The sequence below is a fragment of the uncultured Roseobacter sp. genome, assembly GCF_947499265.1.
GTDB lineage: Bacteria > Pseudomonadota > Alphaproteobacteria > Rhodobacterales > Rhodobacteraceae > Roseobacter.
On the sequence record NZ_CANMNK010000009.1, the window covers coordinates 113,620 to 155,313 of the forward strand.

Sequence of the window (41,694 nt, forward strand, 5' to 3'; positions counted from 1 at the left end):
AAAAGGTCACTCCCAGCAACCCAACAAGATTTTGGAGAAGCATGAAGCCAACGGTCAGAACGAGTAAAATAAAAAGGAGTCTTCCGCCTCTGAGCAAATCGGCAATTCGTGCGTTCAAGCCGATGGTGGCAAAAAACAAAACCAGTAGATAGTCCCGAACGTCCATTTCAAACACGATCTCGCGCCCCGTGAGGGAAAACCAGATCCACGTCAGAAAGGCGACAGCGATGCCTCCTGAAACCGGTTCTGGTATGTTGTAGTTCTTCAGGAAAGAAACCCGCCGCGTAAGAAGTGCTCCGAGGAAGAAGACGATGAAACCCAGCGTTGCTGCAATAAAGGCAGGGACAATGATCGTGGCGGCTTGATCTGCCATGTGGGTGCTGCCTTGAGTGTTTCTATCGAGCAGTTTCTCCAATCAAGGTCGCAGAGGTCGATACTGAGTGCAATGGGGGACGAGCGGTATCCGACCTAGTGACGGATTTACCGCTAGGCAGCCCAAAGCTGACATTGGCTCCGGACGCCCCAGGAAGCAAGTCGCGGACTAAGCCGCCTGATGCTCATACAGCAAGATCGGCCTTAGCGCGGCAACAACCTTTCGAATTAGGTCGCGGCAGTGCAGCGCGATGTTCTCGAATGCGGTCAATGAAGGTTGTCAAATAGGGCCAGTTTGGAACCGGTCGTTCGCCGTGTCGGTGTCAAACATTGTCCCAGCGCTTCAACAGCCAGTACCACTGTTCCGGATTGGCCATTATCCGTGAAGACAAACTGTCGTTAAAGGCGTGTGTCATGGTGACTGGATCTGTGGGCGGAACCGGAGCTTCGAAGATTACGTTAAACGCATTCCCATCCTCGATACGAATGCCAAAGGCCGGTATCATTGGCAGGTCGTATTTCAGGGCCATTTGGGCTGCCGAAAGAGACGTGAGAGCATCGTGACCAAGAAACGGTATCCGCACACCTTCAGAATACTTCTCATCAAGTAGGATGGAGATAATGCCGCCCTGTCTTAGGTGGCGGACGAGAGCCCGTGTTCCAACTTGGCCGGTCGCCAAAATCGGTTTACCCCCGGCTTGAATGGCAGTGAATATCCTGCGTTCGTAATGTCGGTTTTTGTTTGGACGGTAAATGGCGCCGCTTTCCAATCCATGCAATTTGATCGCGGCTCGGATCGCTTCCCACTGCCCGAAGTGCCCCGAAACGACGATTCCACCTTTACCAGCTACATTTGCTTCTTTGAGAGCCTCAATCCCGGGGCCAGATATTCTGAATTTGTGATGCTGGGTCTGAAGCTCGGTGTCATGATAAATCTCGAAAAGTGTCCTTCCCATTTGACGGCCCATTTCCTCACCTAGCTTTGCACGCAAACCAGGCTTCATATCAGGAAAAACGCGTCTGATTTCTCGGTCGAACCGGCGTCTCGCTGGCGGGAAAATGCGCATGACCACCCCCAGAGTTGTCCCGAGGCCCTGGGAGCGTGCATCAAATGAACGCCAACGCGACGCTGTCAGCGCCAACCATAGAGGGAAGTACTGGGCGTGGTGCACGAATGATTTAAGCGATTTAGGAAACACCATCCCATATGAACGGGATGTTCATCGATGCCAACCGAATATGGTGAGAAAAGCACAAAATAATAAGCATTGGGAAGTAGATTCGTCCGCTTCGCGCTCAAGGCGGAAATGAACTTCTTTCTATGAAGCCTCGAAGTTCGGGTGCCATTAGCGAAATCTAGTCTTCAGGGCACTATCGGGATTTTGCCCTTGCTGCTTTTGAAACGGTGCTGGTCTATTGTCCATAACTCGTCCATTGTTCGTCAATGTTGGAAAAGCTGAACGTCTCAATTGACAAAATTCGCGTTCCGTCCAAGCGCGCGAAAGCCCTTGACGAAAAAAAGCTGGAATTGATTGCCGAAGATATGATTGAGAAAGGTCAAACTACGCCAATCCAAGTGAGGATTGATGGTGATGGCTATGTTCTCATAGAAGGCTTGCACAGGCTCGAAGCTCTTAGGGCGCTTGGTGAGGCGAATGTCGAAGCTTACATTGTACGAGCTCGCTTGCATTAAACTGCGATCGGTGGGCCTATCCGGTGCGTCGAAAGCGACTTAATTACAAGGGCCTGTTTTTGAGAAGCCGACTTGGCGGTACGGTATCAGGTCCCAAGTGCGGTCGTTCCAAAGAGTCAAAACGGTTGAAATCTGAACTAAATGTTCGCTGCGTCATTCATGGATGCTTAAGTTGGGATGAAGGTTATACAGCCGCATTTGCGAGAAAGACCTCTTGAGGTTTAAGTCAATTGGGTAGCCGACAAGCACGTCAACTTGGAGCAATCTTTGAACTATGTTGATCCTCCCCCAATTGAAGTAGTCCTCCGCTATTTTTAGGAAAACGGAGGAAACACATGGCCAACAAACGACCAAAGCCGGAAGAGATTGTCACGAAGTTACGGCAGGTTGAGGTACTGACAGGGCAAGGCATGCCACGTCTGGATGCTATCCGGCAGATCGGTGTGACTGAACAGACGTATTACCGCTGGAGTGCAGGCGGATAGGCCCGCATTCTGATCACCGGTGAGTGAGAATGACCAAAGAAGCGATGATTGACACTAAGGACCTTCGCGGCGCGCCTCATCAACAGGAACAACGCGGACAAAACGGCCGTTCAACTTCTTCCAGTAAGGGTCCGCTTTGCATGCTTCGCGAACGTAGAAATCACGCCGAAGAACATCCATATCTCGCGTGAAGGGCGGACACAAAGCCATGGGAGTCCCAGTCGCGACGGTCTGCCATCGATCACTTCGCCGGCTTCCGGTGCTGTCTACCTGTCGGACCGTGAGAGGTATCGTTAGTGTGATAAGCGACTGGCGGGATTCTATCCCTTCCAACCGTCAATGGTCTCAACTGCCACCTGTGCCATCGGCGCCGCTGCAATGGTCGAGCCCATAAGGCGGATCTGGCTGAGCGCACCCCAAAGCAGCCCGAGAAGGAACTCCGCTTTGCCACGCGGATCGCTCACGCCGTCCGCTTCAGCGGCGGCGCGGAAGGCATCGAACCACATCGTTCGGTAGGCCTCGACAGCCTCGCGAATTTTCGGGCTCGCACGACCCAGCTCGAAGACCGTGTTGACCATCAGGCATCCACAGTTCGTCACGTCTTCCTCGTTCTCCGTCGGCTGCGCGAGGCCCTGAAACATCATCTGCGCAGCTTCCAAGCGTGGCGGGTCGAAGACCTGCCCGATCACCCCGCGGGCCATCTCGCTATAGGTAGCGAGCACCCGCAGGAAGATATCCTCCTTGTCGCCAAAGACATTGGCGATGCCGCGCACGCCGATGCCAGTTGCTTCCTCCAGCATTCGCGTGGTGGTCGCGTCATAGCCGTGGCGCCAGAACACCTGCACCATCTTTTGCAAGGCTTCGTCTTCGTCGAAATTCCGGGGTCTGGCCATTATTTTACATCAACTGTTGCATTATGCATCACCTCATGCAATATACATCGCACGATGCAAAAAACCATACCCATCGTGAGCCAAAGGAGAAAACTATGCCAACCATCCGTGTCACCGTCCCGAAAGCCGCTTGGTCAAAGGACGAGAAAGCCCAGATCGTCGCCAAGCTGACCGACGGGCTCAACGCCGTCGCCAGCGATGCCGGCAAGGGCGACATCAAACCATACATCAACGTCCATATCGAAGAGACCGCCGAGGGCGGCTACGCGATGGGCGGTAACGTGGTCGCCTGAGCCTGTACGGTGGCCTATCTGGCCACCGCGTTTCTCAAAGGAGCAAGACTATGAAGATCAAGAAAACACTGACCGTCAACGCCCCGCCCGATGCGGTGTGGGATATCTTGGGGCCGAACTACGTCCGCGCGGGCGACTGGGCTTCGAGCGTCTATGTCTCTGGCGCGCGGCCCGGCACGCCCAAGATCGCGGGCGCACCTGCGGCGGGGCGGACCTGCGAAACCTCGCTTGGACCCTTCACGGAGACCATCGAAGCCTATGACGAAGCGCGCCGCCATGTGGCCTATTCGGCCACCGGCGACAAGATGCCTAGCTTTATGAAAGGTCTGCGCAATGCCTGGACGGTGCGACCGAAAGGCGGCGTCAGCGAGGTCGAAATGGAGTTGAACGCGGACATCGCCTTCCCTTTCAACATCCTGATGGCCCCCATGATGAAGATGCAATTCGGCAAGGTTCTGCGCGAGGCAACCGAAGAGCTGAAGCACTATGCGGAAACCGGAAAACCGCACCCGCGCAAGCTGAAGGCCGACAGCAGCAAGAAGGCGGTCGCCGCACGCGCCGCCACCGCCTGACACCCCAACCCCAAAGGAAAAGTCATGAAACATCTTTCGACTGTGGCTTCGGCCGCACTGATCTCGCTCGCCCTGGCGCAAGGTGCCGTGGCCCAGGACATGCCACCGCGCGCCATCGGTTCGCTCGACGTCGATGCGGCCACGACAGCGCCGCTGCAAGTAACGCGCAGCGTTCATCTCGACGCCGCCCCCGAAACGATCTTTGCTACGATTGCCGACAATGAGAACTGGGTAAGTTGGTTCGATAGCCTTGAGAGCGTCGAGGGGCAGGACGGCTCTCGCACCTTTACCTTTACCGGCGGTCAGGGGGCGCTGACCGAGAACATCGTCGCCTTCGACGAGCCGAGCGTGTTTGCCTGGTCGATCAGCGAGGGCAATCCGCTGGGACTCGAAAACCATCTTGGTGCGCTGCATGTGATGCCCGACGCGGAGGACGGCGAAGGCTCGGTCGTGAGCCTTTCGGTCTTCTACAACCATCCCGACCTTGCGGGGATCGCGCCGGTGACCGAAGGCGGCGGAGCGACGATCACTGATGCGCTGGTTTCCGTTCATGGTGGTTCGGTCACGCAAGAGGTCTTTGGCACCGACAAGATCACCATCCGCACGACTCGCGTGACCGATGCCAGCGTGGCTGAGCTTTGGGGCGTGATGGTCGATGGCTTCGGCGATGTGGCCCAGTGGTCCAGCGTGATCTCGGAGGCGACACTCTTCGGCGAGACGGGCACGTCGAATGACGGTCTGCTGGGCGTCGGGCGGAAGTGTTTCATTCCAGGCTTCGGTTCCGAGGTGGAAGAACGCGTGGTCGAGGTCAATCGTGAGGCGGGTCGATTTGCCTACGAGGTGCTGGCCGGTCTTCCGCCCTTTGCCTCCAACGGGCTCAGCCAGTGGGAGTTCGAGGACCTTGGGGATGGTACGACGCGTGTAACCTCGACCATCACGATGGATATCGCCGAGGGAACACCGGGCATGGCTCTGGGCATGACCAAGGCGCAGTTCGGCCAGTTGATGACCATGAGCATCGACGAGTTCGTGCACTTCGTCCGGACCGGCGAGCCGCATCCCCGCGAACTGGCAAGCCGTTCGTGACATGCGGGTCGTGACGCTCGCGGTGACGAGCCTTCTTGCGGCGCTTTCGGGCGCCGCAAGCCGTGCCGAGACGGTGGCGATCCCGGATGCAAGAGAGGCCGTCGTTCAGGTGATCTCGCGCGGGGAAGGGGCCGATCCTGCGCTCATCGTAGGCCTGCATGGATACGGGGCCAGCGAGCCGCAGATCGCGACGCTGCTGCCGGTCGAGCTCGATTTTCCGCATGTCTATGTTGCGGTTCGGGCGCCGCTCGCGCTGGAGGACGGTGGCTATGCCTGGTTCCGCTTTGCGGCGGAAGCGGGCGGGATCGTCATAGCACCAGGCGCGGTCGAGCGCGCGGTGGATGATCTCGCAACCCTGCTGCCGCGGATCGCGGAGGCCACTGGAGCAGCCTCGGACGATATCCATGTCGTCGGATACTCCCAAGGCGGAACGCTCGCCCTGGCGCTTGCGCTGGACCGACCCGAAGCTGTGGCCAGCGTGGCGGCCTTCGCGGGGGCACTGCCAAGTGACCTCGCCACACCACAAGCCACCGCGCCGCTGCCAGTTCTCGCAGCGCACGGGCGACTGGATCCCCTGATCTCCGAACAAGACATCGCGCTGACCCGGGCCATGCTTGCCGCGGCCGGGCGGCGGGTCACCCCGTTTGACGAGGGCGTGCCCCATGTCGTTGGAAACGCGGGCCGGCTGCGGCTGCAGATTTGGCTGGCAGACCGTCTGGCGGACTGAGCAAAACGCCACCCGTGAGGCGGGGCGCTCAACCCGCGGCCCAGCCCTCCACGGTCCGAACCGCCTCGCGCATAAACGAGTTCCCGCCCGAGGCGTCGCCCGCTGCCCGGTTGAGCACCATTGCCGCCATCACGGCGCCCTTGACGAACTCCGCTGCGGAGGCCGGATCGACATCATCCCGCACCGTTCCGGTCGCGCGGCCCCGGATCAACAACGCCGCGACTTCGTCCCTCAGCGTGTCGAAATGCCGGTCGGTCGCTTCGCGGAGTGGGCCGCTGTCGAGCGATACGTTCTCGATGGTAGTGTTGACCATAAGACAGCCCAGGTGCCTCAGCGTCTCGGGGTGCGGCGCGACCATGCCTTCGAGAACCTCGACGATGGCTTGAGGATCGTCACGCTTGCGAAGGACGTCATAGACATAGGTTTCGGTGTCGCCGGAATAGGACGAGAGCGCTTCAAGCATCAGCCCTTCTTTACCGCCGAATTCGGTGCGGATCGCAAAGCGCCCGAGGCCGGTCTCCTCCTCGATGGCGCGAATGCCAAGCCCCTGATAGCCGTGCTTCCAGAACAGATTGCGCACGCGCTCGACAACCTCTGCACGGTCATAACTTTTTGGACGCGCCATCAGAGACCCTCCACAATGTCTTTCAAGCCCATCGCAAGTCCAGTTCCTGCGACGCGATTGCCATGCGCCGGAAAAAGCTGCGTCGGCTGGTCCCGCTCGATCTGCGCGAGCGCCCAGGCCTTGTAGCGCGGCGGATCGCCAAGGCACATTGTGGCAAAGGCTCCCCGCGCCTTGGGCTCCGTGGCGGGCGCGTCGTCCGTGCCCGCCGGCCCCGCGAACGCGTCGCAGACGGCCCACGCGACGCCGTCCGCCGTTTCCGCGCGGAGCCAGACCTCCGGTGCCTTCAGACCCTCGGGAAAGAGAAACGCAGCACCATCGACGAGTGACGGCATCTTTGCTGATGGTCGAACACCCAGACGTTTCTCCAGCCGGTCGCAGGCACCCTCGGGTGCACAGAGCGATGCCTCTGGAAAAGCATCCATCCATGCCGCGATGCCGAGATGATGATAAGGCGACGGCGCGATGATGGCCGCGACCCCGCCGCGCGCACGGGCCGCGTCGACAGCCTCCGAATCGGGCGCAGGGACAGGCGAGTAAAGCGCCAGCGCGCCGTCGGCCAGACGCGCCGCCATCATCCGGGCAGCCCCTCGGCGCGCGGTGAAAAGGTTGGACGATCCGGGCACCAGGCTCAATGGATCAAGGGGTTTGACGGGCAAGGGCAACCTCTTTTGGATTCTGCGTTGACAATCATTTCACTTCATACGTAGTGTTATAGCACTTCACTTGTAGTGATACACAGACTTCACCCTTCCGACCAGAGGAAATCCATGAAACATCTTCTTCTTTCGACCGTGCTCTTGTTCGTGGCAGGGCAGCCCGCCTGGGCTGAAACCCCACGGGAAGCCCATCGCGCAACGCTCGAACGCGCGGACATTGGCGGGCACGGCATTGCCTATCTTGATCTCGGCGACCCTGCCGATCCTGCTGTCATGCTGCTGCACGGTATCCCGACTTCGTCCTACCTCTATCGGGACGTCGCCCCACAGATCGCCGCTGCGGGTTACCGTGTCATCGCGCCTGACCTTCTGGGCCACGGGGCGTCCGACAGGCCGGACGATATGGCCGCCTACGCGACCGACGCCCGCGCCGTGCGGATGTTCGCGCTGGCCGACATGCTCGGGATCGAGAACTTCGCGCTGGTCCTCCACGACGTTGGCGGCATGACCGGGTGGGCCATGGTCGGGCAGGCACCCGAACGGCTGTCAGCGGTCGTCGCGACCAACACGCTGGCCGGTCTCGATGGCGTCACGCCTGCGCCGCTCGTGATGCAGATGATGGCCGGTCAGGTCTCGCCCACGGACGCCTTCGCGGATCTCGATGACCCGGCTGCGGCGCGAGACATGGCGCAGATGTGGATGGATCAGGGCTATTCCGGCCCCGGCACCGCACCCGCCGAGGAGGTCGATGCCTATGGCGCGGATCTTGTGGGTGCAAGCACCGCCTACGCCGCATTTTTCGGCATGGCCGTCCCAGCTTTCATGCAGGGTGGTGAGGCGCTTACCACTGATCTTGCCGCCTATGACGGACCCACCGCCATCATCTTTGGCGAACAGGATGGCTTCTTTGCAGCCGACATCGTGATCGCCGATCTCGCGGCGAAACTCGGCACGAACGCTGGCGATATCACCCGCCTGCCGGAGACTGGACACTTCCTGCAAGCGCAGGCGCCTGCGGCTTACGTCGCCGCCCTCACTGACTTCCTGAACACTAATCTGGAGAACTAACCCATGGCAAAAGTCACCACCCGCCGCAAAATTGATGCCCCCGCGTCCGAGGTCTGGAAAAGCCTCGACGATTACGGCGGCATCGCGAAATGGAACGAAAACCTCGCCGCTTCGCGCATCCTGCCAGGCAGCGCGGAAACCGGCCTCGGCGCGAAGCGCCAGTGCGATCTCAACGCGGACGGCAGCCAATACCTGCGCGAAACCATCAACCAGTACGAGCCGGGGCGGAAACTCGGCCTCGTCATCGACGACACGACCATGCCGATGAAAGGCGCGACCTGCCTGTTCGAAGTGCGCGAGTTGGGCCCGAACCGGAGCGAGTTGATCTTCACCATGGACTTCAAGCCGCCCATGGGCCCAATCGGCATGCTGATGCTGCCGATGATGAAACCCATGCTGCGCGGCAAGATGGCCAAGGCGCTGGATGGCAACGCGCGTCACGTCGAAGGCGTGATGGCCTGATCGACCGAAATCTCAATACAGATAGGACTGAAAAAATGACCAAGACATCCGCCTCCGTGAGCCTTGCAACCCACATCGACGCACCGCTCGACGCCGTGCGCGCCGCCGTGCACGATCCGGCCTGGAGCAAATGGGTTCCGTTCCTGAAATCCGACACCTGCGAGGGGGACGCCGCCGGATCGGCGCGCGTTTGCGTCATGGCGCATCCCGACCCGCAGCTTGATGGCTACGAATTGCAGGAGACGATCACCGAGAACGACCGCGATGCGGGGCGCTTCGGCTACGCCATTGCCAACCCGCCGTTCCCGGTGGAGAACCTCGGCGGCACCGTCACCACGGAGCAGACCGACGACGGCGTGCTTGCGATCTGGACGGCACATTTCGACGCCGAGCCAGAAGTGCTGGAGGAGGTCCGGCCGATGATGCTGCACTCCTACCATGCGGCCTTTCAGGGCCTCGAGGCCCACGCGACGGTAGGGTGACTTGATCAGGGGCCAGCATCATCGCTGGCCTCAATCGAGGTCCTCTAGAGAACCTTGTTCCGGCAATCCAAGCAGCCCGATTGCCATACTCTCTATTGTAGACTGATTTCGCTAGAGGATTATCTGAGACTACTCCCCATCACCGCTTACTGGCCGCAAACCTCCCAAGACTTAGATGTCGGCTCGTGGCGCATTGCCGCTATTTGAGCAGAGCGCAGCATTCGGGAGGTATGGGCTCTTCGCCGACCTTAGCCGCGCGACGCATCAACGGCAGCGGGCAGCCCGAAGCAGACATCGACGTTGCGCCCACTAACCATCGGAAGTACTTTCCCAGATGAATAGACTAGCAAGGCCCAACACCCCGTGGAACTGAGGTAAAGTGAGCGTGACCGCCAATAGTGAAGTCGAGATTGAGTACTTGACGGATGATGACACTGAGACATCCAGTGTTGAATTCAATATCGTTGTGACATCAAGCGATTGGACGCTTGAGCTACTGGCTAACAAGTTTAAAAGTGGCGACATCATTATTCCCGACTACCAGAGAAAATATGTTTGGGACATCCGTAGAGCATCAACTCTGATAGAGAGTTTCGCAATCGGACTCCCTGTTCCTCAAGTCTTTTTCTATGAGAATAGCGATGGCCAGCTTGAAGTGATTGACGGACAGCAACGCATTACCTCCATAGCGTATTTCTTCGAAGGTTTCTTCGGCGAGGAAGATGCGAACGGAAATAGGAAAGTATTTAAGCTAAAGGGCCTCGAACAACGGAAAGACTTAGAAGGCAAGTCATTCAATGAACTTGACGAGCGAACAAAACGCAGGATCAAAAATGCCAGTTTACGTGGCGTAACTGTCAAACAACTGACCCCTGAGGAAGAACAACCAGAAAGTGTCTATCATATCTTTGAAAGACTGAATACCGGTGGGCAACCGCTCAATGCACAAGAGATACGGAACGCTGTGTATCGGGGAAAGCTACTAACCGAACTCGAACGACTGAATGGTGATGAAAACTGGCGAACCATATATGGCAAGCCCGACCCTGACCCTAAACAACGAGACGTTGAGCTAATCCTGAGACTTCTGGCGTTCTACAAAAACACGTCCAACTATGTGCCTCCGATGAAGGACTTCCTTTCCACGGAAATGTCTAAGAACAGGAACTATGCTTCCGATCGCGCCCAAGAATTTAGCGCGACTTTTTCGCGGGCTACAGAGGCCATAGTCGCCGTGCTGGACAAACCGTTTCGTCCACGGGGACTTCTGAACGCAGCTACTTTGGAAGCTGTAATGGTGTCATTGATGGAGCAAGGTCCAGATGCCGAGTTTACGAAGGACAAATACGATGAGCTCATTGGCAACCAAGAATTCAAGGATGTGATATTCTCGAACACTTCGAACATTGATAACGTGAAGTCGCGGAGTAGAATCGCGAACCAAATCCTGTTTGGACATGAGTGAACGTCTAGACGAGAGCTTTCTACATATTCGTAACTTGGCTCGCGACATTGACGAAAAACTGAGCGGCACGTCTAGTGCTGAGCAGCGGTTACGAAACGAAATTGCTGGCATGTTTGCCGTCACGATTGCCGCCTCATATGAGGGGATCGTGAAGGAGACTCTGGTGGAGTATGCAGGTAAATTTCACACCAAGTATCAAGCTCATGTTGAGAAGGATTTTGAAAGACTAAACGCGCGCATTTCCATAAACGATCTAAAGTCATATTCGCGTCGATTTGGTCTTGCTGAATGGACGGGCCACGGCGTCAAGAAAAACTCGACGACATTCCACAAAGTGTTGGCCGAAAAAGAGAAGGTGGTTGAGCGACGGTTTCGAACTGATCTTCAAAAAAGCTACGACAGCATCTTTATTTGGAGAAATTCATACGCTCATGAGCGTTCGACCACAGCGACTTTCAATGACGTATACAGGGCGCACAGAGTTGCTCAATACGTCGTTCGATCCTTTGTTACCGCATTTGAATTGGGGTGAAGTCTTGCAGTGGACATGAAACGCTGCTGAGTCCGCAAGGTACACAAAAGTTTGCAAATTTGCAATGTCCGCTTCCTGCGCTTTGCTGTCTTTTGAACAGGCTGCAACAAAGGCTCAGAACCCCTCCACACTACCTCGCCATCCCCTTGATCAATTCCGCCTGCCTTTGCCGTGACACCGGCATGTAGGACCCGACAGTTACCGCCATGCTGTCGTGGCCCATGTTCATCGACCACGCTTTGAATTGCTCCATGTCGTTGCACATCTCCTTGCCAAGCATGGCAAGCGTCGTGCGGAAGCTGTGGGGCGTGTATTCCGGCAACTGCACCATAGCAAAGGCGTTGCGGATGATGGCGTTGAGTTTGCTGCCGTTGCTGTAGGGATCGCGCGAAAGACCCAGATTGACAAAACCACCGCCCTCAGAAAAGCCTCTCTCAGGCTTGGGAAAGAGCGCGTCCTGGCCCCCGAACAGCTTTTCGTGGCGCAGATACTCAACCCATGCAGTGAAGCACGCCAGATAGGCCGGATCGACAGGGTAAAATGTCGTGTCGATGGTCTTCGAGAACTTGGTATTCACATCGCGCCCGTCTTGCAAAACCTTGCCGTGAAAGAGGTCAATGTGCTTCAGGCGCAGGGACGCAACGGCACCGACACGCGCGCCTGTGAGCATAAAGAAGGCAAAGAGCGCCTTATCGCGTTTCTCAAAATCGGACCCGTCCGGCATCGCCTGAAAGGCATGGTATGCTGCCTCAACGCTTGGGTATTCCTTGTCACGTTTAGCGTGGGCCGCGCGCGCCGCCTTCAGACTGTTTTTGAAGTATGCTGTGTCGCTGTAAGTGATCTTGGACTTGTAGCCTTGCTGCCCCGCCAGCCATTCAAAGAAGCCGCGCACCAATGCCAGGGTGGCGTCGATGGTGGACCCGCTCAAAGGGTTGCCGGTCCTGCCTTTGGCCTTCGCCAAATCAGTTTTGAACTTGGCGGGTTGCTCGATATGGAACCGCTTGAACGGCTTGAACCCGGTTGATTGTTCGAACTTCAACAGGGCCGACAACACCTTGTCTGTGGACTTTTCATCCAGCCCTTTTGCCTGCTCCAGATAATGCACGTAGGCCCGTTTCGCCCGCTCGTTTGCTTCGACTGTTTTCCGCATTGGGAAACTCCTTTTTGACCGCTCAAGTGATGTATTTTTCAGATGGGTTGCCCGTAGCCCTCGAAGTGATGGTTCACGTTAGGTTTGTGAGGTTCGACTAGGCTTGCGACCCACTGCGTCTATCAATGGCGAATACTTCGCTCAAAGCCGCCAAACTGGCCTCGGCACTGAACTTCTGACATGGGCGTTCGCAGGTCTCACAAAGCGCTTCGAGACGACCTCTTGTCTGGTTGATCGGCACATAGTCCACCATCATGCCAAATGGCTTTTTTGGCGCTCGGCATTTGAAGCAATAGAATTGATCTGCGGCCAATGTGATCGTGCGCTTTTGCTGTCGTTTCGCCACGAACTCGATCAACGCCTCGCCGAGAATGTAGTGGGGCCGACCTTGATCGAGAACCTTCAACCCTTCGCCTTTCCACGCCCGCACCGTTTGGACAGATAGACCCAAAATACAGGCGGCGTCCTCATAGGTATAATGCCGGTGTTTCTTGATCCCGCGCGTTGAGACGCGTTTACCCATCAGGCCGCCCCCTCTTTCGAGGGATCGACCCGGCTTGCCTCTGCCCATGTGTTGAGATCAGCGCCGCGATAGATGATCTTGCGGCCCAGCTTGTAGAACGCCGGACCCATGCCTTTGTGCCGCCATTGCGCCAGCTTGTCCCGGTCGCCGATGAGGTTGAGTTCCTCATCGCCAAGAACGTAGTTTCGGTTTTGCTCGAATAGGTTTGCCATGTGTAAGCCGCTTTTAGTGGTTTCGGATTATTAAGGGCTACTCTCAGCAAATTTCGCTTACACCTCTGAAATACGTACTAGCCTATGGTTTATTCAGCGCATGCATTTCCCATCGGGATTTACGTCTTGAGTCGGCCACTTAAGAAACGCGCGACTGTTGCAACATCGATCAATTCAGTCCCTTGCGGCTTATTTTTTGACCTTTTTCCAAGATATGATCGACGAATTTTAGAATCGTGCGGCATCCGTTCAACAGCGGACAATATCTGCCCTCCAATGGCTGACCAATTGCCGTACTTTCGTTGATCTTGTGCAAGGATTTCTTGAGCCATGACTTCGCAATGTGCTTTCCAATCCTCGCTTCGCTTAATCAGAGTTTCCGTCGCTTTTCCACTCTGGCCTCTAAGCCTTTCGACTTGCTCCTGTCGCTTCATCAGTTCGACACTATGGGTAATCTTCTGGCGCAATTGTTCCCATAAAACACCGATGAGAAACAAACTGCCCCCTTCACCACTTGCAGTGAACTCTCTCATTATTCTCGCAGCGTACCACGTTGGCCGGAACAATTGCCCGTTGTCGCAAAGGTATTTTTCAACCTCCTTAAAGATTGCATGTGTGTTCTTGATCGCTGGCTTTAGGTCATAGAATTCACCAAACTCATTTTGTGCCGACTGCTTTTCAGCGACCCATTTCCTGAGGTGCCGCTGCGGTTCTGGGACATCATCACGGCTATCGAATATCTCATCGAACTCGACTGAATTGCCGTCATTGCACCAATAGTCGGCCTCAAAACTGAAGAACCCGGCATAAATAAGCAGGTCAACACAAAAGCCTATTGTTTCTTCTTGATCGGCACGCAGGGCAAATGAAAATGCCATATCTGAGACAGTTTTCTCATCTCCAACAAGGAGATCATTGATTATGCTTTCGCCAAGAGAAACATCTTCTTCGAAAACTGCCCTTATCATTTGTTTTTCTGCGAGATAGATCGAGCGTCGTATCCCGCTCACTCCTTTGTCAGAAGGCGGTTCGCTTTCATCGTGACTCATGCTAGCTTGAGTACGTTGTGATCATTGGCGGCCACATATCCCGACCACCGCTCCATCAGCAGCCTGCGCTTGTCCAGTAGATCCGACCGCGCATAGGCCCGTTCCACGTCTGACCCAACCTGATGCGCCAAGCTCATTTCCGCCACTTCACGTGGTGCGTTTGCGACCTCTGAGGCCCAATCGCGGAAGGTAGAGCGGAAACCGTGGACCGTGACCCCCTCAACCTTCATTCGGCGCAAGAGCATGAGCATCGACATATTGGACAGCGGCTTGTGGCGTTTCTGGCCTTCGAACACGTACTCAGATTGCATCGCTTGCAGCGGCTCGATGATCGACAGCATTTCATCCGTCAGCGGCACGCGGTGATCCGCACCTGTTTTCATACGCACCGCCGGGCAGGTCCACACCCGCGCCTCCAGATCGACCTCGCCCCACTGCATACCCAAGACTTCACCCGTGCGCGATCCGGTCAAACACGTAAACATCAGCGCTTTAGCGGCCATCGCGTTGCGGGTTTTCAGATCAGCGTAGAACGCGGGCACGTCACGCCAGTGCATCGCCTTGTGGTGTTTGACCTTGGCTTTCACTTTAGGCAAGGCCTGCGCATCCTTGATCGCCGTGACGGGGTTTTCGCCAGACCGGAATCCTTTGGAGCGCGCCACATCCAGCACCGTCTTGATCCGCTGCGCCAGCCGTTTCGCAGTTTCGTGCTTTTCCGTCCAGATCGGGGCGAGACACATCATCACTTCGGGCTGGTCAACACTGTCAATCGGCATCCGGCCAATCTTGGGAAAGGCATAGTCGCGCAGTGTATTGATCCATTGTTGACCATGCTTGGCGTTTTTCCACGTGGGCAATCGGTCAATGTGGACCTGTTTGGCGAACTCTTCGAAGGTGGGAATGTCACGCGTGGCATTGAAACGCGGGTTCAGGCCGGTCTTGGCCATGCGCCGATATTCCAGCGCCCGCTCCCGCGCTTGGTTGATCGTAACGATATCCGCGCCCCCCAAACCAAAGTCCGTCCGCAGCGGCGCGCCCTTCTTGTTCTTCTGGCCCTTGACCACCACCCGCACGATCCAGCGCCGCGCACCAGACGGATCGACCACAAGGTAAAGGCCGTTCCCGTCGCCATGCCGCCCGGGGCCAAGGTTTTCCACCAGCTTCTTTGTCAGCTTGCCGGACAGGGCCATTCCTAAAATACCACATTCTCTACCACTCAAGGAAAGAATAAAGACACCATCGAAAGAAACTCAAGGAAATGATGAAACAGCGCAACCGCTTATCAAACAAAGAAAAAAGCCGCCCAAGGTAGCTCATTCAAATTCAGAAAAATGTGGTAGTGGCGGAGAGACAGGGATTCGAACCCTGGGTGGGCTTGCACCCACAACGGTTTTCGAGACCGCCCCGTTCGACCACTCCGGCACCTCTCCGCGTTTGATTTCATTACGCTTTTCCTTTTTGGCCTGCAAGGCCCTTCGTCGGTTTTAAAACCGGTTTTAAGGTTTCACGTTCTGGTCTGTTTTTGTTCCGTTCTTTTTGTGCGCGCTTGGCCTCAGCTTTTCGCATCTCAGCGCCAGCGTACTTTTGGAACATTGCTTCTGTCAGGTACCCTGTCACTGACATCCTTCTATTTTTCTGAGATTTCACACCCCAAGAGGCGACACAAAATGGCCGCTAGCTCCGGGTCCTGCGGAACAAAAATCCGGTCAGTTTCTCCGATCTGATCGAACGCCACGAGCTGGACATTTTTCGCTTCCATGAAGCGACGGCCTCTGGCGGCGCGCTCGCGCTTTTCTTTGATCTCTGCGGCTCGCTCCAGTATCTCATCGTCAGTCATGCTCGATCCTTTTCGATAAAATAGATCGTGTAATAATTACCTAACTATTACACTTACCGAAGTCAAGCAAATGAGCAAATAGTTCTTGTAATAATTATTTTCGCCTGCCATGTAAGATTTCATGCAAGAGCAGAAAGAATTCACAGGGGCGAAGTACGGTTACGTCAGGGTCTCGACAGAAGAGCAGACCGATCAGATGCAGCGAGATGCTTTGATTGAGTACGGCGTTTCGCCCGGCATGATCTTCGGCGACAAGATGACAGGTGCGCATATGCAGCGGCCTGGCTTGTTGGGTGTGTTGAACCTGTGTCGGCCAGGGGACATGCTGGTTGTCTGGAAACTCGATAGGCTAGGGCGCACGGTTAAGGGTGTTCTTGAGGTGATAGAAAACCTCAACGAAAAGAACATCGAGTTGAAATCGATCACTGAGGAAATCAACACCACCACACCCATGGGCCGCATGATCATGACGATACTGTTGGCGCTGGCCCAGATGGAGCGTGAGTTGATTTCGGAGCGTACCGCAGCGGGAATTGCCTCTAAGCAAGCGACTGGATGGAAGCCGGGACCAAAGCATCGGATACGCGATTACCCGAAGCGTTTGGCCAAGTTCACTGAATTGCTGATGGACGATAAGCTCAAGGATATGACGGCTGCTGAAATCATCCAGACGATGAACGACGCAGATCCAAAAGCACCAAAGATCAACGCGCCGCAGATGTACTACAATTGGAAGCGTGAAGGGTTTCCCGGCCTTGAGCTGAGCGATCCGCCGCTTGAAGGTGACGATGAATAGGGGATGAAGTGCGAGATTTATTTGAGCATGCCAGTGCAGGAGGTAACGAGTAATCAATGCGAGCGATGGAAAGACTGACCTTACCTAGGTTGGCTGGTCTTGATGACCTTTTTACTCTGTTTCGAGAGAAGTCATCTTCAAGGGACATGCTGTTTCGTGGGCAGTCTGATGCGGATTGGGAACTTGTTCCAAGCCTTTACCGTCAAGGTATTGGGGGAATCAACGTAGGGCGTGGGCCGCGGCACAACGAAAGAGCTTACGATGCCGTAGAGAAGAGAATCTCCAATCGGTTCTTCTCGGAGGGATATCCGTTTCTCACTACAATCGAGCGTTCGACTCGCAACGACTTAGCGATAATGCAGCACTTCGGCTGTCCAACTAGGCTGTTGGATTGGTCACGGGATCCGCTGGTCGCGCTTTATTTCGCGCTGTATTCTTCTAAAGAAAATACTGATGCTGCGCTTTATTTAATCTCACCTACTGGTCAAATTGGCACAACAATTGATGGACCGTATCCGGCGGGATTGCCTCACAGGGGTAGGTTGATGATGATTGCGCCATCTACAATTGATAGGCGCGTAATCGCGCAAAAGTCGATGTTTACTATCCAGTCGTTTGGAGAGAACGAACTGGAATTCACGCCTCTTGATCGTCGGGAGATCTTAAGGGAGACACCGGTTAATCCCACTGACCCTCATGAGCAAACTACCGCTTTTGTCAAATTCATAATTCCCAACGGGCGAAAGTGGTATCTTATGGATCGACTGCTCAGCATGGGAGTAAACCATGCGACACTGTTTCCCGGTCTTGAAGGGATCGGTTCCTCGATAGCCCACGCGGTGCGTCATAGGCATCTCGTTTGAGAATCGATCAACCGAGAGATCTTTGGAACGATGGATGAGAGAATAGGAGCCAATGTCTGCTGTGAGCCCGAACCTCGCGTATGCTGCGCGTCGCACGAACGTCCGCCTTGTCAAACCGAATTCCTTACCAGAATCGGCAATGCTGCAATCTACATCACTCTTCCAAATAGAGGTTATTGCGCTATGGTTTTACCTTAGTGACAGCCCACATTCTGCGACTACAGATTTCGATGAGTGGATTTGAAAATGGATTACGCCAGTACATATGGTTTGTTGGGGATCCCGGATGGAGTCGCAACCGCTTTCGTTCTGATTTCGTTGAGCCTCTTGCTAACGCCTTGGTTTGGAGGCCTTGAGATTGGTCCGCTCAAAGTGCCAAAGCCAAGAGAACACCAAGCTCTACTACTGAAGCGTTCTACCCCTATTGTCTTTCTGATTACTCTGGCACTTTTTTATCCTGTTTGGCCAAAGGATGACGGAACAAAATCGGCAGATACTCTCAACGAATTAGCATTGCGTTGGTTGGAGGAAGAACTAGGGCGGACCAGTTGGAATGGAGGAGAGCAATGGGGTGAGGTCGTATTTGAAGACTCTGGCCGAGCGGCGCGATACTCTAATGCGCCGGGCCGTTCGAAGGGTTCCATCAGAATTATTGGCGGCGATTTCAGCGGGTCTGGATTCATCGTCTTCTCAGGGGCTTGGTTCCAAGACGATGGTCGTGAGGGTGAACTGGAGCTGATCCCAGGTTACGAAAACGAAATCCAAGTCCGCTGGGGACCCGAGAATAAGATATTTTCTGAATGGGTGAAACTAAATTTGGAAGGACCATTGACAGATGATCCGGAATTGCCGGTTCTTCGGTGGGCAGCACTTGAGCAAAGTGCGTCCTCCTTTGGGCCGATATTTGTTGACTCGCTAAAGGTGCAAGCGGCCGGTACGGGCGGACGAACCGTGCAGAGAGTTGTCGAATTAGATGCAGGGAGTGGCCGCGCATTCCTCCCAGGCAGCATCGACTTCGAAGAATTTTCGAGAAGCGGAGGTGGGCGAATAGAAGCACGCTTCCTAGAAGACAGGTTCCAGTATATAGAATTGAACGTGGAGATTGATGGAGATACCAAAATCGTCCGTTTGCCCCAGAAAATTTACATATCTCTGTATGCAGAGACTGGTTCAGGAGCAGGAAATTTCAATAGAGGCGCATGGATAAATGGAAACGTCACGGCTCGCATTGTAGAGGTCCCGAGTTAGTAGGACAGGTTCCCAATCGTTCACCGGAAAAGCAGACACTGATTTCGCTTCTTTGAATGTCCGCTTCGTCCGCCTTGCCGACATCGGAAGATGAAATATTAGGAGGCCTTCGCATTGGACGGATTTTTCTTGATCGGGTATTTGCTTGCGCTGGCCATTGCGATTTGGCTCTACTTTGTTGTCCCCGCCCAGATGGCACAGGCACGTAACCGAAGCCGGTTGATCTGGGTTTTGATCAGTCTTGTCGGATCGCCGTTGCTGGCAATACTCTTGCTTTATGCGCTTGGTGAGGCACGTGAAAACGGCCTAGACCAGTCGTTGAAATATTAGGAGCCAAAGGTCGCCTCCAAGTCCGAGTTTGTCAGTGCTGGCCCTTCACGGTACGGCAGCTAAGCGCAGAAACCGGACCTTGCAAAGTCCGGACCGTTTCCCGAAAGCGGATTTTCGAAGGTGCATTTAGCGAGTTTCTGCACGGAGCTCCTAGCGGAGTTGAATTCAAAAATATGTTTCAATTGGGACCGAAGGAGGGCACTGTGAATGAGTTTCGAACGAGAGAGTTTTACGGTCATGAAAAGCAAGGTTTTGAGTTCAGTTTTGGTATGTGTTGCGTCTCCTTTGTTCTGCGAGACATACGTTGTAACAAGCGCGCCTAGCTCGGTGATAGTGTATACTGAAGGCGCCAAGGTGACTCGCAATTTGACCGTTGAGTTGCCCGTTGGACGGCACGATGTTATTCTTCCAGACTTGCCGCCCGAATTGGAGTATCAAATTCCGCAAGTCACCGTGACCAACGCAGTCTTGGGACCGGTGTCGGTACGGAAAGATGCATTGCCCCCTCTCTCTGAAGAGGAAACAGACGACGTTGTAACGGCGCGCGAGCAATTGATGGTTGCCCAGAAGAGCTTGGCCGATCACGAGGACCAAGAAGCGCGCGTAATGTCAGCGGCGGAAGCCGCCAAATTGCAGATAGAGTTTCTCAAAGCGCTGGCTAGGAATGAAGGTTTATCATCGGACGCCGGCGACTTGAATGAAGTTGCAGTTATGGTCGGAGAACAAACCCAGAGCGCACGGCTACAGATACTAGATGCGGAAAAAACCGTCCGCGGCATGCGAGAGACACGAGAAAGCCTGGAACAAGCACTCGAAGAGGCGGAGGAAGCTCTAGCAGCCTTGCTGACATCGGACGAGGATCGTTTTCAAGCGGCCATCACTTTGTCGACGGACACAGCTGCAACTGCAGAACTCTCCGTTTCTTATTTCGTTTCCGCCAGCTGGGAGCCGCTCTACGATGTGACCCTTTCGACGGCAAAAACAGCACAGATTGGCATTCGGCGAGGAGCCGCTATAGAGCAGTCCAGTGGAGAGGATTGGAACGATGTAGAAGTACGCTTGTCTACACTGACGGTGTCGGAAAAACTGAAACCCTCTTCGGTTTTTCCACGAAAGCTTGTGGCGGTGGATCCCGCACCACCTTTGCAGTCACTTGACCGCGGCTCAGTGCAGTTAGCAGAGCCGATTGTCGAGGCACCTGTTATCGTAGAAGAAGCTGCAGCTGCAACCTATGATGGACCAGGAGTTACCTACGATGTGCCTGCACGCATCACGGTTGCAAACGATGTGGACGCGGCTCGGATCGCTCTGGATACGATCACATTGCCTGCGGTCGTGTTCGCGAGAGCGGTCCCACTCAGAGACGAAACGGCGTACCTGATGGCGCGATTCAAGAACACGACCGACGAGCCTTTCCTTTCGTCAAACGAGACCCTATTTTCAGTGGAAAATCAATTCGTTGGGCTGTCTGACATGCCTGAGATCCTTGCCGGTGATGAAGGTATCCTCGCTTTCGGGCCAATAGAAGACCTTAGACTGGATCTGAAGGTTCTCGACCGAAGCGACGGCGACAGTGGCATTCTAAATCGCTCCAATGTTCGAGACGAAGAAACCCTGATCACTGTGAAGAATCTGGGCGACCAGTCTTATTCTTTGGAACTGATTGGCCAGGTTCCTTACAGCGAACAAGAAGAGCTTCAGATTACATTCACAGCTGATCCCGAACCATCGGAAGAGAACTACGATTTCATGAGAGGTGTCCTGAAGTGGGACCTCGAAGTTAGACCGAATGAAGAGATAGTCGTTTCAGTGAGCCAAAGCATTCGCTGGCCTGAAGATAAGTCACTTGAGTAGGAATTGAATTCCGATTTCTGGGGACCCGACACTTCGGAATTGACCGTAGAGCACTCGTGCGCAATCTTTAGGTCGTTGCTCCGAAGCGAATGGCGGCAAAGTTCGCTTACGTAGTATCGGGGCTACAAATCCAATGACCGCTTTGGGCTGCCGCGGTTCAACTGACTAAAACTCTCGGATGACGCCTATAGCCCGGCAGCTAGGAGGAGCGCCCAGACCTTTGCAAAGTCAGGTGCAAGGCTCTAATGACCTTAGAAACCATCTTCGTAATATGAGGCGTGCCCCCTACTAATTTAGGTCTGAGGAGTGATTGGCTATGGAGATTTCTACGGAGCTTGTGACGAAGTTGGTGGTACTCGCAACCGCGTTGGTTGGACTCTACAAAGTTGCTGGCGCGGACGTGCATGACCCAATGGGCGAACGCATCCGCGAGGCAATTGGTATCGTCATTGTTCCTGCCGCCATGCTGGTGCTGCTTTGGCTGTTTACGAGCGTGCTACCCTCGATCACAATTTACGAACCGACTCCGATCAATCACGAGGCGGACGATGCCGAGCAGATGCTCGCCATCACTGAGCGGTTCTGGAAACAGGACATGCGGCAGGATGCCCTTAGGTTGACGATAGAGCATGCTCTCGCAACAGGCCGCTATGACATAGCTGTGAAAGCTGCCGCGGACCTGAACCCAACTGGTCCGGCCGATGATGTGCGGATGAGAGCCGTAAAAGCGCTCGCGGAGAAGCAAAAACACTCGCTGCCGTAAGAGTAGCGTATGATGCGGAACAGAAGGTGGGGTCAACGCCGCGCTTCCAATCTAATTAGCCTTAAGAACGTCAAGAGACGAAGCGGACTTTACATTGAGTACACTTAATCGCCGTAAAGTCCTGCGATACTGTCATCGACCGCTCAAAACGAAGGTCCGCTTTGGGCTGCGAGCCGTCACTAGGATATGAAAGAATCGGAGCCGTTTCAAACCAGTTTTTCAATCGGTTCGATAAGCTCCGGGCCATCGTCATCACGGCCAATATTATTGACTTCGTGGTACTTGAAACGCCCCTCCCATCCCATACCAAGTGAATTTTTGGCGACGGTTGTGGTGATTTCGCCTCTGATCCAGCCGTTCAGTTCGTCCTGCGTCATCAGCACAGTCATTCGGTTATGAATGTGAGCGATCTGCTCGGATGGCTCTCGCGTCAGAAGGGTGCAGGTTTTCGTTCCGTCTGGCAATGTCGAGTGCAGCCCTGCGAAGAAGAGCACCGGTGCGTTTGTTTGGATGGTGATGTAGTTTGGTCGCCGGTCGTTCTTCGGACCCGTCCACTCATAGTATCCGATTGCTAGAATAGCGCATCGCGCATGATTCCAAGCCGTTTTGAATGTGGGTTTGTCGGCAGCGGTCTCAATGCGAGCGTTGAATGTGGTCTGTTTTCAATCTTTCACATCGTGCTTGAACCAATGTGGCACAAACCACCGGCGGGCGGTGGTGAGAAGGTACCCTTCGTCTTTCTGACGGATCATGCTAACCGATTGTGTTGGCTTGATGTTCCACCCGGTGGCCGGTTGGCGCGCGTTGTCGTCAAGCGAAGCCTTCTCGTAGAGGAAGTCCTCGATGATCTCTAGCATCTGGGCTTGCGTTAGGTTCCCACCGACTAATCTTCCACACATGTTGGAAGCTTAGGAGGCGATCCTGAGGCAGACAATAGATGATTTATTGTGCTGAATCGTAGAGCGTGGGTGGGCTGTTGGTTCGGTGTCGAGAATGGGTTGCTTTGATGGTTTTTAATAACTGCCTTGGTTCTGGTGAAAAGCGGGGTTTCAAGGATTCCCGAAATGTTCTCTATTCATTCCAATTGCGTTTTAATCCTACATCATTGAATTAAAGCGCAATATTGCGGTTTTCGAGACCGCCCCGTTCGACCACTCCGGCACCTCTCCGCGGGGGTCTGGTGGACAGTATTTATGCGCCTTTTGATGCTGTGACAAGGGGAGATTGGCCAGCGACCGCTGCACATGGGGAATTTCATTGCCCCGAGACACAATTCCCCTAGACTCTCGCCCAACATCGAACAGATACCAATAATCACAGGAGACCGACATGACCGCCCTGATCCGAAATTATGCTCTGGTGCTGATGGTTGCGCTGATGGGCGTGGCAGCCGCAACCGGGGTGCGTGCGTCAAATCTGGACCGCCTCGAAGCTTTCATGGAAGTGACCGGGTTTGATGTCGCGCTGGAAAGCATCCGGCTGTCGGCGGAGACAGCACCCAATATGATCGGGCTGGAGGCGGATGATTTCGGCACGGAATGGACGCGGCTGGTGGAGGAAGTCTTCGACACCGAGCAGATGCATTCAATGGCCATCGACATCCTGTCCCAAACGCTTGACGAGGAGAATTTGAATCACGCGGTCGAATTCTATGCCTCCGCCCTCGGACAACGCCTCGTGCTCGCTGAAAACGCCTCTCACATGAAAGAGGACGAACAGCTGAAGACCGAGAGCGGCGAGGCCATTGTCGCCGGGCTATTGCAGCTTGGCTCCCCCCGTCTTGAGGAGCTGAAACGCCTGAACAATGCCACCGGGTCCGAGGACGCCTCCATCCGGGCCATTCAGGAGGTGCAGGTGCGGTTCCTCATGGCGGCGGCTTCGGCCGGCGTGATCGATCTGCGCATGGATGAGGAAGACCTGCGCGAAAGCCTGAAATCGCAGGAAGGCGAGATGCGGCTCAGCATGCAGCGCTCCGCCTTGTCCGGATCGGCCTATACCTATCAGGCGTTTTCAGATGACGAAATCACGGCCTACGCGGATGCCCTGGAAAATCCGAAGATGCGGCAGGTCTATGAATTGATGAACGCCGTGCAGTTCGAGATCATGGCGAACCGATATGAGGCCGTGGCCCAGCGGATGCAGTCGTTGCGGCCAAGCCAAGACCTCTGACCCATGCGCGTAATCGCTCTTGTCATCACGTTTTGTCTGACGGCGATACCGCTGTGGGCGGATGCGCGGGTGACCATCTTGATGGATGCGCTGCGGTTGCCGGATCTGGTCCAGACGATCCGCGCGGAAGGTTTGCGCGACGCGCAGGCGATTAATGAGGACATGCTGGACGGGCAGGGCGGCCCCTTCTGGGAGGCGCAGGTTCATGCGCTCTATGATCCGGTGGTGATGACGGATGTGCTGTTTCGTGCCCTGCGGCAGGGCCTGGACGATGACGCGCTTGATGCCGCGGTGACGTTCTTTGACAGCCTGCGCGGTCAACGGATCATGGAGATGGAAATCGCCGCCCGTCAGGCCATGATGGACGAAGCGGTGCAGGAGGCATCGATTGAAGCCTATGATACGCTGGCCGCATCTGACGACCCGCATGCGGCACTGGTGGCGCAATTCGTGCAGACCAATGATCTGCTGGAACTCAACGTGGCCGTCGCCATGAGCAGCAGTTACCAATTTTATCGCGGCATGGCGGATGGTGGTCTTCTGAAAAGCTCCGAGAGCGATATACTCTCCGACGTCTGGGCCTCGGAGGGCACGGTGCGCAATGAGGCGCGCGATTGGCTCTTTGGCTATTTCATGCTGGCCTATCAGCCCTTGGATCTTGCTGATCTGCAGGCTTATCTCGCCTTCTCCGAAAGCCCTGCGGGCCAGGCGCTGAATACCGCGCTGATTTTCGGATCGGAAACCATGTTCAAGGATATTGCCTACGGTCTGGGGCGGGCTGTCGCGATGAATGCCGTGGGCAACGACATCTGATCCATTCACGCTTGACATAAGCGCCCGGGTGGTGCATCTGGCGGCTTCGTAAAGCAGGTCCGGTTCGCCGGGCCTTGTTGTCTTATAAATGAACACTCCGACCGGAGTGCGCTGTTCGAGGTGGCCATCAGGCCAAAACGCCCGAGATCGGGGACCACAGGACGCGGGTAATGCGAAGGAAACGCGATGTTTGCAGTCCTCAAGACTGGCGGCAAGCAGTACAAGGTTCAATCGGGCGATATGCTCCGCGTTGAAAAACTGGCTGCCGATGCGGGTGAAACCGTTCAATTCAATGATATTCTGATGCTGGGGGGCGACAAGACCGTTGTCGGCGCACCCTTCGTCAAGGACGCCGGCGTTCAGGCCGAGGTCGTCGATCAGGTCAAGGGCGAGAAGGTCATCAACTTCGTCAAGCGTCGCCGGAAGCACTCTTCCAAGCGCACGAAGGGCCACCGCCAGAAACTGACCCTGATCAAGGTCACCGATATTCTGGCCTCCGGCGCAGATAAGTCCGGCGTGAAAGCGGCCATGGGCGCAGGCTCCGTTTCCGCAAAAGCGGTCGAAGCGGCAGCCCCCAAGAAAGCGGCCCCGAAGAAAGCCGAAGCCAAGGCCGACGCGCCGAAGGCAAAGGCGGCTCCTAAGGCGGCCAAAGCCGACGCGGGTGCGGACGATCTGAAAAAGCTGTCCGGCGTTGGTCCGGCGCTTGAGAAAAAGCTGATCGAAGGCGGCGTGACCTCCTTTGCTCAGATTGCGGCATGGACGGAAGAGGACGTTGCTGCTATGGACGAGAAACTGTCGTTCAAAGGCCGGATCGAGCGCGAAGGCTGGATCGAACAGGCCAAAGAACTGGCTAAAGGCTAAGGAGAGACCAAATGGCACATAAAAAAGCAGGTGGTTCATCCCGGAACGGTCGCGACTCAGCGGGCCGTCGTCTTGGCGTGAAACTCTACGGTGGTCAGGCGGCCATCCCCGGCAACATCATCGTACGTCAGCGCGGCACCAAGTTCTGGCCGGGTGAAGGCGTGGGCATGGGCAAGGATCACACGATCTTTGCAACTGTCGATGGCGCCGTGACCTTCCACAAGGGTCTCAAGAACCGTACGTTTATTTCGGTCCTGCCGGTGGCGGAGGCCGCTGAATAAGCCCTTTCCCAAGGACATGACACATTCAGGGGGATCGGCGACACCGCCGGTCCCCTTTCTCATTTTCGCCATACCGAAATGTTAGGCTCACATGATGTCGAAGAGCATCCACACCGAACGGCTGACGCTGCGTCCTTACCGGGATGAGGACGCGACCGTTGTGGCTGAGCTGATTGGCAACCTGTCGGTATCGCGCTGGCTGACCCGCGTGCCGCATCCCTATACGCTACAGGATGCGCTGAGCTATTTCGAGCTTTCCTCAGGCGCGGAAAACGTGCTGGCCATCACGCTTGAGGATGATGTGATCGGCGGCTGCGCAATCGAGACTGAGCTTGGCTACTGGCTGGGAGAACCCTACTGGGGCAAGGGCTATGCGTCGGAGGCCGCGGCCGCGCTTGTGGACCGCCACTTTCGCACAAACACCACGACATTGCGGTCTGGCTACATGCCGGGCAACAATGCGTCAGCGCGCGTGCTGTCCAAGCTGGGGTTCGAGCCTGCGGATGTTCAGGACGCGGAATGCCGCGCGTTGCACACCACGGTGAGCCTGCAGAAAATGAGGTTGTCGGTTGAGAGCTGGAGGGCGCGGTCATGAGCGTCGCTGTCGCCAGTTTCGCCATCTTTGCCGCCTCTCAGGTCGGCACGCCAGGCCCTGCCAATATGGCCCTGATGGCCACCGGCGCGCGCTACGGGTTTCGTGCGGCATTGCCTTTTGTTGCAGGGGTGGCTCTGGGCAAACAGCTGGTGATCTGGCCTGTCGGTTTTGGCCTGATGGAACTGGCCGACAGAGCGCCATGGGTGTTCGAGGCGCTGAAGTATGCCTCTGCCGCCTATATCATCTGGCTTGCCTGGAAAGTCGCAAACCTGCGCTTGACCGCCACACAAGATGCCCAGAGCGCGCCCGGATTTGCCGCCGGTCTTATCGTACACCCGCTGAACCCCAAGGCCTGGGCGATGATTGTCGGTGGATTTACAGCTTTTGTGGCGCCCGGCACGCCTGCCATTACCGCAACAGCAACCATTGCTGCGGTATTGCTCAGCTGCCAGATTCTGTTGCATCCGCTTTGGACACTTGCCGGTGAGGCAATCGCCAAGACCGTAGCAGGAACGGCAATGGAACCTTATCTCATGTGGACCCTCGCGGCGTTGACCGTCGCGTCGGTGTTATTCGTATTGTTCGGAGGAGGGACATGACGGTGGAAATGAAAAAGATAATCGCGCAGCCCACGGTGGAAACCGATCGCTTTGTGCTGCGGCCCCTGCGTAAATCTGACATGGGCCTCATCGACCTTTATGGCGGTGACGAACGCGTGGCGCGCATGACCACCTCCATTCCACACCCCGTGCCGCCGGGCATGACCGAGGCGTTTGTGGCCCGCGCGATGTCCGATGAGCGTGATGAGGACGTCTGGGCGATGGATGGGACTCTCTCGGATGGCTCTGAACTGATGGGCCTGATTTCGCTGGAGCGGATGGACCGCGACCAATCCGAAGTGAGCTATTGGGTGGCACCGCCCTATTGGAACACCGGCCTCGCATCAGATGCGGTTCAGGCTCTGGTGAGCGCCAATCCGTTGCGCAACAAGACCATGTTCGCCAGCGTGTTTCAGGACAACCCGGCCTCGGCGCGGGTGCTGACCCATTGCGGGTTCGAATACCTTGGCGATGCGGAAAGCTTCAGCGTGGCACGTGATACCACGGTGCCCACCTGGACCTATTTGCGAAAACTGTGATTGAGGGCAGCGCCCCTTAAGGCTAGGAAGCCCCCATGAAGTTTCTCGATCTTTGCAAAGTATACATCCGCTCGGGCGCGGGCGGCGGTGGCTGTGTCAGCTTCCGGCGGGAAAAATACATCGAATACGGCGGCCCTGATGGCGGCGACGGCGGCACCGGCGGCTCCGTCTGGGCCGAAGCGGTGGAGGGGCTGAATACCCTGATCGATTTCCGCTACCAGCAGCATTTCTTTGCCAAGAACGGCATCCCCGGCATGGGTCGCCAACGTACGGGTGCGGATGGAGATGACATCGTGCTGCGTGTCCCCGCGGGCACTGAAATCCTCGATGAGGATCAGGAAACGGTGATTGCGGATCTGACCGAAGTTGGCCAGCGTGTGCAACTGGCGCGCGGCGGCAATGGCGGTTTCGGCAACCTGCATTTCAAATCCTCCACCAATCAGGCGCCGCGCCGTGCCAATCCCGGTCAGGACGGTGTGGAGCGGACGCTCTGGCTGCGCCTGAAGCTGATTGCGGATGTCGGCCTGCTGGGGCTGCCCAATGCCGGCAAATCGACCTTTCTGGCGGCCACCTCCAACGCCCGGCCCAAAATCGCTGATTATCCGTTCACCACACTGCACCCCAATCTGGGGGTTGTCGGCGTCGACAATACGGAATTTGTGGTCGCGGATATTCCGGGCCTGATCGAAGGGGCCTCCGAAGGGCGCGGCCTTGGCGATCTGTTTTTGGGTCACGTCGAACGCTGTGCGGTTCTGTTGCATCTTGTCGATGGGACGTCCGAGACAATTGCCGAAGATTATCAGACCATCATCACCGAGCTGGAAGCATACGGCGGTGATCTGGCACAGAAACCGCGTGTGACCGTGCTGAACAAGATCGACGCGCTGGACGAAGAAGAGCGCCTAGAGACCAGAAAAGAATTGGAAAAGGCCTCTGGTGGCGACGTCATGATGATGTCCGGTGTGGCGCGCGAGGGGGTGACGGAAGTGCTGCGCCTGCTGCGCGGTCAGATTGACGATGACCGATTGCGGCACCGTCCCACCGTGGAGGAAGAGCCGTGGCATCCCTGACCGATGCGCGGCGGATCGTCGTCAAGATCGGGTCCGCCCTCCTGGTGGATCGGACGTCTGGTGAACTGCGTCAGAATTGGCTGACGTCTCTGGCGCAGGACATCGCCTGGCTCAAATCACGGGGTGTTTCGGTGGTGCTGGTATCTTCGGGCTCCATCGCGCTGGGGCGCGGCGTGTTGAAATTGCCCGCAGAGGAGCTGCCATTGGAGCAGTCCCAGGCTGCGGCCGCCGTCGGGCAGATCCGGCTGGCCCGCGCCTATGAAGAGGTGCTGGCCCCGCATCAGATCACGACCGCACAGGTGCTGGTCACGCTTGAGGACAGCGCCAACCGCCGCAGGTACCTCAACAGCCGCGCGACGCTGGAACAACTGTTGTCGCTGGGCGTGGTCCCCATCGTCAACGAGAATGACACCATCGCCACGGACGAAATCCGCTTTGGCGACAACGATCGTCTGGCCGCGCAGATCGCGGTCACGGTGGGGGCGGATCAACTGATCCTGCTGTCGGATGTGGACGGGTTCTATTCTGCCAACCCGATCGAAGACCCAAGCGCCACCCGCTTTTCCGTCATCGACAAAATTACCGGTGAGATCGAAAGCATGGCCGGGGATGCAGGGTCCGGCCTGTCAAAAGGGGGCATGAAAACCAAATTAATGGCCGCGAAAACCGCCACCGCGGCGGGATGTGCAATGGCGATCACCGAAGGATCGCCACTTAACCCTCTGAAAGCACTCGAAGAAGGGGCCGCTGCGACCTGGTTCAATGCGCATACGGATCCACAAGCCGCGCGTAAAAGATGGATCGCGGCGATGAAGCCGCGCGGCACCGTGACCCTGGATGCCGGCGCCGTCACCGCCCTGAAATCCGGGAAAAGCCTGTTGCCTGCAGGGGTGGCTGCCGTCTCGGGCGCTTTTCTGCGGGGGGATCCGGTGGCGATTGCCGATGTTTCCGGCCATGTGCTCGGGCACGGGTTAAGCCGATATACGGCCGAAGAAACAGACATCATCAAAGGCAGAAAATCGCAGGACATCGAGGCGTTGCTGGGCTATCCGGGCCGGGCCGCTTTAATCCACCGCGATGATATGGCACTTTAGACCGTGACGTGGAAAACGGCATGGTCGATCTCCAACATGAAGTACAGGGCGCAACACAATGAAAGATCTTGAAAATATTCCTGAATTGATGGCGGATATCGGCGCGCGTGCACAGGCGGCGGCCGCCCAGCTGGGCTTTGCCAGTGCAGAGCGGAAACATGCGGCGCTGATTTCAGCGGCCGAATACGTGTGGAAAGACAGGGCAAGCATTCTGGAGGCGAATGAGAAAGACCTCGCCTACGGACGCGAAAAGGGACTTTCCGACGCGATGATGGACCGGCTGGCGCTGGATGAGGATCGGTTGCGCGGGATTATCGACGGTCTGCGCGCGGTGGCAGAGCAGGCAGATCCTGTGGGTGAGGTGATCGCCGATTGGACCCAGCCCAGCGGGTTGCACATACAGCGGGTCAGAACGCCCTTGGGCGTTGTCGGCGTGATCTATGAAAGCCGCCCCAATGTCACCGCGGATGCCGGTGCCTTATGTCTGAAGGCGGGCAATGCGGTGATCCTGCGCGGTGGTTCCGAAAGCTTTCATTCCTCCAGCGCGCTGCACGCCTGTCTGGTGCAGGGGCTGCGCGATGCCAATCTTCCCGAAGATGCCATCCAACTGGTGCCCACGCGGGATCGTGCGGCGGTTTCGGAAATGTTGACCATGACCGACACCATTGATGTGATCGTCCCGCGCGGCGGTAAAGGGTTGGTCGGCCTGGTACAGCGTGAAGCGCGCGTGCCCGTTTTTGCCCATCTGGAGGGGATCGTGCACATCTACATCGATGCGGACGCCGACTCTGAAAAAGTGCTCAAGGTCGTGCTGAACGCAAAAACGCGGCGCACCGGCATATGTGGCTCGGCGGAGTGTCTTTTGATCCACCGGGATGCGGTGCAGACGCTCGGGTGCGGTGTTATCCGCGCGCTCATCGACGCCGGCGTTGAAGTGCGCACCGATGACGCGCTGCGCGACATCGAAGGCACGGTTGCCGCGACCGAAGAAGATTGGGGGCGCGAATATCTCGATATGATCATCGCCGCGCGGGTGGTGCCCGATCTTGATGCCGCCATGGCGCATATCCGCACCTATGGATCGAACCATACCGATTGTGTTCTGACCGAAAACGCCGAAGTGGCGCGCCGGTTCATGACGGAACTGGATTCCGCGATCCTGATGCACAATGCGTCAACTCAGTTCGCCGATGGCGGCGAATTCGGCATGGGGGCGGAAATCGGGATCGCGACGGGCAAGATGCATGCGCGCGGACCCGTGGGCGCGGCCCAATTGACGAGCTTCAAATATCTGGTGACCGGGCAGGGGACCGTGCGGGCTTAAAACCGCAGCTTGACGTCCGTTTCGGACATTTCGCTGACGATGCGGCGATTGTCGTCCGCCGCGACCGTGGGCAGGAGCGCAAACTGCACCTGCGCCGGGCGCAGATCCTGTGGTGCCTCTTTGGTAGCGAGGATCGCCCATAACGGCTCGTCGATGTTCAGCTTGTCCGCCCGTCCGTGCAGCAGCCAGCTGCCATCGTCGTGGCTGATTTCAATCCGGCCCCCATAGGGCATAGCGTTTTCCAGGCATTGCAGGGCCAGAAATGCCATGCGCACCCCTGCGCGCGGCTGCGGATCGAGTGGGCCCCAGGCAACGTCAAGGCGGCTTGCCTCCATCAGATCATCGAGAATCGAAATGACCTCGGCCCGGCCCATCATCTGTTCCCCCGCCGCCCCGAAAGCGATGCGAAAAAAGCGAATGCGGGCGCTGGCATTTCCGACGCTTTCCTGGATCAGATCGATCTCCGGTCCGGGCGTGGCACCGGCCATGCCCAAAAGCTCCAACCCATTGTTGATTGCCCCGATTGGCGATATGAGATCATGGCAGATGCGGCTGCCGATTAACGCGGCAAGGTTAACGTTGCTCTGGCCCATCTACTGTCTCCTGCTCAAAAAGGGTTCTATGGAAGATCTGAATGCCATCCTGTCACCCGGTATGTTGGTGCAGCACCCTGATCGCCCCGAGTGGGGTACCGGGCAGGTGCAAAGTAACGTAAATGCCCGTGTCACCGTGAATTTTCGGGACGAAGGAAAGATCGTCATTGATAGCACCCGCGTTGCATTGCTTCCGGTATTTGATGGCTGAAGAACCTTGCCAAAAGGTTAACGCGCCCATTTGCTTTGTAAACCCGGCGAACGTGTCACGTTGCAAGCAGGAGTAGAATTAACTATGTCCAATGGGCATTTGACATGATCACCGCGGACCCCGCCAAAATGGACGCAAAGCCTCAGACGACGTTTTCGATCAAGCTCGCTGAAACCCAAGGCGAGCTCGAAGCGGCGCAGCGTTTGCGATACAATGTTTTCGTCGAAGAGCTGGGCGGGGGGGGCACCATGGTGGACCACGCCGCACGGTTGGAGATCGACCGGTTTGATCCCTATTTCGACCATCTGTTGCTGACCGACAGCGCGCGCGGCGAGGTTGTCGGGGTCTATCGGATCATGCGGCGGGATCAGGCAGCGGCGGCCGGGCAATTCTATTCAGCGGATGAATATGATCTCAGCATTTTGCTGAATTCGAACCGCAACGTCCTTGAACTCGGGCGTTCCTGTCTACACCCGGCCTACCGGGGCGGCATGGCGATGTTTCACCTTTGGAACGGGCTGGCGCGATACATCGCAGATCACGACATCGAAATTCTGTTTGGCGTGGCAAGCTTTCACGGCACGGATATCGCCAAGCTTTCGGAAGCGCTGTCCTTGCTGCATCACCGGCATCTGGCGCCACAGGACCTCAGGGTCAGGGCGCAACCCGCCGCATTTCAGCGCATGGACCTGATTGCAGAGGATCGGCTGGACACCCGCGCGGCGATGCTGGCGGTCCCCGCGCTGATCAAGGCTTATTTGCGCCTGGGCGGCTTTGTCGGGGAGGGGGCCTATATCGATCATGCGTTCAATACCACGGATGTCTGCCTGATCCTCGACACCGCACGGATGAACGCGCGACAGGCAAAGCTCTACCAGGGCCCGGCTGCATGAGTGCGACCTGGTACGGCGACGCGCCGCCGCCAGAAGCCCGGATCAGCGCGCTGGGGTGGGGGCTGGTGATCCTGCGCGGGGTGCCGCTGGCGTTTCTGGTCTTTGGTGGCCTGCTGCTGTTGCTGCTGATCCGCATTTTCGAGCGCCCCTTATGTGGCGCGGCGCGTCCGCTCACGCCGTTCATCACCGTTTTTGTCTGCCGTACCGCGTTGCGGATCATGGGGATCGGCTTTGATGTGGTCGGGCAGCCGATGACGGGGCAGGGCGCGGTGGTGGCCAATCACTCCAGCTGGCTGGACATCTTCGTGCTGAATGCCCGCAAGCGGATCTATTTTGTCTCCAAATCCGAAGTGGCCGCCTGGCCGGGCATCGGCTGGCTGGCCCGGGCAACCGGCACGGTTTTCATCGAGCGCAATCGGGCCCGCGCCGCCGAACAGGCCGAGGTGTTCCAAGCCAGATTGCACGCCGGGCACCGGCTCTTGTTCTTTCCCGAAGGCACCAGCAGCGATGGAAAACGTGTCCTGCCCTTCAAGAGCACGTTGTTTGCCGCCTTTTTCACACCGGAACTGCGCGATGTGCTGTCAGTACAACCCGTGAGCCTGCACTATCATGCGCCCCCCGGGGCGGACTCGCGGTTTTACGGCTGGTGGGGCGACATGGATTTTGGCAGCCACATGCTGCGCCTTCTCGCGTCCGCAAAGCAGGGCCGCGTCACCGTTGTCTATGGCGCGCCCCTCAAAGTTGCAGACTATGGGGATCGTAAAGCGCTCGCCGCCGCGTGCGAAGCGCAGGTGCGCGCGGGGCACCAACAGTGAGCGCAAGAGGCGGTCTCACCCGCGCGCCTTGATTCAGTGGAAAAAGGCGCTGTCCGGAACCAATTCCAGCCCGTCACTGTCCGGTCCCCATTCCATCATCAGACAGGCTGTGCCCTTGCGCTGAAAATAGGTGGCCTGCAACGGGTAGTAGCCCGCTGACGGGACATCGACCTCGATTTCGCCCGCGTAGCCACAGGCATGCACCTGATCGTAGTCGCCAACGACGTGACCGCCGATGCTGATCTCCAACCCGTCGTTGTTCAGGAAATCCAGCACATAGGTGCCCGGCGCATCGAATTTGATGTAGCCCGAAATATCCGCCGCCACCTTCATCGCCTTGCCGGAGGTCAGCGTGGCATCCCCTTCTTTCGTGTCATCATAGGAAAGGCCGGCCAGCGGGGTGCCCGCCTCGCTCTTGCGTTTCAGCGCCTTGCGCGCGCTTTGTACGTTGCGCACGTCATTGGGAAACGCATAGGACACCGCCAGTCCGGGGCTCAGCGCGTCGGCACTGGGTTGCGGGTCTGCGGGGTTGAGGGTCAGCGGCGCAGCCAGGGTCAGGCCCGGCATCAGCAAGGCGACCGCCACGCAGGCGGATTTCACAGGTATCGTCATGGTCACTCCCGGTTGTCGATCATTGGATCAATGGCCCTCTGCGGGGCCTGTCAGGCGATACTAAGATGGGTTTTTGCGTGGAGACAAGCATTCCGGCGCAAATTGCGGTCACATATTGCGCGATTCACGTGGTTACAGGCTTGCGATCCCACAATGGCTGGCCTATACGGCGGCCACTGAAACCCACAGGCGGGGTTTGGGCTTATTGGGGGAGACATCCTCAAAGGTCCGCCGGTTGGCACTGAAACACAACAAACAGTGTCATGCCCCCGCCGAGGATAAAACCGGAAAGGTAAACACACATGGCTCTTCCAGAGTTCACCATGCGCCAATTGCTTGAAGCAGGCGTACACTTCGGCCACCAGACGCAGCGTTGGAACCCCCGCATGGGCCCGTTCATCTACGGCGCGCGCAATGGCATTCACATCATGGACCTCACGCAAACCGTTCCCATGCTGGACCAGGCGCTGAACGTGATCCGTGAAACCGTCGCCAAGGGCGGCAGCATTCTCTTCGTTGGCACCAAGCGTCAGGCGCAGCAGCCGATTGCCGATGCCGCAGAGAAATGCGCACAGTATTACATGAACCACCGTTGGCTCGGCGGCACGCTGACCAACTGGCAGACCGTGTCGCAGTCGATCAACCGCCTCAAGCAGATTGACGAGCAATCCGAGCGCGGCTTTGAAGGTCTGACCAAGAAAGAGCGGCTGGGCATGGAACGGGACCAGGGCAAGCTGCAGGCCTCTCTGGGCGGCATCCGCGAAATGGGCGGGCGTCCGGACCTGATCTTTGTCATCGACGTGAAAAAAGAAGCGCTGGCCGTGGCCGAAGCCAACAAGCTGGGCATCCCGGTTGTGGCCGTGGTCGACACCAACTGCCCGCCCGATGGCATCGATTACATCATTCCGGGCAATGATGACGCCGCCCGCGCCATCTCGCTCTATTGCGATCTGGCCGCGCGCGCGGCCCTCGACGGCATGTCCGCGCAACTGGGGGCAGCAGGCGTTGACCTTGGTGCGATGGAAGAAGCACCGGTTGAAGAGGCCGTAGCGGAAGAGGCAGTTGGAGCCCCAGCCGCCGAGGCGCCTGCGGAAGAAGCGCAGGCCTGAACGGCGTCACACGCATGACACATGGGGCGGGGAAAACCTGCCCCAACACGACATGATTTTAGGCGGGCCGTTGGTCCGTGTGTATGGCGGACATCTGGTCCGACGATTCCAAAAGGAGAACCTCAGATGGCAATCACAGCATCTATGGTCAAAGAGCTGCGCGACAGCACCGGCGCAGGCATGATGGACGCGAAAAAGGCCCTGACCGAAAGCGATGGCGATATGGAAGCCGCCGTGGACTGGCTGCGCACCAAGGGTCTGGCCAAGGCGGCCAAGAAATCCGGTCGTACTGCGGCCGAAGGTCTGGTGGCTGTTAAGGTCAACGGCGGACACGGTGTTGCGGTTGAAGTGAACTCGGAAACCGATTTCGTCGGCAAAAACGCGGAGTTCCAGGAAATGGTCGCCGGCATCGCGGATGTCGCACTTGGCGTGTCCGACGTGGACGCACTGAACGCGGCCGACATGGGTGGCAAATCGGTTGCAACCGTCGTGACAGACAAGATCGCCACCATTGGCGAAAACATGTCCGTGCGCCGGATGTCCGCCATCGATGGCGACACTGTTGTGTCCTACGTGCATAATGCGGCGGCACCGGGTATGGGTAAAATCGGCGTTCTGGTCGCATTGACCGGTGGCGACGAGGCCTTTGGCAAGCAGGTTGCAATGCACATTGCGGCGGTAAACCCTGCTTCCTTGTCCGAAGACGATCTCGACCCGGCGGTCGTTGAGAAGGAAAAGCAGGTTCAGATGGACATTGCACGCGAAAGCGGCAAGCCCGAAGCGGTTATCGAAAAGATGATCATCGGACGGATGAAGAAATACATGTCCGAAGTGACCCTGTTGAACCAGTCCTTCGTGGTGAACCCCGACCTGACCGTCGGTGACGCGGCAAAAGAAGCCGGTGCAACGATCACCGGGTTTGTGCGTCTGGAAGTGGGCGAAGGCATCGAAGTGGTCAAGGAAGACTTCGCGGCTGAAGTTGCGAAAGCCGCCAAAGGCTGAGACAGACCAACATCTTTGAGATCTAAGGAGGGCGCAGCACTGCGCCCTTTTTCATTTAAAAGCAGGATTACGCAGTTTCACAAGCGATCAGTCTGAGAATTACTATTTAAAAGCAGACTACTACAAGTCGAACTTAACCTTTCACATGTGCATGCATTGCATCCAGAGCCATGATGTATCCGCGCGCGCCAAACCCGCAGATGATCCCAATCGACACTTTCGCGATATAGGACACATGCCGGAAATCTTCGCGCGCGTGCACGTTGCTCAGATGTAATTCAATCGCGGGCAGGTCAACCGATGCAATGGCGTCCATCAATGCCACAGAGGTATGTGTATAGGCGCCAGCGTTGAGAACGATGCCGTCCGATACACCGCGCGCGGCATGAATATGATCGATCAGCGCACCTTCGTGGTTGGACTGTGCAAAACTGACCGTGCAACCGTTGGCATCGGCCCAATCGGCGCACATCTTCTCGATGTCCGCAAGCGTGGTCGCGCCATAGACCTCAGGTTGCCGCGACCCGAGCAGATTGATGTTGGGACCGTTCAGGACAAGGATAGAGGTCATAAGGTGCTCACTTGAAAGGATTGGCCATGCATAGACGCATGTTGCGCGATCTGTCCAGAGCAAGGGCAGGGGTGCCTTGTCAGATCTTGTTTTGAGGAGACCAAAGCTTCTGCGGTGATGGCAGGCTATTTTCGAAGATTACGACCAAGGAGGATGATCCTGCTCAATCACCCCCATGAGCGTTCCCAGACAAAACACGAAGGTCAGTCCTCCGCCCGCTTGCTCTCCGGCTTCAGCCGCCCAACCAATGCGCCGCAGGTCTCGATGATGGCTTTCAACCGCTCTTCCAGCCGGGTCATTTCGAGCGTCGATGACTTCAGCGTTTCGCTTTGATCCCCCAGATCCGCAAGGCTGGTATAAATCGTCTCGCTGGTCGTCGTTTGAGCTTCGGCATTTGCAACGACCTGCCGCAGGGTTTCCAGCAAATCTGTCGCAGCGGCGGTATCCTCAACCTTGGTCAGCGCCCCATCCAGTGCGGCGATGGATCCTCGTACAGCATCAAACCATTCGTTTGACAGGCGCGGTTCCTGTTTTGCGCTGAGCATTGCCTGCCGCTCTAACCGTCGGACACCGGATACAACATCGTCCACTGTATCGCGCAAGGCCCCCTGCACGGCGATGATGTCATCATTGGCGGTCACAACCTTGGCCAGAACCGTGTCGAGTTCGGCCACGATGCCGGTGATGCGATCCAGAAAAAGATTTAGATCGCGCGCCAGAACGCCAAATTCGTCAGAGGTTCGGATTTCCGCGCGATGATCCAGACGACCGTAAGCCCGCGCAAGGTTGCTGATGACGGATCTGAGTTCCATCAGGGGTTTCAGGCGCGCGCGCAGGATCAGAAACAACAGCAGTGAATGCAAAACGATCTTTCCGGCGGCAAGAATGCCTGTCAATTGCACGTCCTTCAGCCAAAGGGCGAAATCCCGGTAGAGGTAATTGCGCACCGTGACCGTCCCCAGCACATCACCGACTGCGGCCTGAGTATGGCAGGCAAGACAGAATTCTTCGGCAAGGATATCGGTTTTGAAAGTCTGGAAACGGCCTTCGGGCCAGTCTTCTGCGGGGATGCCACGCGGCGTAAATCCAAACCCCTCTTCTATGGAGGCCACCGTCACAGGCGCGGGTTCGATGGCGATGACATAGCCCAGGTCGGACCAGTTTTCCTCAAGTATTGGATACATCGTCCGGGCGGCCACCGGGCCGCCTTCGTTCCGCATGATGGACCGGACGTTCTCCGCAAGATCTTCGGCGACGATTTCGGCTTCGTCTGTGCCGTCGAAGTAATAATTGTAGTAGACCAATGCCGCTTTGAGCGAGAATTCGACAACGGTTACGATGACCAGAACCAGAAAGAAGTCGCGGATCATGTGCACAAGAAATGACTTGTCGAACCGGCCGATGGAGGGACTGTTCTGATCAATCATGCATTTGTCCGACGCTGCATCTGAGGAGACAGGTAGAGCGGCAAGACCTCATTTAAAGGCTCAAGGCTCGGAGCATCAGATTCGAATAATGCGTTTTGTCTCTTCCAAATGGATCGGTGGAGGAGGGCGGTCGCACAAAAGGGGCCGTGGGAAATCGCGGAAAAGATCGGTCTCAGGCGCCAATGCGATGTGAGCGCGCTTACCTTTCGCTTCCGGCATACAATCGCGGAGGCTTGCGGTTTTTCATTGATCGCGTGGCATTTGAGCTATCTTCAAGTTTAATGCAATGGGTGTGATGAAGCCGCTCCGGGCGGCTCTGACACCAACAATGGCCACGCGATCCTTTCACACGAACAGATGGGAATTTTATGACCTTTTCCGACACCGTCCACCCTGCCGCACGTGATTACGCCAAAGAAGTTGCCGCGGGGACCCTGTCGCGGCGCGAATTCCTGACCCGGGCCACATCTCTGGGTGCCAGCGCCGCAGCTGCCTATGGGTTGCTGGGGTTGTCGCAACCGGTCAAGGCCGCAGCACATGCGCAAACCGGCGGGACCCTTCGGATCGAATCTCTGGTGAAGGCGCTCAAGGATCCACGCACCTATGACTGGCCGCAAATGTCGAATTACACGCGCGGCTACCTCGAATATCTGGTGGAGTACCAAATCGACGGCAGCTTGACGCCAATGCTGCTGGAAGGGTGGGAAATCAATGAAGATGCGACCGAATACACGCTGTCGGTGCGTCCCGGCGTGACCTGGAACAACGGCGATGCCTTCACGGCCGAGGACGTCGCCTTCAACATCGCGCGCTGGTGCGACAAGGGTGTGGAGGGTAACTCAATGGCCTCCCGGATGGGATCGCTGGTGGATGACGCGACCGGGCAGGCGCGCGAGGGCGCCCTCACCGTGGTCGACGACACCACGCTGCGCCTGACGCTGGGCCAGCCGGATATCACATTGATTGCCGGTTTCTCCGATTATCCTGCGGCCATCGTGCATCAAAGCTTTAACGGCGACCCGCTGGACAACCCGATCGGCACCGGCCCCTATCTGCCCGAGGACTTCGAGGTCGGCATCCGCGCGGTCCTGGTCAAGAACGCGGATCACAACTGGTGGGGGGAGGGCGCCCACCTGGACCGGATCGAATACCTTGATTTCGGCACCGATCAGGCGGCCATCGTCTCTGCCGTGGACGCCGATGAGGTGGACATGGTCTACGAATCCATTGGCGATTTCATCTTCCTGCTGGATGATATCGGCTGGACCAAATCCGAGGCTGTGACGGCCAACACGGTTGTTTTGCGCCCCAATCAAATTGCGGAAGTGGGCGGGGTGCAACCCTATGCCGACGCCCGGGTGCGGCGCGCTCTGGCGATGGCCGTGGACAATCGCGTGCTGCTTGAGCTGGGTTTTTCCGACAATGGGCGGGTGGCCGAAAACCACCACGTCTCGCCGTTGCATCCCGAATATGCCGAATTGCCGGCGCCTGTCTTTGATCCCGCGGCGGCCAAGGCGTTGATGGATGAGGCCGGCATGGGCGATTTCGAGCACGAATTGATCTCGATTGACGACACGTGGCGCAAGAACACAACCGATGCGGCCGCAGCAATGCTGCGCGATGCGGGCTTCAACGTGAAGCGTACGGTTCTGCCGGGCGCGACCTTTTGGAACGATTGGGTGAAATACCCGCTGTCGACAACCGATTGGGCGCAACGACCATTGGGCGTGCAGGTGCTCGCACTGGCCTATCGATCAGGCGAGCCCTGGAATGAGAGCGCCTTTTCCAACACGGAATTTGACGCGCTGTTGGCGGATGCGCTGGCCATCGCGGACGCGGATCAGCGCCGCGAGGTGATGGCCAAGCTGCAGAAGATCATGCAGGATGAGGGTGTGGTGATCCAACCCTATTGGCGTTCGGTTTATCGCCATCACAAGGAAAGCGTCGTCGGTGCGGAGATGCACCCCACGTTCGAGATACATGTTTCCAAGTTGGGATATGCCGCCTAGCGATTGTGGCGGGATTTGACGTCGCTCGCTTGGAATATGCACGCGAGGCGACGTCCTCAATGCGATCATAGGTATTCTCAGTTGATTGCTGGCCCATTTAGTCCATGACGCACGCGAACCACTGGCATCCAGGGTAGGGAGCTTAGTACCTTCCTCTCAGGGCATTAAGGCAGCAGTGTCCTTGGATTGCTCAATCGTCGGGAATAGTTTTGAACACCGCCCGTTGTCTTTGTGAACTCACAGTGTCAACGGAGCATACAATGACATCGGCAAATCTGCACAATGAAGCGTCCGGTCAGTTGAATCGCCAGGATCAACCTCCTCCTACGCTATGGACGAGCCAGATCAGAGGTCGGGCCGAAAGCGCGCTGGATTGTGAAACATCGGTTTCATTAGCATGCCACCTCAATCCCATCTTTGAAATGGCCGAGGATTGGGCCGTTCTGATTCAGTCTCTGAAAAAACAGTATTTCAGCCTTGTCTTTAAGGAAGGCCAGTTGACGTTGTTCAATGATGTAACAGGGACCGATCTCTGTACTTGTGCGTCACTGGGAATTGAGTTTGCTACATTGAAGGATCGGTTAGGCAAGCCCAGCGTTCGGGCGCCGTCTGGCAGGTTTATCTCCAAAAAATACCGATCATAGCAGGCCTGCCAGCTCACATTTCCTACGTTCACTCAATCTATGCCAATCCATCAGTTCCCGCGCAGTTCGTCGCTTCGCGTCAGGCGTCTGCTGTTTCTATGGCGTCACAGACTTGGATTACTTCACGTTGGAGACTAGCAAGAGAGATGACAAAGATCAGAATTCGCTATGACTTTGTTTTCTCCAGATAGGGAATCTCAACAAAGCGGCCTCTTCATATGACAATCCGACATCAACTGTCCGATTTTTTTTGTTAGTGAGACTGCGAGATATGAAAAAAACATTTGCTTAGCATTTTGAAATGTTGAGATTCACATTTCGCTGAGTTTTTGGATGTTTGAGGATCTTGTCTAACGTCAGCACCAATGGGACAGTTTAGGCTAATTTGATAAGAGAGGGTTTCTGGCACATCGTAACCACCAAGGCG

General features: G+C 56.7%; 49 protein-coding genes, 2 tRNA genes and 2 pseudogenes (1 of these 53 only partly in view). 34 read left to right on the forward strand and 19 right to left on the reverse strand.

Annotated features, from left to right (window positions below; genetic code table 11):
* Together gltS and Q1A63_RS22165 are read right to left on the reverse strand one after the other, a co-directional pair.
* A protein-coding gene (gltS, locus tag Q1A63_RS22160; protein ID WP_298975128.1) for a sodium/glutamate symporter crosses the window boundary here: on the reverse strand, window positions 1-373 show its 5' portion. The gene continues 842 nt to the left of window position 1, outside the view; 373 of the gene's 1,215 nt are visible here — the first part of the coding sequence; the start codon lies at window positions 371-373; the stop codon falls past the left edge of the window.
* A 322-nt stretch (window positions 374-695) separates the two neighbouring features.
* Window positions 696-1,574, reverse strand: coding sequence for a lysophospholipid acyltransferase family protein (locus Q1A63_RS22165; RefSeq protein ID WP_298975127.1), 879 nt, complete (start codon window positions 1,572-1,574; stop codon window positions 696-698).
* A 242-nt stretch (window positions 1,575-1,816) separates the two neighbouring features.
* Between Q1A63_RS22165 and Q1A63_RS22170 the strand changes: the two genes are divergently transcribed.
* Both Q1A63_RS22170 and Q1A63_RS22175 read left to right on the forward strand, forming a co-directional pair.
* On the forward strand, window positions 1,817-2,065 hold the full coding sequence (locus Q1A63_RS22170) for a ParB N-terminal domain-containing protein (RefSeq protein ID WP_298975126.1): 249 nt from the start codon (window positions 1,817-1,819) through the stop codon (window positions 2,063-2,065).
* Between the two features lie 335 nt (window positions 2,066-2,400).
* Window positions 2,401-2,535, forward strand: a pseudogene (locus Q1A63_RS22175) (IS3 family transposase); the annotation flags it as partial.
* 335 nt (window positions 2,536-2,870) lie between these two features.
* On the opposite strand, the gene Q1A63_RS22180 reads toward Q1A63_RS22175, so the two are convergent.
* Window positions 2,871-3,443 carry a TetR/AcrR family transcriptional regulator gene (locus tag Q1A63_RS22180; protein WP_298975124.1) on the reverse strand — a complete coding sequence of 191 codons (573 nt, stop codon included), beginning with the start codon at window positions 3,441-3,443 and terminating at the stop codon, window positions 2,871-2,873.
* Between the two features lie 95 nt (window positions 3,444-3,538).
* On the opposite strand from Q1A63_RS22180, the gene Q1A63_RS22185 reads away from it, so the two are divergent.
* Genes Q1A63_RS22185 through Q1A63_RS22200 form a run of 4 tightly spaced genes read left to right on the forward strand, consistent with a single transcriptional unit; the run spans window position 3,539 to window position 6,121 of the window.
* Entirely contained in the window at window positions 3,539-3,736 is a 198-nt protein-coding gene (locus Q1A63_RS22185) for a tautomerase family protein (protein ID WP_298975121.1), read from the forward strand.
* Between the two features lie 50 nt (window positions 3,737-3,786).
* A complete protein-coding gene (locus Q1A63_RS22190) occupies window positions 3,787-4,308 on the forward strand; it encodes an SRPBCC family protein (protein ID WP_298975120.1) in 522 nt (173 codons plus the stop codon).
* Between the two features lie 24 nt (window positions 4,309-4,332).
* Window positions 4,333-5,394 (forward strand): SRPBCC family protein, encoded by a 1,062-nt coding sequence (locus Q1A63_RS22195; RefSeq protein ID WP_298975118.1) that lies wholly within the window; start codon window positions 4,333-4,335, stop codon window positions 5,392-5,394.
* 1 nt (window position 5,395) lies between these two features.
* Window positions 5,396-6,121: an alpha/beta fold hydrolase gene (locus Q1A63_RS22200; protein WP_299632495.1), complete on the forward strand. Its 726-nt coding sequence runs from the start codon at window positions 5,396-5,398 to the stop codon at window positions 6,119-6,121.
* A gap of 28 nt (window positions 6,122-6,149) precedes the next feature.
* On the opposite strand, the gene Q1A63_RS22205 is transcribed toward Q1A63_RS22200, so the two are convergent.
* Complete coding sequence (locus tag Q1A63_RS22205) at window positions 6,150-6,746, reverse strand: TetR/AcrR family transcriptional regulator (RefSeq protein ID WP_298975115.1); 597 nt, start codon at window positions 6,744-6,746, stop codon at window positions 6,150-6,152.
* The gene (locus Q1A63_RS22210) at window positions 6,746-7,402 is read right to left on the reverse strand and encodes a hypothetical protein (RefSeq protein ID WP_298975113.1); all 657 of its coding nucleotides are present in this window, start codon (window positions 7,400-7,402) and stop codon (window positions 6,746-6,748) included. Before Q1A63_RS22210 ends, Q1A63_RS22205 begins: the two co-directional genes overlap by 1 nt.
* Before the next feature lie 111 nt (window positions 7,403-7,513).
* On the opposite strand from Q1A63_RS22210, the gene Q1A63_RS22215 reads away from it, so the two are divergent.
* The 5 genes from Q1A63_RS22215 to Q1A63_RS22235 all read left to right on the forward strand — a co-directional run bounded on the left by Q1A63_RS22215 (window position 7,514) and on the right by Q1A63_RS22235 (window position 11,411).
* A complete protein-coding gene (locus tag Q1A63_RS22215) occupies window positions 7,514-8,470 on the forward strand; it encodes an alpha/beta fold hydrolase (protein WP_298975111.1) in 957 nt (318 codons plus the stop codon).
* 3 nt (window positions 8,471-8,473) lie between these two features.
* A complete protein-coding gene (locus Q1A63_RS22220; RefSeq protein ID WP_298975109.1) occupies window positions 8,474-8,932 on the forward strand; it encodes an SRPBCC family protein in 459 nt (152 codons plus the stop codon).
* A 35-nt stretch (window positions 8,933-8,967) separates the two neighbouring features.
* On the forward strand, window positions 8,968-9,414 hold the full coding sequence (locus Q1A63_RS22225; RefSeq protein WP_298975107.1) for an SRPBCC family protein: 447 nt from the start codon (window positions 8,968-8,970) through the stop codon (window positions 9,412-9,414).
* A gap of 379 nt (window positions 9,415-9,793) precedes the next feature.
* Window positions 9,794-10,879: a DUF262 domain-containing protein gene (locus Q1A63_RS22230; protein WP_298975083.1), complete on the forward strand. Its 1,086-nt coding sequence runs from the start codon at window positions 9,794-9,796 to the stop codon at window positions 10,877-10,879.
* Window positions 10,872-11,411, forward strand: coding sequence for a HEPN domain-containing protein (locus Q1A63_RS22235; RefSeq protein WP_298975081.1), 540 nt, complete (start codon window positions 10,872-10,874; stop codon window positions 11,409-11,411). The genes Q1A63_RS22230 and Q1A63_RS22235 overlap by 8 nt, the downstream gene beginning before the upstream one ends.
* A gap of 130 nt (window positions 11,412-11,541) precedes the next feature.
* Here Q1A63_RS22235 and Q1A63_RS22240 read toward each other — a convergent pair whose 3' ends face one another.
* From Q1A63_RS22240 to Q1A63_RS22275, 8 genes are all read right to left on the reverse strand, one after another.
* Window positions 11,542-12,561, reverse strand: a complete 1,020-nt coding sequence (locus Q1A63_RS22240; RefSeq protein WP_298975080.1) for a site-specific integrase — start codon at window positions 12,559-12,561, stop codon at window positions 11,542-11,544.
* Between the two features lie 97 nt (window positions 12,562-12,658).
* Window positions 12,659-13,084, reverse strand: coding sequence for a helix-turn-helix domain-containing protein (locus Q1A63_RS22245; protein ID WP_298975078.1), 426 nt, complete (start codon window positions 13,082-13,084; stop codon window positions 12,659-12,661).
* Entirely contained in the window at window positions 13,084-13,296 is a 213-nt protein-coding gene (locus Q1A63_RS22250; RefSeq protein WP_298975076.1) for a MerR family transcriptional regulator, read from the reverse strand. Before Q1A63_RS22250 ends, Q1A63_RS22245 begins: the two co-directional genes overlap by 1 nt.
* A 119-nt stretch (window positions 13,297-13,415) precedes the next feature.
* Window positions 13,416-14,345: a hypothetical protein gene (locus Q1A63_RS22255; RefSeq protein WP_299632496.1), complete on the reverse strand. Its 930-nt coding sequence runs from the start codon at window positions 14,343-14,345 to the stop codon at window positions 13,416-13,418.
* Window positions 14,342-15,535, reverse strand: a complete 1,194-nt coding sequence (locus Q1A63_RS22260) for a site-specific integrase (RefSeq protein WP_299632497.1) — start codon at window positions 15,533-15,535, stop codon at window positions 14,342-14,344. The genes Q1A63_RS22255 and Q1A63_RS22260 overlap by 4 nt, the downstream gene beginning before the upstream one ends.
* Window positions 15,536-15,685: 150 nt before the next feature.
* Window positions 15,686-15,775: transfer RNA gene (locus Q1A63_RS22265), tRNA-Ser, on the reverse strand.
* Window positions 15,776-15,788: 13 nt separating this feature from the next.
* Window positions 15,789-15,962, reverse strand: a complete 174-nt coding sequence (locus Q1A63_RS22270; protein ID WP_298975071.1) for a hypothetical protein — start codon at window positions 15,960-15,962, stop codon at window positions 15,789-15,791.
* 10 nt (window positions 15,963-15,972) lie between these two features.
* Window positions 15,973-16,182 carry a hypothetical protein gene (locus Q1A63_RS22275; RefSeq protein ID WP_298975070.1) on the reverse strand — a complete coding sequence of 70 codons (210 nt, stop codon included), beginning with the start codon at window positions 16,180-16,182 and terminating at the stop codon, window positions 15,973-15,975.
* 121 nt (window positions 16,183-16,303) lie between these two features.
* Between Q1A63_RS22275 and Q1A63_RS22280 the strand changes: the two genes are divergently transcribed.
* The 6 genes from Q1A63_RS22280 to Q1A63_RS22305 all read left to right on the forward strand — a co-directional run bounded on the left by Q1A63_RS22280 (window position 16,304) and on the right by Q1A63_RS22305 (window position 22,036).
* Window positions 16,304-16,978, forward strand: coding sequence for a recombinase family protein (locus Q1A63_RS22280; protein ID WP_298975069.1), 675 nt, complete (start codon window positions 16,304-16,306; stop codon window positions 16,976-16,978).
* 56 nt (window positions 16,979-17,034) lie between these two features.
* A complete protein-coding gene (locus Q1A63_RS22285; RefSeq protein ID WP_298975068.1) occupies window positions 17,035-17,841 on the forward strand; it encodes an FRG domain-containing protein in 807 nt (268 codons plus the stop codon).
* Window positions 17,842-18,087: 246 nt separating this feature from the next.
* Window positions 18,088-19,089 carry a hypothetical protein gene (locus Q1A63_RS22290; protein ID WP_299632498.1) on the forward strand — a complete coding sequence of 334 codons (1,002 nt, stop codon included), beginning with the start codon at window positions 18,088-18,090 and terminating at the stop codon, window positions 19,087-19,089.
* A gap of 114 nt (window positions 19,090-19,203) precedes the next feature.
* A complete protein-coding gene (locus Q1A63_RS22295; protein WP_298975039.1) occupies window positions 19,204-19,419 on the forward strand; it encodes a hypothetical protein in 216 nt (71 codons plus the stop codon).
* A 207-nt stretch (window positions 19,420-19,626) separates the two neighbouring features.
* On the forward strand, window positions 19,627-21,273 hold the full coding sequence (locus Q1A63_RS22300) for a DUF4139 domain-containing protein (RefSeq protein WP_298975038.1): 1,647 nt from the start codon (window positions 19,627-19,629) through the stop codon (window positions 21,271-21,273).
* Between the two features lie 316 nt (window positions 21,274-21,589).
* A complete protein-coding gene (locus Q1A63_RS22305; RefSeq protein WP_298975085.1) occupies window positions 21,590-22,036 on the forward strand; it encodes a hypothetical protein in 447 nt (148 codons plus the stop codon).
* A gap of 206 nt (window positions 22,037-22,242) precedes the next feature.
* Here the strand turns inward: Q1A63_RS22305 and Q1A63_RS25700 are convergent.
* Both Q1A63_RS25700 and Q1A63_RS22320 read right to left on the reverse strand, forming a co-directional pair.
* A pseudogene (locus Q1A63_RS25700) lies at window positions 22,243-22,935 on the reverse strand (SOS response-associated peptidase).
* Window positions 22,936-23,068: 133 nt separating this feature from the next.
* A tRNA-Ser gene (locus Q1A63_RS22320) sits at window positions 23,069-23,205 on the reverse strand.
* Window positions 23,206-23,365: 160 nt separating this feature from the next.
* On the opposite strand from Q1A63_RS22320, the gene Q1A63_RS22325 reads away from it, so the two are divergent.
* The 10 genes from Q1A63_RS22325 (at window position 23,366) to Q1A63_RS22370 (ending at window position 31,381) form a co-directional block, all read left to right on the forward strand.
* Window positions 23,366-24,205: a DUF2059 domain-containing protein gene (locus tag Q1A63_RS22325; protein ID WP_299632500.1), complete on the forward strand. Its 840-nt coding sequence runs from the start codon at window positions 23,366-23,368 to the stop codon at window positions 24,203-24,205.
* 3 nt (window positions 24,206-24,208) lie between these two features.
* Complete coding sequence (locus Q1A63_RS22330) at window positions 24,209-25,018, forward strand: DUF2059 domain-containing protein (RefSeq protein ID WP_298975033.1); 810 nt, start codon at window positions 24,209-24,211, stop codon at window positions 25,016-25,018.
* 186 nt (window positions 25,019-25,204) lie between these two features.
* A complete protein-coding gene (locus tag Q1A63_RS22335) occupies window positions 25,205-25,879 on the forward strand; it encodes a 50S ribosomal protein L21 (RefSeq protein ID WP_298975032.1) in 675 nt (224 codons plus the stop codon).
* Between the two features lie 11 nt (window positions 25,880-25,890).
* A complete protein-coding gene (rpmA, locus tag Q1A63_RS22340) occupies window positions 25,891-26,160 on the forward strand; it encodes a 50S ribosomal protein L27 (protein WP_195820307.1) in 270 nt (89 codons plus the stop codon).
* A 91-nt stretch (window positions 26,161-26,251) separates the two neighbouring features.
* A complete protein-coding gene (locus Q1A63_RS22345) occupies window positions 26,252-26,755 on the forward strand; it encodes a GNAT family N-acetyltransferase (protein WP_298975031.1) in 504 nt (167 codons plus the stop codon).
* Window positions 26,752-27,354 carry a LysE family translocator gene (locus Q1A63_RS22350; RefSeq protein ID WP_298975030.1) on the forward strand — a complete coding sequence of 201 codons (603 nt, stop codon included), beginning with the start codon at window positions 26,752-26,754 and terminating at the stop codon, window positions 27,352-27,354. The genes Q1A63_RS22345 and Q1A63_RS22350 overlap by 4 nt, the downstream gene beginning before the upstream one ends.
* Before the next feature lie 2 nt (window positions 27,355-27,356).
* Complete coding sequence (locus tag Q1A63_RS22355; RefSeq protein WP_298975285.1) at window positions 27,357-27,893, forward strand: GNAT family N-acetyltransferase; 537 nt, start codon at window positions 27,357-27,359, stop codon at window positions 27,891-27,893.
* A 35-nt stretch (window positions 27,894-27,928) separates the two neighbouring features.
* Window positions 27,929-28,963: a GTPase ObgE gene (gene obgE, locus Q1A63_RS22360; protein WP_298975028.1), complete on the forward strand. Its 1,035-nt coding sequence runs from the start codon at window positions 27,929-27,931 to the stop codon at window positions 28,961-28,963.
* Complete coding sequence (gene proB / locus Q1A63_RS22365; protein WP_298975027.1) at window positions 28,951-30,057, forward strand: glutamate 5-kinase; 1,107 nt, start codon at window positions 28,951-28,953, stop codon at window positions 30,055-30,057. Before obgE ends, proB begins: the two co-directional genes overlap by 13 nt.
* Window positions 30,058-30,115: 58 nt before the next feature.
* Window positions 30,116-31,381 (forward strand): glutamate-5-semialdehyde dehydrogenase, encoded by a 1,266-nt coding sequence (locus Q1A63_RS22370; protein WP_299632501.1) that lies wholly within the window; start codon window positions 30,116-30,118, stop codon window positions 31,379-31,381.
* Here Q1A63_RS22370 and Q1A63_RS22375 read toward each other — a convergent pair.
* Window positions 31,378-31,974 (reverse strand): histidine phosphotransferase family protein, encoded by a 597-nt coding sequence (locus tag Q1A63_RS22375; protein ID WP_298975024.1) that lies wholly within the window; start codon window positions 31,972-31,974, stop codon window positions 31,378-31,380. The genes Q1A63_RS22370 and Q1A63_RS22375 overlap by 4 nt on opposite strands.
* Window positions 31,975-32,002: 28 nt before the next feature.
* On the opposite strand from Q1A63_RS22375, the gene Q1A63_RS22380 reads away from it, so the two are divergent.
* The 3 genes from Q1A63_RS22380 (at window position 32,003) to Q1A63_RS22390 (ending at window position 33,893) form a co-directional block, all read left to right on the forward strand.
* Window positions 32,003-32,185, forward strand: a complete 183-nt coding sequence (locus Q1A63_RS22380) for a DUF3553 domain-containing protein (RefSeq protein ID WP_298975022.1) — start codon at window positions 32,003-32,005, stop codon at window positions 32,183-32,185.
* Window positions 32,186-32,313: 128 nt separating this feature from the next.
* Entirely contained in the window at window positions 32,314-33,078 is a 765-nt protein-coding gene (locus Q1A63_RS22385) for a GNAT family N-acyltransferase (protein WP_298975020.1), read from the forward strand.
* Window positions 33,075-33,893: a lysophospholipid acyltransferase family protein gene (locus Q1A63_RS22390; protein ID WP_298975018.1), complete on the forward strand. Its 819-nt coding sequence runs from the start codon at window positions 33,075-33,077 to the stop codon at window positions 33,891-33,893. The genes Q1A63_RS22385 and Q1A63_RS22390 overlap by 4 nt, the downstream gene beginning before the upstream one ends.
* A 33-nt stretch (window positions 33,894-33,926) precedes the next feature.
* Here Q1A63_RS22390 and Q1A63_RS22395 read toward each other — a convergent pair whose 3' ends face one another.
* On the reverse strand, window positions 33,927-34,505 hold the full coding sequence (locus Q1A63_RS22395) for a PA14 domain-containing protein (protein WP_298975016.1): 579 nt from the start codon (window positions 34,503-34,505) through the stop codon (window positions 33,927-33,929).
* 302 nt (window positions 34,506-34,807) lie between these two features.
* Here Q1A63_RS22395 and rpsB point away from each other — a divergent pair, with 302 nt between their 5' ends.
* Complete coding sequence (gene rpsB, locus Q1A63_RS22400) at window positions 34,808-35,614, forward strand: 30S ribosomal protein S2 (RefSeq protein ID WP_298975015.1); 807 nt, start codon at window positions 34,808-34,810, stop codon at window positions 35,612-35,614.
* A 126-nt stretch (window positions 35,615-35,740) separates the two neighbouring features.
* Window positions 35,741-36,616: a translation elongation factor Ts gene (gene tsf, locus Q1A63_RS22405; protein WP_298975014.1), complete on the forward strand. Its 876-nt coding sequence runs from the start codon at window positions 35,741-35,743 to the stop codon at window positions 36,614-36,616.
* Between the two features lie 133 nt (window positions 36,617-36,749).
* Here tsf and aroQ read toward each other — a convergent pair whose 3' ends face one another.
* Window positions 36,750-37,187 carry a type II 3-dehydroquinate dehydratase gene (gene aroQ / locus Q1A63_RS22410; RefSeq protein WP_298975013.1) on the reverse strand — a complete coding sequence of 146 codons (438 nt, stop codon included), beginning with the start codon at window positions 37,185-37,187 and terminating at the stop codon, window positions 36,750-36,752.
* Window positions 37,188-37,390: 203 nt separating this feature from the next.
* Window positions 37,391-38,614 carry a HAMP domain-containing protein gene (locus Q1A63_RS22415; protein ID WP_299632502.1) on the reverse strand — a complete coding sequence of 408 codons (1,224 nt, stop codon included), beginning with the start codon at window positions 38,612-38,614 and terminating at the stop codon, window positions 37,391-37,393.
* 368 nt (window positions 38,615-38,982) lie between these two features.
* Between Q1A63_RS22415 and Q1A63_RS22420 the strand changes: the two genes are divergently transcribed.
* On the forward strand, window positions 38,983-40,623 hold the full coding sequence (locus Q1A63_RS22420; RefSeq protein WP_299632503.1) for an ABC transporter substrate-binding protein: 1,641 nt from the start codon (window positions 38,983-38,985) through the stop codon (window positions 40,621-40,623).
* A gap of 260 nt (window positions 40,624-40,883) precedes the next feature.
* Window positions 40,884-41,267, forward strand: a complete 384-nt coding sequence (locus Q1A63_RS22425; RefSeq protein WP_298975009.1) for a hypothetical protein — start codon at window positions 40,884-40,886, stop codon at window positions 41,265-41,267.
* Window positions 41,268-41,694: the final 427 nt, after the last annotated feature.

Bases quoted from the DNA above. Each gene is read 5' to 3' on its own strand.
- Q1A63_RS22275 (WP_298975070.1), bottom strand. From the start codon at position 16,182: ATGACTGACGATGAGATACTGGAGCGAGCCGCAGAGATCAAAGAAAAG.
- obgE (WP_298975028.1), top strand. From the start codon at position 27,929: ATGAAGTTTCTCGATCTTTGCAAAGTATACATCCGCTCGGGCGCGGGC.
- Q1A63_RS22285 (WP_298975068.1), top strand. From the start codon at position 17,035: ATGCGAGCGATGGAAAGACTGACCTTACCTAGGTTGGCTGGTCTTGAT.
- Q1A63_RS22260 (WP_299632497.1), bottom strand. From the start codon at position 15,535: ATGGCCCTGTCCGGCAAGCTGACAAAGAAGCTGGTGGAAAACCTTGGC.
- rpmA (WP_195820307.1), top strand. From the start codon at position 25,891: ATGGCACATAAAAAAGCAGGTGGTTCATCCCGGAACGGTCGCGACTCA.
- Q1A63_RS22380 (WP_298975022.1), top strand. From the start codon at position 32,003: ATGGAAGATCTGAATGCCATCCTGTCACCCGGTATGTTGGTGCAGCAC.
- Q1A63_RS22255 (WP_299632496.1), bottom strand. From the start codon at position 14,345: ATGAGTCACGATGAAAGCGAACCGCCTTCTGACAAAGGAGTGAGCGGG.
- Q1A63_RS22415 (WP_299632502.1), bottom strand. From the start codon at position 38,614: ATGATTGATCAGAACAGTCCCTCCATCGGCCGGTTCGACAAGTCATTT.
- Q1A63_RS22280 (WP_298975069.1), top strand. From the start codon at position 16,304: ATGCAAGAGCAGAAAGAATTCACAGGGGCGAAGTACGGTTACGTCAGG.
- tsf (WP_298975014.1), top strand. From the start codon at position 35,741: ATGGCAATCACAGCATCTATGGTCAAAGAGCTGCGCGACAGCACCGGC.
- Q1A63_RS22375 (WP_298975024.1), bottom strand. From the start codon at position 31,974: ATGGGCCAGAGCAACGTTAACCTTGCCGCGTTAATCGGCAGCCGCATC.
- Q1A63_RS22425 (WP_298975009.1), top strand. From the start codon at position 40,884: ATGACATCGGCAAATCTGCACAATGAAGCGTCCGGTCAGTTGAATCGC.
- Q1A63_RS22220 (WP_298975109.1), top strand. From the start codon at position 8,474: ATGGCAAAAGTCACCACCCGCCGCAAAATTGATGCCCCCGCGTCCGAG.
- Q1A63_RS22245 (WP_298975078.1), bottom strand. From the start codon at position 13,084: ATGGGTAAACGCGTCTCAACGCGCGGGATCAAGAAACACCGGCATTAT.
- Q1A63_RS22200 (WP_299632495.1), top strand. From the start codon at position 5,396: ATGCGGGTCGTGACGCTCGCGGTGACGAGCCTTCTTGCGGCGCTTTCG.
- Q1A63_RS22385 (WP_298975020.1), top strand. From the start codon at position 32,314: ATGGACGCAAAGCCTCAGACGACGTTTTCGATCAAGCTCGCTGAAACC.
- Q1A63_RS22185 (WP_298975121.1), top strand. From the start codon at position 3,539: ATGCCAACCATCCGTGTCACCGTCCCGAAAGCCGCTTGGTCAAAGGAC.
- Q1A63_RS22195 (WP_298975118.1), top strand. From the start codon at position 4,333: ATGAAACATCTTTCGACTGTGGCTTCGGCCGCACTGATCTCGCTCGCC.
- Q1A63_RS22205 (WP_298975115.1), bottom strand. From the start codon at position 6,746: ATGGCGCGTCCAAAAAGTTATGACCGTGCAGAGGTTGTCGAGCGCGTG.
- Q1A63_RS22300 (WP_298975038.1), top strand. From the start codon at position 19,627: ATGAGTTTCGAACGAGAGAGTTTTACGGTCATGAAAAGCAAGGTTTTG.
- aroQ (WP_298975013.1), bottom strand. From the start codon at position 37,187: ATGACCTCTATCCTTGTCCTGAACGGTCCCAACATCAATCTGCTCGGG.
- Q1A63_RS22420 (WP_299632503.1), top strand. From the start codon at position 38,983: ATGACCTTTTCCGACACCGTCCACCCTGCCGCACGTGATTACGCCAAA.
- Q1A63_RS22345 (WP_298975031.1), top strand. From the start codon at position 26,252: ATGATGTCGAAGAGCATCCACACCGAACGGCTGACGCTGCGTCCTTAC.
- Q1A63_RS22305 (WP_298975085.1), top strand. From the start codon at position 21,590: ATGGAGATTTCTACGGAGCTTGTGACGAAGTTGGTGGTACTCGCAACC.
- Q1A63_RS22235 (WP_298975081.1), top strand. From the start codon at position 10,872: ATGAGTGAACGTCTAGACGAGAGCTTTCTACATATTCGTAACTTGGCT.
- Q1A63_RS22290 (WP_299632498.1), top strand. From the start codon at position 18,088: ATGGATTACGCCAGTACATATGGTTTGTTGGGGATCCCGGATGGAGTC.
- Q1A63_RS22325 (WP_299632500.1), top strand. From the start codon at position 23,366: ATGACCGCCCTGATCCGAAATTATGCTCTGGTGCTGATGGTTGCGCTG.
- Q1A63_RS22165 (WP_298975127.1), bottom strand. From the start codon at position 1,574: ATGGTGTTTCCTAAATCGCTTAAATCATTCGTGCACCACGCCCAGTAC.
- Q1A63_RS22180 (WP_298975124.1), bottom strand. From the start codon at position 3,443: ATGGCCAGACCCCGGAATTTCGACGAAGACGAAGCCTTGCAAAAGATG.
- Q1A63_RS22370 (WP_299632501.1), top strand. From the start codon at position 30,116: ATGAAAGATCTTGAAAATATTCCTGAATTGATGGCGGATATCGGCGCG.
- Q1A63_RS22390 (WP_298975018.1), top strand. From the start codon at position 33,075: ATGAGTGCGACCTGGTACGGCGACGCGCCGCCGCCAGAAGCCCGGATC.
- Q1A63_RS22350 (WP_298975030.1), top strand. From the start codon at position 26,752: ATGAGCGTCGCTGTCGCCAGTTTCGCCATCTTTGCCGCCTCTCAGGTC.
- Q1A63_RS22330 (WP_298975033.1), top strand. From the start codon at position 24,209: ATGCGCGTAATCGCTCTTGTCATCACGTTTTGTCTGACGGCGATACCG.
- Q1A63_RS22240 (WP_298975080.1), bottom strand. From the start codon at position 12,561: ATGCGGAAAACAGTCGAAGCAAACGAGCGGGCGAAACGGGCCTACGTG.
- Q1A63_RS22215 (WP_298975111.1), top strand. From the start codon at position 7,514: ATGAAACATCTTCTTCTTTCGACCGTGCTCTTGTTCGTGGCAGGGCAG.
- Q1A63_RS22225 (WP_298975107.1), top strand. From the start codon at position 8,968: ATGACCAAGACATCCGCCTCCGTGAGCCTTGCAACCCACATCGACGCA.
- rpsB (WP_298975015.1), top strand. From the start codon at position 34,808: ATGGCTCTTCCAGAGTTCACCATGCGCCAATTGCTTGAAGCAGGCGTA.
- Q1A63_RS22170 (WP_298975126.1), top strand. From the start codon at position 1,817: ATGTTGGAAAAGCTGAACGTCTCAATTGACAAAATTCGCGTTCCGTCC.
- Q1A63_RS22335 (WP_298975032.1), top strand. From the start codon at position 25,205: ATGTTTGCAGTCCTCAAGACTGGCGGCAAGCAGTACAAGGTTCAATCG.
- Q1A63_RS22395 (WP_298975016.1), bottom strand. From the start codon at position 34,505: ATGACGATACCTGTGAAATCCGCCTGCGTGGCGGTCGCCTTGCTGATG.
- Q1A63_RS22190 (WP_298975120.1), top strand. From the start codon at position 3,787: ATGAAGATCAAGAAAACACTGACCGTCAACGCCCCGCCCGATGCGGTG.
- Q1A63_RS22250 (WP_298975076.1), bottom strand. From the start codon at position 13,296: ATGGCAAACCTATTCGAGCAAAACCGAAACTACGTTCTTGGCGATGAG.